We start from the raw sequence: 57671 nt of genomic DNA, 5'->3' as shown, positions 1-57671 counted from the left end.
AACAATGCGCAGCAAAAACTGCCGGCCGGTGAGCTTGAACTTATAAAGCGGTATATTAATAATAGCGACAACTATTATTATTTTAAGGTAACCGATGATTGGCTGGCGATTGACAGGCATCACCACGAAAGCCTGAACATATTGCACAAAAACCTGTACATCAAAAAATCGGGGGTAAGGATAGGCAAGATAGCGGGGCGTGACCTGGTGCCCGACCATGAACTTGCCCTCAGCACTATTGTTAATAAGGATGCCGTACTGCAAACTGAGCTTAGTTATGATGAGGCTATTGCTTACTTACGTAAGGATAATTTAGTTTTAGATACGCACGATAAAGGCTGGAGCCTGATGGGCTATGAGGGATTAGCTTTAGGATGGGCTAAATTATTGCCTAATAGGGTTAATAATTATTATCCGAAAGAGTTAAGGATACTAACAACCAGCCCCCCAACCCCCTAAAGGGGGAGTTTGTTCCCATAGCCCTCAATTGCCCCGCTCCCCTAAAGGGGAGTAGGATGGGTAGATATATTATATTAAAATATGTTGTTTGCTAAACATACCAAGAGTTTCCCCTTTAGGGGACGGAAGGGGCTCCTAATATTGCCCAGTTGATAACATGACCAGCGTGCAGGCGTAAATAGTTTCAATACCCTGTGCTTCGGCTTTGCGGCGTAGTTCGCCGTTTTCGGTACCGGGGTTGAAGATGATGCGCTGCGGATGGGTTTCTAATATATAGTTATACAACGGCGGCAGGTTATTAGTACCTACATACAAGGTAATGGTATCAATATCGTGGTGTATTTGTTCGGGCTTTTCAATGGCAACACCGGCTACCTCTCCCTGCTTCAACCCCACATTTACTATGCTGTGCCCGTGGCTAACCAGCCTGTTGGCGGCAAGGTAAGCATAGCGGCCCGTATCGGGCGTGGCACCTAAAATCAATGTTTTCTTATCAGCCATAACATAAAAATAACCGCCTTTGTGGCTATATTGTTTCTGTTTAATGCAATGTTACAATAGCCGGTGCTTTGCATCTAAATAAAAAATTAAAAAAGTTTAAAATGTTTTGAGGGCGCGCTCGTCTTCAACATTATATAATGGATACACTGGCTACAAGCATAATGCCCCACGAGAAACAGAACAGCATCATACAAACTATGGCGTCGTATGGCAGCAAGCTGTTTGGCTTTATCCGCAAGCGGGTTAAGAGCGAGGCCGATGCTGAAGACATACTGCAGGATGTTTGGTACCAGCTAAGCTCAGTGGTTAATGCCGAGCCTATTGAGCAAACCGGCGCATGGCTGTTTAAGGTTGCCCGTAACAAGATAATCGACAAGCATAAAAAAAAATCAGAAAGCCTGCTTGATGACCTTGCACCCGAGGGCGATGATGATGCCGATGACATTGGCTACTTTAAGGATTTTTTACTGACCGAAAGCCGAACGCCCGAGAGCGAATACATACGCGGCCTTTTTTGGGATGAGCTTTTTATAGCGCTTAATGAGCTGCCCGAAGAACAGCGGCAGGTATTTACCTGGCACGAGCTGGACGCTATACCTTTTTCGCAAATAGCCGAGATGACGGGCGAGAAGGAGCAAACCCTGGTATCGCGCAAGCGGTATGCTGTGCTGCACCTGCGCAAACGCCTGTACCAATTATATAAAGAGATAACAGAATATTAAAAGACATACAACAATGAAACAGTTTTTTTATAAAGGCAGGTTTATATTTTTCCCTCTTGCTTTTGCCGCCTGCATATCAGCTTTAAGCTTTGTGGTGATGCAGCTATGGAACCATATACTACCCGATGTATTACACGTTGCCACTATTACATTTTGGCAGGCTATGGGCATATTTATTTTATGCAAGATATTGTTTGGCTTTGGCGGTAAGGGTGGCCCCGGCAATGCTCCATGGGCTCGCCGCCGCATGATGGAGCGCTGTAAAAACATGAGTCCCGAGGAACGCGAAAAGTTCCGCACCGAACTGGAGAACCGCATGTGCGGCTGGGGCAAGCGCCCGTTTGGCAGGCGCGAGGGCAGGTTTGACGACCGCTTTAATACCAACACAGAAAAAACTTCGCAACAGGGTGACGCACCTACAGTTTAAAATTTAAACCGATAATTTTATGGAAGTGCTTGTATTTGCAACTAACGTTACCAGCGAAGGGCAGGTAAGCAGGGTACAAACCCTGCTTACCAATTTGCCAACTATTGCCGAGTGGAACTTTGACCTCGACGATTGCGATAATATATTACGTGTAGTATCATCAGATATTTCGCCGCGTTATATTGAAAACCTGTTGCACTCGGCAGGGGTAAATTGCCGCGAGTTGGGCGAGTTTTAAATTCCGATTAGTGCATAATAACCTATATTTAGGTTATGAAACCTATACAAACAAAAATTCTGCTGGCATTTGCAGTAATGCTTTTCGCTATAAACTTTAACTCATATGGCCAAACCCAGGCCAATATGAATGCCGATGCCTATTCTACCTGGAAAAAAGCCGACAAAGAATTAAACGTAGTTTATAAGCAAATACTGAAAAAGTACACCGGCCAAACCACGTTTTTAAATAACCTTAAAAAAGCGCAACGTTTATGGATACAGCTGCGCGATGCCGAACTGGCTGTTAAATATCCGGATGGTGAGGATTTTGGCAGCGTTGGCCCTATGTGCAAATCCTCGTATCTTGAAAAGCTTACCCGCGACAGAACAAAATCACTTAGAGCATGGCTAACTAAAGCTCCCGAAGGCGATGTTTGTAACGGCACTACCGGCGCTTTTTAAACACCACCCAATATCCTGTTCAAAATACCTATTTGCCCAGCATGGTATACATGATGTTGTATCAGTCCGTTTATTAATTGCTCGTAATTTACGCCAGCGCCAAGGCCGGGTTGGTTACGGTCGTCATTGGTTAGTTCTTCCCATTTTTGGTTCGGAAATTTTTGGATGATGCCGATCAGGTTCACGTTGGCCAGTTTCAGGTCGCTGATCATGGTTTTCCATTTTTCCTCATCGGGCGCGCCGGGATCGGGCCAGTCGCCAGCGGCGGGGTAACCCGCTTTGCTGCTTCTCATACGGTCGGTAACCTCTATCGTCCAGCCGAGCATGTGTATCACAATTTCGGCAATGCTGTGCGCTCCGTTCTCCGGATGCTCATAGGTAATTTCAAAACTTATCTTATCAATAGTTTCAAAAACCGGCGGGCCATACCAGGCATCGCCCGATAATATCTTTTCCAGTTCGTTCGATAGTTTTTCGGCTATGGTCATAATCATTTAACCGCCGAGCCACAAATAGGTTGATAATATTATAATGTTTTTGCTGCCGCCAACGCGCAGTTTATACCATCAATAGCTGCCGAAATAATACCGCCGGCATAACCCGCGCCCTCGCCGCATGGGTATAAGCCTGCAATTTGCGGGTGCTGAAAGGTATCCCTGTCGCGTGGTATCTTCACCGGCGATGAAGTGCGCGATTCGACACCTACCAGTATGGCCTCGTTGGTATAATAGCCTTTCATTTTTTTACCGAATACGGGCATAGCCTTGCGCAAGCGCTCGCTTATCCAGCCGGGTAATACCTCTTTTAGCTGCACACTTTTGGTGCCGGGCAGGTAAGAATTATCAGGCAGATCAGTTGATAGCCGTCCCTCAAAAAAATCGACCATACGTTGTGCCGGGGCTACCAGTTTACCACCGCCCGCCTTAAATGCGGCCTGCTCCACCTGTTGCTGAAAACGCAGCATCTTGAATGGATCGGCATCGCTGCCCGGCACATCTTCCAGGTTTATTTGTACTACCGTGCCCGAGTTGGCGTAAGGGTTATTACGTTTCGAGGGGCTCCAGCCGTTAACCACTATCTCATCCACATCGGTTGAACATGGGGCTATGATTCCACCCGGACACATACAGAATGAGAATACGCCACGGCTATCCACCTGCTCAACCAAACTATAGTATGATGGCGGCAGGTATGGCCCGCGCACATCGCAATGGTATTGCGCCCGGTCAATAATTTCCTGCGGATGCTCAATGCGTACACCCAGCGCGAATGGCTTGGCTTCTATTAATATGTTTTGACGATGCAGCATCTCAAAAACATCACGTGCCGAGTGGCCTGTGGCTAATATCACGGCTGCGGCTTCTATCTTCTCCCCGCTTTCCAGCTCAACACCCTTAATTTTATCGAATGATACCAGCAGCGATGTTACCTTTTTATTGAAATGCACCTCGCCCCCCGCGTTCAAAACAGTTTCGCGCATGGCAGTTATAATTTGGGGCAATTTGTTGGTACCAATGTGCGGACGAGCATCTACCAAAATATCTTCTTCGGCACCGTGTGCAACAAATACCTTGAGCACCTGGTTAACATTACCACGTTTGGTACTGCGGGTATATAACTTACCATCTGAGTAAGTGCCTGCCCCGCCCTCGCCAAAGCAATAGTTCGATTCGGTATTTACCAAACCTTGCTTGTTTATATTGGCCAGATCGCGGCGGCGTTGCTTTACATCCTTACCCCGCTCAATGATGATCGGCTTTAAGCCCGACTCGATACATTGCAGTGCGGCGAATAATCCCGCCGGGCCCGCCCCTACAATAATTACAGGCTTTGCTGCACTTACGTTAGGGTAGTTTATAGTATAATGATCGGCTTTGTACGCTTCATCAATAAACACCTGTACCTGCATGCGGTAAACCACACGGCGACCGCGCGCGTCAATTGAGCGCTTGATGATCTTTACTCCACTAACACGTTTAACAGGAATTTTCAGAGCTGCTGATGTCAGCTCCTTTATAACGGCTTCGTCCTCATGCTGCCCGGGAGGGCATACAATTTCAGTTTCTTTTATCATGATGCTGCCGGGTTTTTATCCCGGATGGTGCAAAGTTAATTATTCGGCATCAAAAATCGTCCGCTGGGGTACAATGAACGTTCGTTATCGTACAGTGAACAGGTACCATTTAAACACATTTATCTGATTATCAATACATTAAAACAAAGGCATTCAATTTGGCATAGTGGCATCAAACATAGATCACAATGAAAACCATCGATAATCGCTTAAACCAAATATGGAACGGATGCCTTAACAACAACCGTCGTGAGCAGGAATTACTATATAAACTGATTGCCCCAAAAATGCTTGCCGTATGTATGCGCTATGCCCGTGATAAGGATGAAGCCCAGGATATTTTACAGGAAGGCTTTATCAAGCTATTTAAAAACATGCACAACTTTAGAGGCGAGGGCAGCCTGGAGGGATGGATTCGCCGCATTATGGTGCATGCCGCTATATCGCGTTATCGTAAGCTAAAGCCTATGGTATTGGTTGATGATTTCGCTAATGCCGATGCCTACAAAACCGGCAGCAGCTACAACAGCAACCGCCTTGAAACCGCCGAACTGATGAACATGATACAGCAGCTACCGGCCAACTACCGCTCGGTGTTTAATATGTATGCTATTGAGGGCTACTCGCACCAGGAGATAAGCAACACCCTGGGCGTAAGCGAGCTGCTGTCGCGCACTACCTTGCACCGTGCCCGTACCATATTAAAAAACAGACTTAACCTGATGACAAAAGCAGAACAGCATTGCCTTGCCGGATAATTCATCCTAACAAAACAATGCTGTTCAAACCATTATAACCATACGGAGGGATAAATCACAAACCTCCGCGTTATGTTAGCTTATTTATGCTTGCTGCTCATGTAAAAGGTGATGTTACCACCATTCATGATGTCGGCATTTGAGAGCGACAGGCTGTTGTAAGGCTTGCCGTTAAGTTCTATCTTTTGCACATAAACATTTTTAGGACCCTGGTTTTTCACCGTTATCTTAAATGTTTTGCCTTTGCCAACCTGTACTTCGGCACCATTCACAGCAGGGCTGCCAATAGCATACTGATCGCTACCCGGCGCAACCGGATAAAAGCCTAATGTAGTAAAAATATACCATGCGCTCATTTGGCCGGTATCATCATTTCCACCTAAACCATCATGTGTTGGTTTGTACATCAGTGGCAATATCATACGCACACGTTCCTGTGTTTTCCATGGTTTGCTTGTCCAGTTGTACAGGTAAGCCACGTGGTGCGATGGCTCGTTGCCATGTACATAGTTACCGATAATGCCGTCGCGGGTAATATCCTCGGTTTCGGCAAAGTATTTATCAGGCAGGTGCATGGTAAATAACGAGTCGAGGTAACGCACAAAGCGGGTTTCGCCACCTAATAATTTTATCAACCCTTCCGGATCTTGCGGAGCGAATAGGCTATAGTTCCATGAGTTACCCTCAATAAAGCCCGCATTATGCGTGCTCAGCGGATCAAACTCTTTTCGGAAAGTACCATCTATATTTTTAGGGCGCATAAAGCCTATGCTGGCATCATACACGTTCTTGTAGTTTTGCGAACGTTTGATGAATTCCTCATAAATATCATTCCTGCCTAACTTTTTAGCCATTTGCGCTATAGCCCAATCATCATAAGCATACTCAACGGTTGATGATACCGATATGCCCGAACGCTCGTTAGGGATATATCCACGGTCAATATATTCGCCAATACCTTCATAATCGCGTTTGCGGGCGGTAGCCACACAAGCATCCAGCGCCTTGTTAGCATCAAACGGGGCATTACCTTTTACAACCGCGTCGGCAATTACCGATACGGAGTGGTAGCCACTCATACACCAGTTCTCGTTTGCCGAGTTTGACCATACCGGCAGCATGTGCTCCGGACTTTGGTCAAAGTGCGCCAGCATTGATTTTACCATGTCGGCATTACGCTCCGGGTGGATGATGTTGAACAACGGGTGCAGCGCGCGGTAAGTATCCCACAGCGAGAAGGTAGTATAGTTTGTAAAGCCCTCAGCCTTATGCACGTTTTGATCCAAACCTTTATACTGGCCATCCGCGTCCATATAAATGGTCGGGTTTATCATGGTGTGGTACATCGAGGTGTAGAAGTTTTGTTTGGTGGTCAGGTCGCCCTCAATGGTAATGCGGTGCAATTCATCCTCCCATTGTTTTTGGCCATCTTTTTTAACCTTATCAAAATCCCAGCCCGGTACTTCGGCCTTCATGTTGTTGAGGGCGCCATCCATACTAACCGGTGATAGCGCGAACTTGATCTTAACCTTTTCGCCCTCCTGGGTATCAAAGTCAAAATAAGCGCGAATTTGTTTGCCGGCTATCTCAGGGAAGTTTTTAGTTTGATTGAATTTACCCCAGAAACCGCCGTACACCTGGCGTGCATCGTACTTTTTAAAGCCGTGCTGCTTAAATGGTTTTGAAAAGGCCATAGCAAAGTACAGCGTGCGGGTACGCGCCCAGCCATTGGTTTGGCGATAGCCTACTATCAGGCTATCGTTAATTACTTTAATATACGTCCACACCTGTTTATCAGGGTAGTTGTATATGCCCGCCATCAAATCGAGAATGATGTGCGATTGATCAGACTTGGGGAAGGTATATTGATGGAAACCAACACGTGTGCTAGTAGTCATTTCGGCAGTAATGTTGCTGGCATCCAGCTTAACTTTGTAGTAGTTAGCCTCAGATGTTTCGTTTTGATGCGAGAAAGCCGAACGGTAACCGCTACCCGGTTTATCGGCAGTACCCGGGTTTAATTTTAGCTGACCAACAGTAGGCATGATCAGGAAATCGCCCAGATCGGAGTGGCCGGTACCACTAAAGTGAGTATGGCTAAAGCCTACTATGGTTTTATCTTCGTACTGGTATCCTGCGCAGTATTTATATACATCCGGATTGTATTTTCCGTTAAGTTCGTAGCTTAAGGTATCTGTTTCGGGACTTAGCTGAACCATACCAAAAGGCACCGTAGCACCCGGATAAGTGTGCCCCATACGCGCTGTGCCTATAATAGGCTTAACGTACTGCACCAATGAAGCATCTTTTTTTTGCGCGAATGCACCGAAAGTGGCCAGCATCAGCAAGATGGTAAATCGTTTTTTCATTTAACTCGTAAATTTCCTTGTATTTTGCTAATGTAATGCAAATTATGCAAACTCAGTAAATTATACAGCCACAAATACACACTTTTTGCCAATCTGTCATTAAAAAGCCTTTTTGTAACATCGGTATGTGGTTTGCTATCTAAATTGTAAATTCACACAACAAAAACTACACAATGAAAAAGTTATTCTCTGTTATATTAGTTATAGTGACCGCCATGTCATTAAGCTCATGCAGCTACAACAGCATGGTTAAGCTTGATGAGAATGTTAAAGGCAAATGGGGCGCGGTACAAAGTCAATATCAACGCCGTTCAGATTTGATTCCTAACCTGGTGAATACCGTTAAAGGCGCGGCAAATTTTGAAAAAGGTACGTTAACTGCTGTTACCGAGGCACGCGCCAAAGCAACATCAGTACAGGTTGACCCTACCAAACTTACTCCCGAATCAATAAAAGCCTACCAGGCTGCACAAGGCGAATTAAGCTCAGCTTTAGGGCGATTATTATCGGTAACTGAAAACTACCCCGACCTAAAAGCGAACGAAAACTTTAAAGATCTGCAATCGCAATTAGAAGGTACCGAGAACCGCATAAACGTAGCCCGTTTAGATTTTAACCAGGCCGTGCAGGATTACAACAGCAAGATCCGCTCGTTCCCTGCTAATCTGACCGCCAAAATGTTTGGCTTTGCCGAAAAAGGCTACTTTACCGCCGAAGCCGGTGCAGACAAAGCGCCAAAGGTTGAATTTTAATAAGAGAGATCGATCTCACTGATGTTTGAGTGATTTCACCGATTTGAGGGATTGATGATTATACAACTAACGAGATCAATCCCTCAATAATTCATTAAATCAATAATTACATTCATGAACCTATTTAACGACGAGGAACAGCAGCGCATACAAAAGGCCATTGAGGCTGCCGAGAGGGCTACCTCGGGCGAGATACGCATCTGCATTGAAAAAAAATGCAGCGATGAGGTGCTTGATCGTGCTGCCAAATACTTTTACCAGTTAAATATGGATAAAACCAAGCTGCGCAACGGTGTGCTTATTTACCTGGCCACGGTTGACCGTAAGTTTGCCATTATTGGCGATGCCGGTATAAACCGTGTGGTACCTGCCGATTTTTGGGATAGCACCAAAGAAAGTATGCTGGCCGAATTTAAATACGGCAATCTTGCCGAGGGCATTATTACCGGCATAGGCATGGCCGGGCAACAACTGAAAAAGTATTTCCCGGTTACGGATGATGATACCAATGAACTGCCTAATGACATTGCCCACATGGATGGCGATTAAACCAATACGATGTTTAAAAAATATATAGTACTTATTTGTTTAAGCCTTACCGCGCTGTTAGGTTTCGGACAGGAAATTCCGCCCAAATCAACCACCCTGGTTACGGACTATACCAACACCCTGAGCGTGCATGATAAGCAAAGCCTCGAGGATAAACTGGTAGCGTTTGATGATTCAACCTCAACGCAGATCGCCATTGTGATCATGCGCTCGGTGGGCGATTATGATATTGGCGAATATGGGGTTAAGCTTCTCCGTGACTGGGGTATTGGCAGTAAAGAAAAGAACAACGGTGTGCTGATACTGGTTGCCAAAGAGGACCGTAAGCTAACCATACAAACCGGCTACGGTGTTGAAGGCGCCTTGCCCGATGCCATTGCCCGGCAAATACGCTCCAACTATATTAACCCCCGCTTTCGCGAAGGCGACTTTTATGGCGGCCTGAATGCTGGTGTTGACGAGATCATTAAATACACCAAAGGCGAGTACAAAGCCGAGTCGAAACCTAAAAAGAAAGCCAAAAGCCTGGGTATACCGGGCGTAGCCATCGGTATCTTCGTTATCCTGGTGGTGATCATTATCAGCAGGCGCGGTGGCGGTGGCGGCGGTGGCCGTATCATTGACCGCCGTGGCGGTGCCGATCCGTTCTGGTGGTTTTTGGCGGGCAATATGCTTGGCAACAGCGGCCGTAGCAGCGGTGGTGACTGGGGTGGTTTCTCCGGTGGCGGCAGCTCAGGCGGCGGTGGCTTTGGTGGTTTTGGCGGAGGTAGCAGCGGTGGCGGCGGTAGCAGTGGTAGCTGGTAATTTTATTTGTTCAAGATATGCAACACCGGGATTATATGCTTAATGAGGCCCGTAAGATCGCCCTTTTGCTGGCGCGCTTATTAGGCTTAAAAGTTGATGGCAAGTTTGATGAATTTAATACTGCTTTTGACGATGCCCTGCTTAACGAATACAATATTGAAACCGAAAAGCTACTGGCTTTAACTGAGGATGAGTTTAAGGCACAGGTATCGGCAGCCGATTACAGCACCGAAAAGCTGAACGCCTTAAGTCAGCTACTATACATGTATGCCGAACCTTTTGAAGCCGACGAAGAAACGGTTCTGTTACTAAAAAAAGTGATGATCATTTTTGATCTATTAGAAACCGATCATCATTACGAATCATTTGAAAACTTAGATAAACGAAGTACCATATACCGGTATTTTAATGATAACTATGGATCTTAACTGGAAAGTTTGCGAATCAACCTACCTGCATAAAGGCCCCTGGGCTACCCTCCGCAGCGATAAATGCGAAATGCCCGATGGCCGTATAGTTGAACAATACTACGTACTCGAATACCCCGACTGGGCAAATGCCGTAGCCATTACCGAAGAAGGTAAAGTATTGCTGGTAACTCAATATCGCCATGCGGCCAACATTATATCATTGGAGATACCGGGCGGCGTTATTGATGAAGGCGAGGAACCCATTGAAGGCATGCGCCGCGAACTGCTGGAAGAAACCGGCTACCAGTTTGATGATATTGAACTGGTAACCACTACCTACCCTAACCCGGCCACATCAAACAACAAAACCTACTGTTACCTGGCCCGTGGCGGCAAAAAAGTTCAAGGCCAAAGTTTGGATGAGCATGAGGAACTCATAGTTACCGAACATACTATAGACGAGGTGAAGAAACTACTGGCCGAAGGCAAAATAGCCCAATCGCTACATTGCACCGCTTTGTTTTACGCACTGATGAAGCTGGGGAAGTTGAAGTAAACTTTTTTAGCCCGATTTTGCTTATATTAGTATAAATGAAACACATATTAGATATACCCCGCAATGCCATGGAAGTATTTAACATGCTGCCCGAGGGAACGCTATGTGAAGTAATTGATAATGTTCTATACATGTCGCCATCGCCTACAACCAATCACCAACGCATTTTACTTGATATTGCTTCTGCTTTAAAATTCAACACTACACAAGCCCAAACCGGCGAAGCCTTTATAGCGCCTTGTGATGTATATCTTGATGGCGAGCAAAACGTTGTTCAGCCTGATATAATATTTGTTAGCAATGCAAAGGCGGGCATCATCCAAAAAAAGGGTTTATATGGTGCGCCCGATTTAGTTATTGAGATACTATCATCAAACAAAAGCTACGATCAGGAAAAGAAGTTTGAATTATATGAGCGCAATGCCATACCCGAATATTTTATTATTGATAGCGAAACCAAACAAGTATGGCACTACCTGCTGATCAATAACCAATACCAGGAACAAACCGACCAAAAGCACGGTCAAATCATTATTGACCAGCTTTCGCTTAATATCAATTTCTAAAAACTATTCCGGGCAGTTATCCTTACGGCGGGTATCAACTATGTAGATGATCTTCCAGCCCTCGGCGGTTTTCATCAGCTGGAAAAAATTAACACCGCAGTGGCTGAATTTATCGCTCACGTAAAACTTGTAGGTAGTCCAAACACTTGCCAGCCTGTCATCAACCTTAATATCACCAAAGGTGATGCGCTCATCCCACACACCGCTGTGTGGTGTACCTACGGCTTTTAAAAACTCATCCGTCTTTTCGGTTATCAACTCCTGCGTACCATCCTTTTTTGCAGCCACGGTTTGCAAAACCATGTTGTTGTGAAAAGCAGAACGCAGCAAAGTACTGTCGCCCTTTTTCATGGCAGTGAACAGGGTGTTGATGGTTTTCTTTACGGCATCGGTTTCAGTTTGCTGGCTGAATGCCTGGGAACCCGCGAATAAAAGGGCAGCTAATAAAAATACTTTCTTCATCATGAACTAATTGGCTGCATAAATCTGCGAGATTTTTTTCATTATACCAACCCAATCAGCACCCGGAGTTATGGTTTTCATTTTGCCATCAGGCGATATCATGATCTTTCGCGGTACGGCCTTAACCTGGTAATCCTTGCTCATGGTATGGTCATCCATCAAAACCGGGAAATCATAGCCTGTACGTGCAAAATAGGCTTTAACCTTTTCGGGCGTATCATTACAAGCTATGGTTAACAACTGCACGCCATTATAACTGCCCTTTGCAACATCCTTATTAAAGGTATTAACATTGGGCATATCCATTTGACAGGGGCCACACCAGGTTCCCCAAAAATCAACTATAAGCCATTGGCCTTTGTAATCAGCTAACGAATGTTCTTTACCATCAACATTAGCCAACTTAAAATGCGGCGCGGTTTCCCACTTTGCAAGTACATTGTTGGCTAAAAACTGTTTAAAATCCTGGTCTTTAAAATGCGTTGTCATCAAATCTTTCATCGCATCAATAGCCTCGGGGTATTGGTCAATATGCATGGCTATGTTCTGCATTGCTACATCATTTTTACCGTTTTTAAGCAAGGCGCCTATTAAATCGCTTTGGTAGCTATCCTTTATGTTTAAAAAATATTGATCGGCATTTTTAAAGCCGTTTTTTTCGACATCGGTTTTAGGCGAATAATATGCCGCGCTCGACAGGTACTTGAGCCACTTTACCGAATCGGCCTGTTGTACCTCTTTAGCCTTGAGGTAATAAGTATGCGCCAATAATACCCGATAGGTGTAATGATTAGCATCAACACTGTCAGCCTCATAGCCCGTCAGTTTTTGATTAACATGATCAAGTAAGGCTGCCGATGCTTTTTTCTCGCCCTTTGCCAACAGCATATTGTAAATACTGATGGCATAGCGTAAGCCATAACCCTTTTTCATATAAACATCATCCATACGCTGAAAACGATCGGCCATCGTTTTCAGATAAGCAACATCATTACGGTGACGCCAGGCATCTAACCATAGATACAACGGTGTAGCTGTTTGCTTATAGGTAAGGTTTTTAGATGCCGCCAAACTATCAAGCACTATAAATTTGTTTTTGTATTCCCGGCGTGCGCCTTCAACATATTTGTTTATCTGGTAGGCATTCAGCCCCCTTTGGGCAAGACTGGTTTTCCAAGCATTATAATCAATTTCACCATCGCCGCTGAACATAAAATTAACAGCGAAATTATAATGAATCCAATGTTCAAAATTCGGCGATTTTGAATAGTACCGCATCAAATCGAGCGTAGTATCAACCGAAACCGTCATCACCTTTTGCATTTTATTGAACAGTTGTGTTGATGAAGCGGCAACACTACTGTTAGGTGTTTTAATAAGCAGGCTATCGTATATCAAAAAATCATTTTTCAGATCAAGTTGCTGTATAATATCTAAGCGACTTATTTGAAAATCCTTATCGTTACCATAGCTTTTGTTGTGGGCATCAAAGAAGCTGAATACCTTGGCCGAATCATACCTATCGTTCACCATGAGCGCATTACTCCAGAAGGATTTTTTTACCGCCATGTTTACCCAGGCAGTATCCACCTTTACTGTATGCGTATTTTTTACCAGTTGCTGGGTAAAGTTATTGTGATAATGAAACCTATCAATAGCCTCCGGAAGTTTAACCTTGGTGGTCAACGTCGCGGATTCTACAATGCGTGTTACCTCGTTATAGGTTATATTGCCTTTGATGACCTTTCTGTAACCATTTGATGCCGAATCGGCCATTACATCCATTACTAAAATGGCGCCCTTTATGCTTTTTACCTTGTATTGCGTTGCACCATCAGCCCAGGTGCTGCCAAAAGCAATTGGTTTAGCGGGTAATTTTAAAAACAGTTTTTGCAGGTCATCTTTTAGCTCCTGCTTATTCTCCGTAAACTGATCGGTGACTATTGACTTTAACTGCCATTTATTTTTGGCGTCGACCATAATAGCATCTAAGCCATCAATAGCTGTAATAATATTTTTGCTGTTCAGGATGATGGTAAATGGCTTATTAAGCATGGCCAACTTTTCAATGGCTGATGAATAGCTCAGATTCCCTTTTTTGATGCTATCGCTGTTAAAGGATTCCGTCAATTTATCGGTACCACCATTATTTCTAAGGATAGCGGCTATCAGTTTACACTCATACTTGATGCTTCCATCGGTATTGGTAATTAAAGGTTTAAATGAATATGTTGCGTTAACGCCATCAGGGCCTTTCCCCAACACTTCCGACTGATAGCTCAATGCGAATGGTTTGGTATTTTGCGCCAATGCCGGCGATAGCGAAAATGCAACCATTACCAATGGCAGCATTGTAAATAATAAGGTCTTTCTCATAGGCTGAGATCATAGGTTTGTTACAGAATATCAATTGGTTGCATAAAGCTCATTAAACTTTTTCAGAATAGCAAGCCAATCCTGCCCAAAATTGATGTTCAGCATTTTACCATCAGGCGATATCAATATTTTTGACGGATAACCACGGATCTTGTAGGCCTTTTCCACCTCCCTGTCTGACATTAGTACCGGGATGGTAAACTTATTCTCGGCCAGATAGGCCTTTACCCTGTCCTCGGTATCGATGCAAGCGATGCTCAAAAAGTTGATACCGGCATATTCGCCCTTGGTTATATCCTCATTAAATTTATTGAGCGTTGGCATCTCCTCGCGGCAAGGGCCGCACCAGGTTCCCCAAAAATCAAGCACCAGCCATTTGTTGCGGTAGGTGCTTAGGTCATGCTCCTTGCCATCAATACTCTTTAAAACAAAAGCGGGTGCCTGCTGCCATGATGGGATAACCGTGTTAGCAAAAAATGTTTTAAAGGCTCTGTCCGGAAATTGGGTGGTATATATCTTCTCCATTTCGTCCAGTCGTTCGGGCTGTACGTTAATGTGCTCAGCAAAGATGGCCAGGGCTTGCTGCTCATCGCCGGTTTTAAACAGGCGGTCAATAAACTCCTCGCGGTAGCTTTCCTTTGATTTAAGGAATACCCTATCGTAAAAACTGGTATAAGCTTTTTCTTTATTTGTTTTTGGCGAATACTCCGCCGCCTTAGCCAAATATTGCAAGGCCTTAACCGAATCGGCGGGTTTGGCTGCGGTGTATTTTAGGTAGTAGGCATGGGCCAACAAATTTTGGTGGGCATACCTGTCGCGGTTCAGGGTATCGGCGGTATATTTTTCAAGTTTGGCTATGGTTTTATCCAGTAGTGAGGCTGCGGCCTTTTGCTCGCCGGCATTGTACAGCATATTGTAAACCAGCATAGCATAACGGCTACTATTTGATTCTTTGGTTAGCGCATCATTCATCCCCTCAAACTCGCGGGCGGCGTTTAGCAGTTGCTTTTTATTATTAGGGTCAGCCTTGGCTTTTACCCAAATGTACATGCCTTTACTTTTTCTCTGCACATCGGCAAGTTTGGAGGCGTTGAGCTTATCGATCAGTTGCAAGGCATTTATTTGCTCTTTTTTATGATTAGCGATTATTTTTTCTGTTTCAGCATAGCTAACCTTACGTTCTTTCATGGCTTTTCTGAAGTCATCCTCCGAAAAATCATTCAGGTAACTTTGCGCTAACGACTCCTGCATCCAACTGCCGAAAGATGGATTAACGTGAAAATACCTTACAATATCATAAACAGAATCGGCAGACATGGTTAACGCGCCATGCATCTTATTAAAAAAATGCACCCCTTGCGGATCAATAAAATGATTAGGCGTTTTTACAAGTACACTATCATAAAGCTTATATCTGTCTTTCAAGTCCAAACCTTGCAAGGCACTTAATTTGGCATTGTTGTAATAAGCATCATTTTTAAATCCGGCGTCATTAGCCTTAAAAAACGCGAATGTTTTTCCCGAATCATTCTTTATGCCTGTTTTCAAGGAATTGCTCCACCCACTAAGCCTTACCGCCATATTTATCCAGGCGGTATCAAACTTGGGTAAAACTACATTGTAGGCTATTTGCTGCGAAAAAGTATCTTCCCGTTTATACATCGGCACTGCGTTAGAGTCAATCAATACAGTCACTCCGCTATTTGATTGTATAAGCTTGGTTACATCATTATATTCAATACGCTGTTTGTTATCCCTGTAAACCTTGGCAGGTGTGGCACTAATATCAAACAATGCACCTTTTATGGCCACAACCTTGTATTTAACAGGGTCTACCGTCCACTCAGTACCCAATGCAAGCTTTTCATCAGGTAATTGCAAAAACAAATTCTGAATACGATTCTTAGTTGGGCCATTCTGTATATTATTTATAAATTGATTGTATATATCTTCCCTCAGTGTCCACCTCACTTTAGCGGCATCGGCAATTTTTTCTAAACCCTCAACTTTGGTAACTATACCTTTGTTACTTACGGTTATTGTAAAAGGCATATTCAGCTTAGCGAGTTCTTCGGCTACGCCTGAATTGCTAAGCCGGGTTTCTTTTATTTTATCCGTATTCAGTTCATGTCCCCTGCCGTTCATGTCTTCCATTTTTATGGCGATCAAACGGCACTCATATACAGCATCGCCATTAGTGGCTTTACTTAAGGGCTTAAAATAGTAGGTAAAATAATCGCTCCCGTTAAATGTGCCGGTGTATTTACTGTTGTAGGTATAAGTAAAGGGCTTGTTAAGCTGAGCGTACGTTGTATTGACAGTAATGAACAGGCATACAGCCCACAACAAGGCAAGGGTGGTTTTTATTGACATAGGATGAAGGTTTTAGTAAATATATCGCTTTTTTAATTTAAAACGATTTACCAGTTAGAAAATAAAAATGGCCGCATGTTACAACATACGGCCATTTTTATTTTTATCGTGTAATGAGGGGTTAGCTCATTTTCAGTTTCTTTTGAATGTCGGCAACGTAGCCTTTGAATTTTTTGTCGGTGTCGATAAGGTCTTCAACGGTTTGACATGCATAGATAACGGTAGAGTGATCGCGGCCGCCAAAAAAGTGACCGATAGATTTTAGTGAGCTTTTGGTATGAGCCTTTGCCAGGTACATTGATATTTGGCGGGCCTGTACAATTTCGCGCTTACGGGTTTGTGATTTAACCATTTCGATAGGCACTTCAAAGTACTCGCAAACCAGGCTTTGTATGTACTCCATCGAAATTTCTTTTGATGAATTTTTTACAAAGTTCTTCAGCATTTGCTTGGCCAGGTTCAGGTCAATCTCCTTACGGTTAAGGGTTGATTGCGCCAGTAATGATACCATCGCGCCTTCCAGCTCACGTACGTTGTTATCAATATTGTGGGCTACGTACTCCAACACTTCGTTCGAGATATCGATACCATCCTGGTAGATCTTGTTTTTCAGGATAGCCATACGGGTTTCCAGATCAGGTACCTGCAAATCGGCAGATAGGCCCCACTTGAAACGAGATAGCAAACGCTCCTCCAAACCGGCCAGATCCTTCGGCGCTTTGTCTGACGTGATGATCAGCTGCTTGCCTGATTGATGCAGGTGGTTAAATATGTGGAAGAAGAAATCCTGTGTTTTTTCTTTACCGGCAAAATTGTGCACATCATCCATAATGAGTACATCAATGGCCTGGTAAAAGTTCACAAAATCATTAATGTTGTTATGCTTAAGGGCGTCAACAAACTGCTGTGTAAATTTCTCGCACGATACATATAGCACCAGCTTATCGGGCAGGGTCTTTTTTATCTCGTTACCAATGGCCTGCGCCAGGTGAGTTTTACCTAAACCTACACCGCCGTAAAGCATCAGCGGGTTAAATGAGGTACCACCCGGTTTTGCCGCTACCGCGTAACCTGCCGAGCGGGCCAAACGGTTACAATCGCCCTCAACAAAGCTCTCAAAAGTATAGTTACGGTTAAGCTGAGGGTCAACATTCAACTTTTTCAATCCCGGTATAACAAAAGGATTTTTGATGTCCTTATTGATAGAGATCGGTATCGGCATTGACTGATTTTTACCCTCGGCACCATTACCATTTGATGGCATGTTGGTGGTATACGGCTTATTTGACGACGACTGTTCAACCACAATGTTGTACTCTAAACGTCCTTCGTCGCCTAATTGTTTTTTAATGGTTTTGCGTAACAAGCCTACGTAGTGTTCTTCAAGCCACTCGTAAAAAAATAAGCTGGGCACCTGTATTGTCAGAACACTGCCTTCCATGCGCAAAGCTTTAATTGGCTCGAACCAAGTTTTGAAACTTTGGGCTGGTATGTTGTCCTTAATAATCTGAAGACAGCTATTCCAAACGCTTATACAAGTTTTTTCCATATATAGTATTTCAGTAATATCTTGATTTACAATCCCCGAACAAATCATCATTCGGCGTTGGTACGGAACATCGAATATTCAAAAAAAAAGCCGATTAAAAAATTTAAATTTCACGTTTTCAAAAAATTATTTTTTTGAAAAATCAGCTTCGAATTATTAAAAATATTATAACAATTCCTTAGAATTTTCGCAATTCTGTTAATGGCATATTTTACTAATTAAAAGTTGAATTTTTAATTAATTCCCCTGCACTTCCCGGGAGCCCGGCTCTTTATGACATTCATTTTTTAACGGATTTAAAACCTCGTTTGTTTGTGGAAAACACCATTTTTTGCACATTTTACACAACCAACTGAGAAACAGACAACAAGATAAAATCAGCTTGCCTGATAGTTGAAAACTTTGTTTTAAAACCGCTCTATTGTTAAAAAAACCGGGGGTGCAAAGATAGAATTTCAGATCATAATTTTATGCCCTTCGGCACGAATTATATAGGCTGAAGTTGTATACGGATCATTTTGCATTAAACTTAATTGTTGCAGTATAATTTTGGCTAATTCAACACCCCTTGTATCAGCCGGTTGCAGGCGCGCGGCCTCATTTATTATATTTATAGTATCATCCTTAAGTTGCGTCATTACCTGCCAGGCGGCCTCGCTTACATATATCTGCTGGGTAACATTGTGCTGGTATTCGTTGCGTATTTCGGCTATTACCATGCGGTGCAATTCGTCAGCCTGAAAGTTGGCCGCGCCCAGGCGCACAAACATATTGGCGGGGTTAATACGGTCAATAAATAATATCACCCGCTCGTAGGCCTGTAGCTTCAGCATCAGCGACGGATCAACCGGTGGTTTGGCCTTTGAGGCGATGAGGATGCGCTCAAACCTATCCAGGTAGGGCTTGAACAGGTAAAAGGCAACCCATACAATGCCGGTACCGGCAAGGGTGGTTTTTAAAATATCTATCAGCAGGGGGTATATGTTCATGATACGGGCGAATGTTAAGCGGCCGTCATAAACTTGGCGGCCCAAACAAAAATGTGTATTTTAGATTATATTTGTGAATTAACAATTAAATAAGATGAGTATAGCTGTTGAAACCGCACCGGTAAGCTTTACACCGGGAGCCATAAAGGAACTGTTAAAACTAAAAGATCAGCAGGAGATAAGTGATGATTTTGGCTTGCGAGTTGGCGTTGAAGGCGGCGGCTGCTCGGGCATGAACTATGTGCTGGGCTTTGACCAAAAGAAAGATGGCGACCAGGAATATTATATTGATGGCGTAAAGGTATTTATGCACAAGGCACATGGCCTTTACCTTGCCGGTATGCAAATTGATTTTCAGGATGGCCTTAACGCACGTGGCTTTACCTTTAATAACCCTAACGCGGCCAGCACCTGCGGTTGCGGCACTTCGTTCTCGGTATAACACCCATTACGTTGATAGATATTAAGAGCAGCCCCAAACGGCTGCTTTTTTTATATGCGGCTATTTTTATTATAGGTATGATGTAACAAAGGCGGTATAGGTACAGTCTTAACGGCAAGTTTTAAATATGGCGGTAAAAACTACCCTTCGCGAAAATATTGCTATTGCCCTGCAATCCATCAGCGGTAATAAGTTGCGTACATCGCTTACGGCATTAATTATATCAATAGGTATAATGGCGCTGGTAGGCATACTTACAGCCATTGAGGGCATCAAAAAATACACTAATGATGCCTTTGCCGGACTGGGTGCAAACTCGTTCACCATACGTAATATGGGCGAGGACCTTAACTTTGGCCCCGGCGGTAAGCGTAAGGTGTATCCATCCATCAGGTATGATCAGGCTTACCGCTTCAGCAAAACATTTAACCTTCCATCATCCATCGCTATTAACCTATCGGTAAGCGGCTCGGCCATTGCCAAGTATGGCAACGAAAAAACCAACCCCAATATATCAGTAACCGGCACTAACGAGAACTACCTGCAAAACAGTGGTTATAAACTGGCGGCTGGCCGTAACTTCTCCACATCGGAGCTGGAACGGGGCGACAACGTGGTAATTATCGGTGATGAGATAAAAAAGACACTATTTAAAAATGCCGACGCGCTGAATAAGCCTGTATTTATCGGCAATAACCAGTTCCGTATTATAGGTATACTGGCCTCAAAAGGTTCGGGTTCGCAATTTGGGGGCGATAAGTTTTGTTTGATACCGGTATTCAAAGCCAAGCAGATCATCACCACGCAAAACCCATCATTTGAGATCATAGTGGCCGTTAGCAATAACGAAGCGTTAAATGCCACCGTTGATGAAGCTACCGCACATTTTCGCAACATACGCGGCCTGAGTGTTGGCCAACCTCAAAACTTTGATATAAACCGCAGCGATGCCATACAGGAGCAGCTTGACGGACAAATGGCTGTTTTAACGGGTGCGGGGCTTGCCATAAGTATAATTACCCTGGTCGGTGCCGCGATCGGTTTAATGAACATTATGCTGGTATCAGTTACCGAGCGCACCCGCGAGATAGGTCTGCGTAAATCAATCGGCGCTACGCCGGCCGTTATACGCAAGCAATTTTTGCTCGAAGCTATTATGATATGCCTGATAGGCGGCGCGGGCGGCATTATATTAGGTATGCTGATAGGCAACCTGATAGCCTTAAACATCAGCGGCTCATTCGCGGTGCCGTGGATATGGCTTATCTTCTCGCTGGCCGTATGTACGCTTATCGGCCTGATGTCGGGTTACTATCCTGCCAAAAAAGCAGCCAGGCTCGACCCGGTTGAGGCGCTGCGTTACGAATAGATCAACAACCAACCATCACAATTAAACTAAAACAGCCCCGACAATTGATTTGCCGGGGCTCGTTTTTTTATGGATGTAATTCTGTTTATCCTATCGGGTTAGCGGCAATGTATTTCTCCCACGCCCAGGCTGATGACATCATTTCGTCCAAACCAAGTTCGGTTTTCCAGCCCAGCTTTTCGGTTGATTTGCTTACATCACCCCATACCTGCTCCACATCGCCGGGGCGGGGAGCACCTATCTGGTAGTTTAGTTTTACACCGGTAGCTTTCTCGAACGCGGCAATAACTTCCAGTACCGAGCTGCCTGTACCTGTACCCAGGTTAAACACCTCATAGCCTTTAAAGCTTTCCTGCTCGGCAAATTTAAGTGCCGATACGTGCGCCTTAGCCAGATCGACCACGTGTATATAATCGCGGATACAGCTGCCATCAGGTGTGTTGTAGGTATCGCCAAACACGGTGATCTTTTCGCGCTTGCCAATGGCTGTTTGGGTGATAAATGGCACCAGATTTTGCGGTACACCTATCGGCAGCTCGCCTATCAGGGCGGTTTCGTGCGCGCCTACCGGGTTAAAATAGCGTAGAGATATTACTTTGTATGGCGTTTCTGATGCTACCATATCCCTCAGTATCTCCTCGGCCACCTGCTTGGTGTTGCCATAAGGCGATTGGGCAGGTTGCACCGGGGCATCCTCGGTAACGGGCAATACCTCCGGCTGGCCGTAAACGGTACAGCTTGATGAGAATACAAAGTTTAGCGGCTTGCCGTAATAACCGTTAAGCAGGTTAATAAGCGAGTAAAAGTTGTTACGGTAATATTTTAATGGATGGGCAACTGATTCGCCTACGGCTTTGAATGCCGCGAAGTGAATAATGCCCGCAATATCGTTCTCGGTGGCTACCAGGTTGGCTACAGCCTTTTCATCACAAAGGTCAACCTGATGAAATACGGGTTTGTAGCCTATAATTTTGGTAAGCTGATCGAGTATCTTGGGTTGAGAGTTCGACAGATCATCAACGATCACGGGTTCGTACCCGGAGTTCACCAGTTCAACAACCGTGTGCGAGCCGATATAACCCAGGCCGCCGGTAACTAATATTTTTGCCATTAATTAAGAGGTTTATTTATTATAGTTTGAAAAATCCTTATGCTGTATCTCGTGCTCCGGCAACGATTTGAAATAATCAAACGTGATTTTCAAACCCTCGCTTCGCGATACTTTAGGCTCCCATCCTAATATCTCTTTAGCCTTGGTAATATCTGGGCGACGCTGTTTAGGGTCGTCAACCGGCAAAGGCAAACTTATTAATTTTTGGTCGGTTCCGGTAAGTTTTATTATTTCTTCTCCAAATTCCCTTATCGTTATCTCATCAGGGTTACCAACGTTAACCGGCTGAGCATAATCACTGAACAGCAGGCGATATATACCCTCAATCAAATCGTCAACATAACAAAACGAGCGGGTTTGTGAGCCATCACCAAACATGGTTAGCGATTCGCCACGCAATGCCTGGCCGATAAAGGCAGGCAGCACACGGCCATCATTAAGGCGCATGCGCGGCCCATAGGTATTAAATATACGCACTATGCGGGTTTCAACACCGTGAAAGGTGTGGTAAGCCATGGTCATGGCTTCCTGAAAACGCTTGGCCTCATCATATACCCCACGCGGACCAACCGGGTTTACGTTGCCCCAGTATTCTTCGGGCTGCGGGTTTACGCTTGGGTCGCCATATACTTCGGATGTTGAGGCTATCAGCATACGCGCGTTTTTGGCCTTTGCCAAACCCAGCAGGTTATGCGTACCCAATGAGCCTACCTTAAGCGTTTGGATAGGTATCTTCAAATAATCTATCGGGCTGGCCGGCGATGCGAAGTGCAATATGTAATGCAGCTCGCCGGGTACGTGTACAAAGTTTGAAACATCGTGATGATAGAACTCGAAATTAGCCAGTTTAAATAAATGCTCAATATTGCGCAAGTCACCGGTGATCAGGTTATCCATGGCTATAACATGGTAATCCTCTTTAATAAACCTGTCGCAAAGATGCGAGCCTAAAAACCCGGCCGCTCCGGTAATAAGTATGCGCTTTCTTGCCATGCCTGTATGTAATTTGAAATTGATACGTTAGTATTTGTACTTTTAACCCCGACGAATATAATAATTCATTGCTCAATAATGCTTGTGCTTTATAATATTGGAATACGCATATACTATGCCGCTATATGGCTGGCATCCTTTTTTAACAATAAAGCAAAGCTTTGGCTCAACGGCCGCAAGCAACAGGCATTTGTACGTTATGATAACAGTATATGGTTTCATTTTGCATCATTAGGTGAGTTTGAGCAGGGCCGCCCGGTGCTTGAGCAAATGAAACTGGCTTACCCCGACCGACCGGTGGTGATTACCTTCTTCTCGCCATCAGGCTACGAGGTACGTAAGAACACGCCCCTTGCCGATGCCGTGTACTATCTGCCGCTGGATACCGCAGGCAATGCGGCACGCTTTATTAAAACCATTAATCCATCCATAGCGGTATTTACCAAGTACGAGTACTGGTACCACTTTTTCGCGCAGTTGTATAAGCGCAGGGTGCCGCTTTATATTGTATCGGGCATATTCAGGGATGGGCAGGTGTTTTTTAAGTGGTATGGCGGCACCCACCGCAAAATGCTGAAATGCGTTCGTCACTTTTTTTTGCAGGATGAGCATTCAAAACATCTATTGGCAGGCATCGGCATAAATAATACTACTGTTAGCGGCGATACCCGTTTTGATCGTGTTTACGCCAATGCCTCAAACCCTAAACAGCTGCCCGAGGTGGAGCAATTTATAAATGGCCACAAAACCATGATATGCGGCAGCACCTGGCCCGAGGATGAAAAACTATTGGCCGAACTGATCAGCCTGCACCCCGACCATAAATTCATTTTCGCCCCGCACGAACTAAGTATTGAAAAGATAAATCGCCTGGCCGAAATGCTGCCGCCCGACAGCGCCATAAAATATTCGGCATTGGCTTTGGCCGAGGATGGTAATAACTACCAATGCCTTATCATTGATAATATGGGTATGCTATCATCACTATATCAATATGGCAACATGGCTTATATAGGTGGAGGTTTTGGCGTGGGTATTCACAATACACTGGAAGCCGCGGCATTTGGCATACCAGTAATATTTGGCCCTAACTATTCTAAATTTAACGAGGCCAAGGCGCTCATCAGCATAGGGGCGGGCTTTACCATAAGTAACGAGGCGGAGCTGATAGCCATTGTGGAGCAGTTAAATACCGATGAAGCCTACTACGCGGCAAGCTGCCAGCAAGCCAGGCAATATGTTGATACCCAAAAGGGCGCTACCGAAAAGATAGTGACCTATATACAAAGTACCGAAACCGCCTGATACTTAGTTGTTGCGCACCATACGCTCCAGCGCGTCGATAAATATGGGCGAGTCGTTAAGGCTTTCAACCAGTTGAACATCTTCACCGCCAAGGGCTTTAAACTCGGCGCCGTATTCCTCGGTAACCTCGTAAACGGTTTCAAGGCAATCGGCAACAAAGGCCGGGCAAAATACCAGCAAGCGCTTTTTACCCTCTTTGGCTAACTTGTGTATCACCTCGCTGGTGTAAGGCTGCACCCATGGGTCGTTACCCAGGCGCGATTGAAAGCACACGGTATAATCCGCTTTGGCAATGTTCAACTCAGCGGCTATCAGTTTAGCCGTGTGGTATGATTGTGCCGAGTAGCAAAATTTATTATTATCGTTAATGGTTTGGCAGCAATCGGCAACCTTTAAGCAGTGCTTGTGGGTATGATCGGCCTTAACCAGCTGGCGCTGCGGTAAGCCGTGAAAGCTGAACAGGATATGATCATACGATGCTATATCGTACTTGCGGGCGTTTTCGGCAAAGGTTTTTATCACCAGGTCATCATCATAAAACGAGTTTACGAATGATACCGGCGGCGGCGTAGGCCAGTCCTTCATCAAACGCATCACTTTCTCGTATACCGAACCGGTACTTGCCGAGGCATATTGCGGAAATAGCGGAATAACCTGAACGCTGTCAACCAGCGCGTTCTTCAAATTATCAAGAGCCTGCTCAATAGATGGGTTTTGGTAGCGCATGGCCAGCTCAACCATATACTCATCGCCCAGGCGCTGCTGCAAGGCATCGCGCTGTAAAATGCTGTAGTATTTTAATGGCGAGCCGGTGGTATCGTCCCATATCTCCTTATATAACTTGGCCGATTTAGGTGCTCTGAAGGGTACTATCAGCGCCTTTACCAAAAAGGTGCGCAAGGCGGCATTTACATCAATAACCCGTGGGTCCATCAAAAACTCATCCAGATAGCGGCGCACATCTGCGGTTGACGGACTATCAGGCGTACCTAAATTCACTAATAATATTCCCTTTTTTGCCATAATAATTTGAGGCTCCAAAAATACTATAAATACCTCTAACCCTGCTAAAGCACGGGGTATATATTACAAAATAATGATTAGCATCATGTTTTTTATAAAAAGGGATTAAAGTCAAACATGTTCAATACAACTACTGAATTATCACTAAGAAATTATATAAAATCAGATATACGATCCCGCATTCCATTCAGCTTCAAAGAATGCTAAATCCTCACTTGAACGTTCTTCAAAAAGCACTTCATTCTTCTCTAAATTATTAAATGAACAGCCAACAATTATTGTCGCCCCATCATCGAGTAACAAAAATCGTCGATGTTCCTTTTCTGATTTGCATTGTTTTACTTCAGCAGATATCTCTAATTCTTTTTGAAAATCTTGAAGAAAATTTTTATCAAAAGTTTTAGCTTTTCTTCCTTCTGCCAAAAGTATGCGCAGATTTTTGTTTAAGGTAACACCTAAACGGCTTAGCGATAAAAAATTCTGCAAAGCTACAGCATCAAAATAAGGGTCGAATATTGCATTGACTATTCGATTTCCAATCATCGATCGGAACTTTGATTTATTACTGGCCGGTTCCGCAGCAATAAGTCTCGCGGAGGTAATTGGCTTTTCAACATCAATAAACACACCTAACGTTTTTCCTGCTTTTGAAATTTCATTGACAAAAAGATGAGTTGTAGTGGCTTGTTCAAAACTTTTAATCTTTCCTGCTTTGATGCATGACACATGGCTCTTAAAACCACCGGGGTCATCAATAACTTCTATTGAATCACTCTCATTGATTAATATCCTATATCTGTTTTTATCAATTTCGTATACATCCCATCCATTGTCTTGAATCTTACTTAATACACCTATAACATCAATTTTCAGATCTTCTTCAGGCTTTTTAAACATCTTTACTTAATTTAATAGTTAGTGTTATATCTAAAATGACTTTAAATACATATCATAATTAAGCCATAGATTCATCAGTAGATTAGCGGCTGCGAATGAACCATGGGTTATTATTTTTGTCCAATATAACAACTTCCAATCAACCCAATAGCTCCGTATTTAAACCCCAAAAATTCCCGATAAATCACCCAGCAATTATTATCACAAGACATACCTGAAATAAGAAACGCTGGTATTTAGCAGGTATTTGTTAATATTGCCGCAATGGGTTATTTACACATCCCGCAGCTGGGGCAAATACATTATCACGAATATGGTACGGGCAGCAAGCCACTGCTGGCTTTTCATGGTTACGGCATGACGGGTAAGCAATTTCACGTGCTCGAACAATCGGTATTGCCCGAGTACCATGTTTACGGCTTCGATCATTTTTTTCATGGTGGCAGCGCGCTGCGCGACTGGAGCGAGCAGCAAATAGTTAAGGGCATGCCCAAAACCCTGGTGCGCAATTATGTTGAAGAATGGTTTAAGCGCTATGGCAGGCAACGCTTTTCGGTATTGGGCTACTCCATTGGCGCTAACCTGGCGCTGATACTGGTTGAAGAATATGCCGACCTGATAGATGAAGTGATACTAATGGCACCCGATGGGCTGTTTGTTTACAAGGGCTTCCACATACTAACACACAATATTTTAGGCAAACAGCTATTCCGCACCGTTACCAAGAGTAAATGGATAGCGCCATCGTTGTTAAAAACACTTAAGCGTGTAGGTTTTATTGATGCCAGCCTGTACAAAATAGCGTGGAGCGAGATGGATACCGAACAAAAACGCCTTGATGTATATTATACCCTCAACCTGATACGGCGTTTAAAACCCGATACCCATAAGGTGGCTCAGCTTATTAATCAGCATGATATTAAGTGCCGGTTGATATTCGGCAAGCACGATAACCTGTTCCCGAAGCGGCAGGCCGCGCCATTCATCAGCACACTAAATAATGCCGAAGTGCACGAGGTTGACCTTGGCCACTGGCTGGTTACTGCCGATCTGGATAAATATTTAGTTAAATTTAAGGTATGATACCCGCCCGCAGAGTAAGTCTTTTCAGCAACTGGTTCGCCCGGTATATGCGTTACCGCATACATAAGGCCTTTAACCGCGTGGTGGTAACGCCTTTTAAGCCTAAGCCCGGCCACTCTGTATTGCTGCTGTGCAATCACTTTAGCTGGTGGGATGGTTTTTTTGGCAATTATCTGGCCTACTGGCATCTTAAGCGCAAACTGTTCATCATGATGCAGCAAGATCATTTGCGCAAGCGGATGTTGTTCAACCTGTTTGGGGGCTTCTCTATCGAAAAAGGCTCGCGAGAGATGATTAGATCGTTGCAATACGCGGCCGGTTTACTTGATGATCCGGAGAATTTGGTAGTGGTATTTCCGCAAGGCGGGCTGATATCAAACCACGCCACCGAGATAGGTATTGAAAAAGGTATTGAGCGCCTCATCAAAAACATTAAAGGTCCCTGCCAGATAGTTTACTCATGCGTACTGATAGATTATTTTGAGAGCCTCAAGCCATCGGCATTCATCCATTTGTTTGATTGCGGCGTGGCGGGCGAAGTACCTTTTGAACAATTGGTAAGCAACATTAACGCGCACCACAAACAGGCCCTGGCAAACCAAATACATGCTGACCATTAAATATTGATATTGCAACAATGATCGCCCCGAAAAATAATAAAGTGATACACTGGTTCTTCCACCGGTATATTTTGCGGCTGATCGATAAAAACTTTCGCTCGTTCAATTTTAATCATATCGAGGTTGATCAGGATAAATCGGTATTACTCATCCCCAACCACTTTAGCTGGTGGGATGGTTTTATGCTTTATTATCTTAACCATAAGCTATTTAAAAAGCGTTTCCACATCATGATATTGGAGGAAACCGTAAGCAAGGTTTTCTTTTTGAAGTATATGGGCGCGTTCTCTATCAGTAAAAACTCAAAGAGCCTGATCGAGTCGCTTAACTATGCTGCCGAGTTGCTTAATGATCCGCAAAACCTGGTGGTTATATTTCCGCAGGGTAAGCTGTACTCTAACTTTGTACAGCAGGTGGAGTTTGATAAAGGCGTATTGCGGGTGATGGATAAAGCCAAACAAACATCGCAACTGGTATTCGCCGCCACTTTTATTGAGTACTTTGAGTACAAAAAGCCGGGCATCAACGTTTATTTAAACAAAAGCACTGTTAACAGCTTTAACAATATAAATCAATTTACCGATGCCTACCAGCAGCATTATAACGCGGCACGGCATCAGCAAACACAAATAGTTATATAAAGTGATCATTGCCATATCGGTAACCTTATTTTTTATTGTGCTGCGCTTTGTGGTTACGTTGTTCAACTTTATGTCGAACCCTAAGCTGCAACGTATAGCCAGGCCCTATAACGATATGGTATCCATACTGATACCCGCCCGTAACGAGCAGCAGAATATCGAAAAACTCCTCCGCTCCATTACCGAACAGGATTACAGCGATTACGAAGTGATAATACTGGATGATAATTCTACCGACGATACTTATTCCATCTGTACACGGTATGCCTCAGCGCATGCCAACATTAACGTAATAAAAGGCAATGCCCTGCCTGATGATTGGCTGGGTAAAAACTATGCCTGCCATCAATTAGCACAGCAAGCCAAAGGCAAATACCTGATGTTTGTTGATGCCGATGAAGAGATACAGCCCGGACTGATCAATAGCGCCGTACACCGCATGCACTTGCGGCAAGTGGCCTTGCTTAGCTTGTTCACTAATCAGCGCATGCTCACGTTAGGCGAAAAATTAGTGGTACCGCTGATGCACTTTTTGTTACTAAACCTGCTGCCTGTACGCTTGATTTATCTAACCAAAAACTACACCGTAGCGGCAGCAAGCGGGCAGTTCATGTTTTTTGATGCCGAGGCCTACCACAAAAACCAATGGCACCAGCAGGTGCGCAATAAGGTGGTTGAAGATGTAGAGATCATGAAATTGGTAAAAGCCGCCCGCTATCGCGGAGAGAGCTTGCTGGCCAACGGACTTATACATTGCCGCATGTACACCGGCTTTAACGAAGCTATACATGGGTTCAGCAAAAACTTTCTGGCTATATTTAATTACAGCGTGCCGGGCTTTTTGGTATATATTACCTTGTTGATAGGCGGCCCCTTGCTGGTAATTACCACACTTAATTTACCGTTGATAGTTTTAATGGTGGGCTTAATTATACTTACCCGTATCATGATATCATTAGCTGCCGGGCAAAATGCTGTGCTTAACGTGGTGTTGCATCCGTTGCAAATGGCCAGTATGCTGCTTATCGCGTTTTTTTCGGTGCAACAATATCTTACCAAAAACACGGTATGGAAAGGCCGCCGGGTATGAAGGCCATACTAAAGCAACCCGAAGTACTTATCGCCATTATTATACTGTTTCATGTGGTAGGCTATGTAGGTTTCGCGCTGCCTGCCTTAAGCGATTTATTTGAGGATATTGTACCCTTTCACCTGCTGCTGATGCTGGGTATACTGATATTCAGTCATGATAAGGTTGATAACCGTTTTTGGAGTTTTTACCTCATTATTTACTTTGCCGGGTACTTGGTGGAATGGGTAGGTGTGCATACCGCCAGCTTGTTCGGGTATTATGCATACGGTAGTACGCTGGGGGTAAAGGTGCTCAACATACCGCTGATGATAGGTGTTAACTGGTTTTTGCTGGTGTATTCAACCGGGGTACTTATGCAACGCTCGGGCCTTAAAAACCGGCTGCTGCGCATGGTATACGGTGCATTATTGATGATGGTGCTTGATATACTGATAGAACCCGTAGCCATAAAATTCAACTACTGGCACTGGCGTTTTGAGCATATACCTGTTTACAATTATGTATGCTGGTTTTTTGTGAGCCTGTTTATGTTGTATGTGTTTGAGAGCTTCCGTTTTAAAAGGCAAAGCTGGGTAGGGCCCGCGCTGCTGATAACACAACTGATATTTTTCGCGGCGCTTAATATTTATCCGCTGTAGCGGGCAAACTACAGGGCGTTATACATCGTTATTTATATTATAATTTAGCGTAAATTTGTATCATCATGGGTGAGTATAATTTAAAGGTTACCATTGACCAGGATTCGGGTTTTTGCTTCGGGGTAGTTTTTGCCATTGATATGGCCGAAGAAATACTGGAGGAGGACGGTTACCTGTACTGCCTTGGCGATATTGTACATAACGATGAGGAAGTAGCCCGCCTTAAGGCCAAAGGCCTGCGTATTATTGACCACTCGCAACTACACGATCTGCATAACGAGAAGGTACTGATCCGCGCGCATGGCGAAGCTCCTGAAACCTACAAAACCGCCCTCGAAAATAACATCACCCTGATAGATGCCTCATGCCCGGTAGTGCTTAAATTGCAGAACCGCATTAAAACATCGCACGATAATAACGAGCAGATACTCATTTTCGGCAAGCATGGCCATGCCGAGGTAGTGGGTCTGCAAGGGCAAACCAATAACGAGGCGCTGGTATTTCAGGATATTGCCGAACTGGATAATGCCGAACTGCCCGAACGCTTTACCCTGTACAGCCAAACCACCAAAAGCACCGATAAATTTTACGCCATTAAGGAGGAACTGCTTAACCGTGGTTACGAGGTAAAGGCTAATGATACTATTTGTCGCCAGGTATCAAACCGCGATAAGGATCTGCCTGATTTTGCTGTTAAGTTTGATAAGGTGGTATTTGTATCGGGCAAAAAATCATCAAACGGCAAGGTATTATTCGAGGTTTGTAAAATGCATAATCCTAATACTTATTTCATCTCGTCCGTAGAAGAACTGGACAAGGCATTCTTTGCACCCGGCGACACGGTGGGCATTGCCGGGGCTACATCAACCCCTATGTGGCTGATGCAGGATGTTAAGAACGCCCTTGAGGCTTTTTAATTCTCGCCCCAAGGGTTCTTGTCTATAAGGTTTAGGTAATATACTTTTAATATTGACTATTACTCATTGCCCAAAATCACTCGGCAATTTTTCTGAAGCTTTTATAGTTCGTGCATTTTGAAGTAGTCTGGCCCGGTTGGCTTTCCATTTCTTTACTTCGTCGGGTGTGCCGGGTAATTCTTCAAAATAAAAGCTCCCATGCCATGAGCCATGCGTTTCGGCAAGGTAACTCTTGGTCAGCAATATTCTCACCATATAGCCCAGTGCGCGGTTCTCCATCAAAATAAAATCATCAGATGATGCTATTACCGCTCCATCCTCTTTGTTATAACCTAAATTCAGTACTTCACTATTCAGTATCCTGCATTTACGCCCATACGATGATGTGCCGATAAACCGCTTTACAAACAACTTATAATTCCGCGCCCAATCTTTAGGTATACTTATGTTAACTTCTTTCAAATTAGTGATGCGCGGTTTCAGGCTGATGTTTATGGAGGTAATGTTTGTACCTACCGTAACATCCTGACTGTGCTCCTCAAAACCAACCATAGTTACTATCAGCTGATATTTGCCCGGCTTCACATCCTTAAGTGTAAAAACACCATCATTATTAGTGCTGGTACCGTATGATGTTTCTGTTAAAAACACGCTGGCCCTGGGCAAAGCCACCCCGGTTTCGGCATGGGTAATTTTGCCGGTAACCGTGCCGCTTTGGGCAAAAACCAACAAGGGCGCAATAAGGATCAGGATGATAAGTGATAACCGCATAACACTAAGATGCTGAATATCAACGATAGTTTAAGCCTGTTGATTGTTGTTTTAAATAAAGCGCTCCTTGCACCTGGCAACACCGTAAGCATCGCCGGGGCTAAGAGCACTCCGAAGCTTTTTATCTGCACTCCGGGCATTTATCAGGTTTAGGTAAGGTACTATTTAGCGTCGGCCACCTGCTCCTCTTTGGCTAACAGGCGCGCGCTTTCGGCCAGTTTTATAAACTCAGCACGGTATCCCTCATCATCATTCCCTTTACCGGCACGCGCGGTTTTTATGGCATGCGCATAGCTGGCCTGTTGCTTATAAGGCGAGTCGCGCAGCAGCATACCAAACTCGGCCACGGCGCTGGCAAACTTCATATCAACACTGGTTTTGGCAAAATCAACAGGTACATCGTTCACCACAGCCTGGCTTAAGGCGCTTTTACCAGAGTTGGGTTGTTTGTATCTGAACTTAATGGTCAGCATTTCGCCGCTGCCAGTATTTATCATCCCTTTTGGCGCAGCCGGTTTCTGATATTTCAATGGGTCGACAGAGCCGGAGTAATCATCCTTTACCCCAACAGGTACTATCTCATACAAAGCCGTAACCGTATGGCCGCTGCCCATATCGCCAGCATCCTTTTTATCGTTGTTAAAATCCTCTTTATTGAGCATACGGTTTTCATAACCTATTAAACGGTAGGCCTGCACCTTGGCGGGGTTAAATTCCAGTTGCAGCTTTACATCCTTAGCAACGGTAAATAATGTGCCGCCAAATTCGCTCACCAGGGTTTTGCGGGCTTCGGTAATATTATCAATGTAAGCATAGTTGCCATTGCCTTTGTCGGCCAGGGTTTCCATTTTGCTGTCCTTATAGTTACCCATGCCATAACCTAATACGGATAAGAACACCCCACCCTCGCGCTGTTTGGCAATCAGCTTTTCCATATCATCATCGCTTGATGCGCCTACGTTAAAATCGCCATCGGTAGCTAAGATCACACGGTTATTGCCATCCTTCATTAAGTTTTCGTGTGCTACCTTGTAGGCCAGTTTTATACCCTCGCCACCGGCGGTTGAACCGCCTGCTTCCAAATTATCAATGGCGTTGTTAATGGTGGCCTTTTTATCGCCCGCGGTAGGTTGCAATACAATGCCTGCCGCACCGGCATATACCACTATGGATACCTTATCCTTAGCTCGCAGCTGGTTCACCAGCATTTTCATGGACGATTTTACCAGCGGCAACTTATTCTCAGCACTCATTGAACCCGATACATCGATCAGGAAAACCAGATTCGACGCCGGCAGATTTTCTGTAGGTATGGTGCGCGCCTTTAGCCCTATGCGCAGCAGGCGGTGGTTGGTATTCCACGGAGCTGAGGTAAGCTCGGTATGTATGGCCACCGGATCGTTATTGGTTGGGCAGGGCAGGTTGTAACTAAAATAGTTGATCATCTCCTCAATGCGCACCGCATCGGCCGGAGGAATCTGTCCGCCATTAATAAAACGGCGCACGTTGCTGTACGATGCCGCGTCAACATCAACAGAGAAGGTTGACAATGGATTGTTCGAGGCTACATGAAAACCATTTTCGGTTATGCCTTTGTAGCTTTCGGTGTTAATGTGATCATAAGCTTTATTATCATAATAACCCACAGTGTTGGGGGCCGACGCCCTAACTGTAGACACTGAACCAGTTATGGATACCCTTTTCTGTGCCCCATAGCCAACAACTACAACCTCGCTTAACACATTTGATGATGCTTCCAGTTTTACATTGATAACGGTTTTCTTTCCTATCCTGATAGTTTGCGTTTTGTAACCTACAAATGAGAATACGAGCCTTTTCGATGTATCCGACAAATTAATAGTATAATGCCCCTGAGCATTTGTTTGCGTTCTTACCCGCGTGCCCTCTACAGTTACACTCACACCAGGTAATGCAGACTTTTCATCATTTACTGTTCCGCTGATGGTGCGGGTTTTGTTAACCTGGCTGTAGCCTGTAAGCCCGATTAACATTAATGCGATAAATACGATATGTTTCATGATCTGTTTGGTTTTTATACCTGCATGATGCAGCGGAATACATATTTCCATAAGCCATTTAAAAAATTTATTTTGCAGCACCATAAATGAACCTCTTTAGCCGAACTATACATACTGATGAAGCAGATGATGATATTTTGCTTGAGCGCTACCGCAACGGTGGCGACTTGCAGGTATTAGGGCGTTTGTTCGAAAAATATGTTCAGCTGGTTTATGGCGTGTGCCTTAAATATCTGCCCGGTGAAGATGATGCCAAGGATGCCGTAATGGGCATTTTTGAGGAACTGGTTGATAAGGTAAAGGCGCACGAGGTAAAGCAGTTTAGGGGATGGCTGTATGTATTAGCGCGTAACTATTGCCTGATGCAGTTACGCAGCCATAAAAAGATGCCCACAACCGCTATTGATGATAACGTTATGGAATTTACCGCCGATGTGCATCCTGATACTAAATACAATGAGGAGTACATGGCCGTTTTAGAGAGATGTATGGGCAAGCTGCCTGCGGGGCAACGCCAAAGTGTCGATCTGTTTTACTTGCAGCAAAAGTGCTACAAAGAAATTGCCGACGATACAGGTTTAACCCTTAACGAGGTAAAAAGCCATATACAAAACGGAAAACGTAATCTTAAAACTTGCATAGAGAAGAACCGTGAGTAAGCCTACCGACATAGCGAAGCAAATTGAGAAGTACCTGAACGGGGAGCTTGATGCCCGCGCCATGCACCAGCTGGAGCGCGAGGCACAGAACGACCCATTCCTGATGGATGCTTTGGAGGGCTATGGCAAAGCAGGCGGCAACCAGCAGGTTAATCTTGATGACATTACCGGGCGCTTGCAGCAACGTACCGCCATAGGCAAGGTAAGGAGCATGCTGATGTGGCGGTTAACCGCGGCGGCATCAGTTATTGTTGTATTGGGCGCAATTGGTTTATGGTTTTATACTGATAAACCAAAACTTAACGAGAACGAATTAGCTAAACAGGTTGAGATCGTGAAACCATCCGGGGTTGTAGGTAGCTCGGCAACTCCCGAAAAAAAGGACAGCGCATTACAAGAAACAGCGAAGATGGATACATTTTCGCCGTCGCCATACATGGCATCAGCAAAAAAACCAAAGGCCAAACTCCGTAAAAAGAAATACCGGCCTGCTACCGAATTGGCTTTTGATCCTAATTCAGTACCAATTGATACGGCTATCAGAAAAGGCGCTTCTCTTGATGAGATAATTGTGATGGGGTATGCTACACAAAAACGCGAAACTGTAACAGGCTCGGTGGCAACAATAACGAGTGATATTATTAAGCGAAAAACAATTATCGGCAAAGTAACCGACGATCTTAAACAACCATTGCCTGGTGTAGATGTAAAAGTAAAAGATAAAAACATTGGCACACAAACAGATGCTAACGGAAACTTTACACTAACAGTACCCGAAAAATCTACGGTGAATTTTGGCTACGTTGGCTTTGAAAGCAAAGATGTTAAAGTTAAGGATCAGGATTCATTGATGATTGCCATGATCCCTAACCAAAACGCGTTGAATGAAGTGGTAGTGGTAACTAAAAGCAAAATAATAAAAGGAGCCCACCCTGCTAATGGCTGGGATGAATTCAATCAATACCTGAAAGAAAATGCCATATCGCCCGATGGTAAAGAGGGTACTGTAAAGCTCTCTTTTATTGTTGACGAAGATGGCTCATTAACCGATTTTGAGATAACCAAAAGCCTGAGCGACGAAACCGACCAGCAAGCTATTGCCCTGATCAAAGATGGCCCAAAATGGGTGTCTGATGTTAGCGAGAAGCCTAAAAAGATAAAACTGAGCATAAAGTTCAAGGCCGAATAATGTTTCCCTCTTTCTCCGTTGTTTTTTGTTAGCTTTATATTTAGCTAACCTCCTGAAACAATGAAAAAAACCTTACTGCTCATGTGCCTCGCAGGGGCACTGGCCGCCTGTAACCAATCGAGCAAAAAAAGTTCCGAATCATCAAGCGACAAGAACGAGAAGCTTGCCAAAATTTTCGACAATTACTACGAGGCCTATTTAAAACTCGACCCTATTTCGGCCACCTATATTGGCGATAACCGCTATAATGCCGAGCTGCCTAATTACATTGCTGATGATTACATAAAGGCATCCGAAAGTTTTTACAAAGCCTACCTCGACAGTGTAAAAACCTTTAACCGCGAGGAATTGAGCGATAACGACAAGCTATCGTACGATATTTTTATTTACGAGGCCCAAACCTCGCTGGATGGGTTTAAGCATCACCTGGAGTATTTACCCTTTAACCAAATGTTCGCCCTGCCGCTAACTATGGGTCAGTTTGGCTCGGGCGGGGCAGCGCAACCCTTTAAAACCGTTAAGGATTATACCGATTGGCTGAAAAGGCTCACCGCTTTTTCGGCCTGGGCCGATACGGCCATCGCCAACTTTAACAAGGGCGTTAAAACCGGCGTAGTACTACCCAAGGCGCTGGTGGTAAAAATGATACCGCAAATGGAAAGCTTCGTGGTAACATCACCCGAAAAAAGCCTTTTTTATGAGCCGATAAAAAACCTGCCGAAAGATATTGCCAAGGCCGATGCCGATAAACTCACCGCCGACTACAAGAAAACCATTATGGAGGTGGCCGTGCCCACCTACAAAAAACTGGCGCTCTATCTAAAAAATGATTATTTGCCGCATACACGCAGCACGTCGGGCTTATCATCAGTAACAGATGGGGCGGCCAAATACGCATACCTGGTTAAGCAGCAAACATCAACCAATAAAACGCCCGAAGAAATTTACCAGACCGGCCTTAGCGAAGTAGCCCGTATTAAAGGGCAAATGGACAGCATTAAAACGTTGGTTGGCTTTAAGGGCGATATGCAGGCGTTTTTTGAGTACATGAAAACCGACAAAAAGTTCATGCCCTACAAAACACCGAAGGATGTGCTCAACGCTTTCGAGAACATTCATCAGCGCATGAAACCGAACCTGAAAAAGATGTTCAGCCATGAGCCTAAAATACCTTTCGTGATTAAGCAAACCGAGGCTTTCAGGGCGGCATCGGCGAGCGCAGAGTATAATCCGGGGTCGGCAGATGGCAAGCGCCCGGGCATATTTTATGTACCTATACTGGATGCCAAAACATTCAACGTAACATCGGGCATGGAGTCGCTGTTTTTGCACGAGGCCATACCGGGTCACCATTACCAGATCTCGCTTACCTTCGAGAATAATGATCTGCCTAAGTTCCGCCGCTTTTTGGTGTTTGAAAATGCTTATGTAGAGGGTTGGGCGCTGTATTGCGAATCGTTAGGCAAGGAACTGGGTTTGTATACCGACCCATATCAGCACATGGGTGCCCTGGGCGATGAAATGCACCGCGCCATCAGACTGGTGGTTGACGTGGCCATACATACCAAAGGCATGACCCGCGAACAAGCCATTAAATACATGATGGATAATGAGGCCATCAGCGAACAAGGCGCCACTGCCGAAATTGAGCGCTACATGGGCATACCCGCGCAGGCTTTAGGTTACAAAACCGGCGCGCTTAAAATACGCGAACTGCGCACCAAATACGAAAAGCAACTGGGCAGCAAATTCAACCTGGCCGAATACCATAACCAGGTACTTAAGGATGGCGCCATGCCACTCAGCGTGTTCGAAACCAAGATGGATGCCTGGGCAGCCAAGCAATAAAAACAGAAAAGCCACCCGTTGGGTGGCTTTCTTATTTCATATAAAACTTATTTATATTATTTCAGGGTGATGCTTGATTTACCCATGCTGAAACCATCCGAATAAAGCATTATTGTGTAAGTGCCTTTTTGGAAGGTGGTAGGGTTAAACCAATCAATAGTGTAAGCGCTGCCGTCATCTCTAAAGTCGATAGCGGTTTTGTAGCTGTATTGCATCTCCTGGTCGTCGGCGGTAAAGTTTCCGGTTTCTGCCGAGGTGATCAGGTTGCCTGTTGGATCAATTACACGCACATAAACATCGTGCAGGGCCTTGGCGGCAACACCGTTAGGCACCAGCGTAAAGTTGATCTTGAATTTTTTAGCTGTTTTTGCCTTGGTAACGTCTGATTCCTTTCCATTGTCCTTAACCTTGTAAGCCACAATTTCGGTAGCTGATAGTTTTAGGGCGGCAGCCTGCTGTACCTTGGTGCTCAGCTCCTGGTTTTGTTTTTCAAGCGTTGTTGCTTTTTCGGTAGCGACAGCCAGGTTTGATTTCAGGGTATCGCGCTCAGTTAACAGCGATGAGTTTTGCTTTTTAAGCTCCTCAATATCGGCAGTGTATTTGGTTACAAAGTAGCGTAGTTGTTTTACATCCTCACGGGCCTTGGCCAGCTCCTCTTTTGATAGTGTACCTTTGGCCAGCTCGCCACGTAATACCTTTATTTTATTTTGCAGCGAATCGTTCTTGGCTTGCAGTTCGGCCGACATTTTGGTTTTCGCGCTGTTTACCAACTCAATTTGGTTCTCAAGGCTATCCAACTCGGTTTGCAGGCGCGATTTTTCGTCGTTAACAACAACTACACGCTCCTCCGTTTTGTTTTTTTGCAGGTACAGGTAAACATCAGTACCCAGAAGGGCGATCACCACAATGATCAAAAAATAAATTACGTTCGAATTCTTTTTTACTGGTTTTTCAGAAAGGTTCTCCATAAATAGTTAGTTTAAACACCCGGCACAATTGATGCACGCGGGCTATGGCATGTTATTATTACTTAGTGCTTTAAGTTAATAATACCGTTTAAAAAATACCCTTTTTAAGGGGTGTGCTTCCCCGCTAAAATAAGTACAATAAGCATAAAACACAAAATACTGCGATTTATTATATGTAATAATAAAAGTACATACTCACAGTTTATATCTTTGCAGATTAATTGATAAACCCTTTGTTGATGCGTATCTACACTGTTGCTGTATTGTATATATTTTTAGTGCTGTCGTGTTTAAGTGTATATGCACAGCCCGCCCAGGAGCTTGAATTAACCGACACCTATAAACCCGACCCAAAACGCGAGTTTAGAGGGGTATGGATAGCCACCGTGGTAAATATTGACTGGCCGAGCAGCTCACGCACCTTGCCTGATAAGCAACGGTCAGAACTACTGGCCCTGCTTGACCAGCACCAGCAAACCGGTATAAACGCGGTTATGCTACAGATACGCCCCGCAGCCGACGCGCTTTATGCCAAGAGCTTTGAGCCGTGGTCAAAATACCTTACCGGCCAGCAGGGTAAAGCGCCATCACCATCTTATGATCCGTTGGAGTTTGCCGTTACCGAAGCCCATAAACGCGGCATGGAACTACATGCCTGGTTTAACCCCTACCGTGCCACGTTTGATAAAAATGCGAACGCTATAGCCAGCGACCATATTACCCGCCTTAAACCAGAATGGTTCTTCACCTACGGAGGTATCAAACTGTTTAATCCCGGTATACCCGAGGTGCGCGAATACATTGTGCGTGTTATATTGAATGTGGTTGATAATTACGATGTGGATGGTATTCACCTTGATGATTATTTTTACCCTTACCCTATTGCCGGGCAGCGCATAAACGATCAGGAAGCATTTGAAAAATACGGCACCGGCTTTACTGATATTAAGGATTGGCGCCGCAACAATGTGGATGTGCTGATAAAAATGCTGAGCGATAGCATACACGCCCACAAGCCCGCCATGAAATTTGGTATCAGTCCGTTTGGTATATGGGCCAATAAGTATCAAAACCCTGATGGCTCTGAAACCAACGGAGGTTCATCATACTATGACCAATATGCCGATAGCCGCCGCTGGATACGCGAGGGCTGGCTGGATTACATTAATCCGCAGCTATACTGGCCTATAGGCAACCGCTCGGCAGCGTTTGATAAGCTTGCCGACTGGTGGAGCAACAACACCAACAACCATCACCTGTATATAGGGCAGGCACCATACCGATTGCTGGAGCGCAAAACGGCCGCATTCCGCAACCCTGCCGAGTTGCCTAACCAGATCACCTACCTGCGTAACAACCCAAGGGTGCAGGGCAGTGTTTACTTTAGCTCGAATTCTCTGATAAGTAATCCGCTGGGTATAGCCGACTCGTTACGTACTACTTATTACCGCCACCCGGCATTACCACCGGCCATGCTTTGGCTGGATTCGGTTGCGCCTAATGTGCCGAGAGATCTGATGGTGAAGGAAACCGCCAAAGGCGTACGCTTAACCTGGCAGGAGCCTGTTACTGCCAAAGATAATGAGCCTGTTTACGGTTACGTGATCTACCGTTTTGAGGAAGGCGAGCGCACCGATATTAACGACCCCAAGAATATCCTCCGCATACAATATAATACCGACCTATTTTACGATGATAACACCGCCATAAAGGGTAAGCATTACTTGTACATACTTACCGCTATAGACAGGATCAAGAACGAAAGCGACCGCACACCGGCCATAGCAGTAAGCAATTAAAGGCTGATCAGTCCTTTTTGTTGCAGGGTGTTGAGGTATTGGTCGATAGTGGTATCGCCAAAACCATAAATACCGTTATCGGCCCAAAAGGCTGTATAAATATCGGTCTTGCAGGTTTTGCCGCTGTTGTAAATATTTAGTAATTGCTGCTCAATGTAATTTAAGTCCTGCTCATTGGTTTGCAGGCGTTTTAAATGCGCCTCTAAAGCGGGCTTAAGCAACGGCAGGTTGGCCCAAAAAGGTGTGCTGTTTATAAAGGCTTCAATTTTTGTTATATCGGCGGTGCAATAGGCAGCCCAGGCCTCGGCAGCAAGGGTAAGGTCGTAATCGCTTAACTGTACGCGGATGCTGTCGTACAAATAATCAAGCTCGCTGCCATTTAATTCACCCAATCCCCTAAAGTCAGGCTTGCCGGGGTATTCGGCCGGGCATACCAGGTAAATGTCAGGCTCGTTCAAATTGCTTTGCAAGCGCAACAGGTTGAGCACACCCAACAGGTTAACCTGACAATGCAGATCGAACTCAAACCACAGAGTAATTTGCTTGTAAGGGCAGCTGAGTTTGCCTATCTCATCAACCACTTTGGTTTGATAATCACCGGCATGTTCCTCAAAGGTATCGCTTATCCATTTAGTGCGCAGTTCCCAAAACGCGGCCGAGGATATATCCTCCACCAGCGGCCCTTCTGATAACATTTCGCGCCAAACCAATACATCGCCATCAAGGCCGGTTTGGTTAAAGCCATGCAGCATGGCATCGCCGTTGAGTATGTGTACTTGCTGTTCCATAGGTTGTTACACAAAGCTACCAAATACGCGGCAACTAAAAAGCCACCCATTGGTAAAATAGGTGGCTTTTTGATGTGAAGGTAGGTTTAGTGCGAACTATTAACTGACTCTTATTTTGTAGTAACCATGACTTTTCCATAACCCGTTTCATCCGGTTTTTTGCTGGAATCTTTAATCACGTCAATGCTTTTTATACTATTCGGATTAAGATCTTTCATCTCTTTTTCAGTCATCTCTTTACCGTTTAAATAATACTTTACATTTTTAAGGTCAGACTTACGACCTCTGATCGTGAAGCCTTTGCCTGCTTTGGCGGTATCTTTTGCGGCAAAGCCTACTATAGTGACATCACTTACTGTACCTTTTATATTCTCGGCTTTAAATAATGAGGTCGCAGGTTTATCATCATCGCCATTGCCGGGGATAAGTGTGCCTTGTTTTTCGCTTTCCTTAACAGCGTTATCAGCCGGTGTGTGCATAAAAGCTATTGGTACAGTGTATTGAACCCTTACCGGATGTCCATTTTGCTTTCCTGGTGTCCACTTAGGTGAAGCTTTTAATACCCTAACAGCTTCGGCGTTCATCGCTTTCGATAATCCACGTAATACGTGAATGTCGTTTAATGCACCATCTGTTTCAACAATGAATTGAACAAATACCTTACCAGATATTTTGTTCATAACATCTTCGTTGGGGTACTTGATGTTTGTTTTAAGGTATTCCGAAAAGCCTTTTATTCCTCCCGGAAATTCAGGCTGGTGCTCAACCTGGGTAAATACCTCTTTGCCTTGCGGTACAGTGTCAAGCTCTATCTCCAAAGGTTTAGCCTGTGCTTTAAAGTCCTGCTTTGGATCAATTTTTATGCTTTCAACCTTTGGTTCAGGTTTTTTTATCTCAGGCTCATCAATGGTGATGTACTCCCTCGGTACCACTTCTGTTACCGATTTTTCAAGAACATTCTCTGCGGTTTTATTAATGGCCTTTACCGTTTTGTTATCATTTATTGTGGCTGACGACATAACCAGCATCAGCACAAATAACGGGGCCGATAGGCCATATTTTAGCAGCTTAACACGCTGCGATCTGTTTTTTTGCAACATCATAATTCGTTGTTTTAATAAGCTGTGGTTAAAAAATGGATTAACTAAACTGTGCACAGGGGCATTAAAGGTTTGGTTAAGTAACAGCATGGCATAACCGGCCTTATCGGCACCGGCATCAATCACCTGCCTGTCGGCAATAAACTCGTGGGTATGCTTAACGGCTTTGCGGTACAGGTAAACTACAGGGTTAAACCAGTTAATGATGCTGATGAGCTCTATCAGCATAACATCGGCCGAGTGCCATTGGCGGGCGTGCACGTGCTCGTGGGCCGATACCACCTCATGTTCGGACAGTTCGCCGCTTACCTGCACTTTTTTAAAGAAGGAATAAGCACCGGCTGTGTGCTTGCTGATCAGCCTTTGCAAGCTGGCCAGCTGCCAGGTAAACCTGATGGCGAAAGCCAGTAAACCTGCCAGGTAGGCATAACCTATGGCTGTACCAATGCTCATAATGTCTGTTTCGTTATTACCTGTGTATTGCAGGGCAATAACCGGGGCGTTATATATAACCTGCTTTACCTGTTGGGTAATAAAAAGGTTTTGTACCCAGTCGGCTTGTATTAACGGTAACAGGAACGATATTGCCGCAGATGTTACGAGGAACACGCGGTTAAGCTGAAAAAATGTTTCTTTACGAAGCAACAAGGCGTAAAACCCATAAAACAATCCCAAATACAGGTTCGCCAGTATTAAATATTGCCACCAGTTCATAACGGTTTATTCTTTTAGTTTTTCAATAAGTTTCATTATCTCGTCGGCCTCCTTAAGGTTTATCTTTTCCTTTTTTACAAAGAACGACAGCATGCTGTTAACCGAGTTGTTAAAGTATCCGCTCAAAAGCTTGTCCGACGCAAAATCCTGGTACTGTTCCTTGCTGATCACCGGGTTATACTCGTGGCTTTTACCATAGGCGGTATGCCCAACAAAGCCCTTGGTTTCCAAAATCCTGATAATGGTTGATACGGTGTTATAAGCAGGTTTCGGCTCAGGCAGCAATTCAATTACATCCTTCACATATCCCTTTTTTAATTGCCATAATACCTGCATTATCTGTTCTTCGGCTCTTGTTAATTCTTTAATTTCCATATCTTTCTGTTACTTATACCTGATAAATGGCTGATGCATCCAAACCATCTATATCCTTTACAAAACTAAGGTATTAGTTGTTTTTCATATTTGCAACTAAATTTTTAGTTATTTTTATTATTAAACCTTTTTCCTGTTTCTCTCGTTGTTAATGCCACATCTATTTATATAACAACAATGCACATTGTATTTCATGGCGCTGCCCGTAACGTAACCGGCAGCAAACACTATATCGAACTTAATGATGGTACATCGGTACTGTTAGATTGTGGCATGTTTCAGGGTTTGGGCGAGCATACCGATGATATGAACGAGCATTTTGGCTTTAACCCCCAAAAGCTGGATTACATGATACTCTCGCACGCGCACATTGATCATTGCGGCTTAATACCCCGGCTGGTAGCCGAGGGTTTCAGTGGCCCCATATTTTGTACACCGCCAACCATGAATCTTGCCCGCATACTGCTGATGGATTCGGCACGGATACAAATGCAGGATGCCGAATACAGCAACCGCCAGCGAAAACGTAAAGGACAAAAACCCATAGAATCGTTATATACCGAGGAGGATGCCATGGCCGGCATGCGCCAGTTTAAGGTGGTGGAGTATAACGAGGAGTACGAAATAACGCCCCGCATAAAATTTACCCTTACCGATGCCGGCCACGTAGTAGGCAGCGCCGCCATACATTTAACCATTATTGAGGAGGGCAAGGAAACCCGCATAACCTTTAGCGGTGATGTTGGCCGTTATGGCGACCTGCTGCTTAAAAGTCCGCAAACTTTTCCGCAGGCTGATTATATTTTACTGGAATCAACCTATGGCGATTCGCTGCATAAGGATATCGGCCCTATTGAGGATGCCCTGCTCGAAGTGATACGCAATACCTGCGAGCGTAAAAAGGGCAAGGTGATCATACCGGCATTTAGCGTAGGCCGTACGCAGGAGTTGCTGTATGCCCTGAATTCGTTAGAATTGCGAGGCGTATTGCCCGATGTGCCTTATTATGTGGATAGTCCGTTATCGTTACAAGCTACACAGGTGTTAAAGGATCACCCTGAAGTATATAACCAAAACGTGAAGGAGGTAATGAAGGTGGATGCCGATCCGTTCGCATTTAAGGGGTTGCGCTTTATTGAGTCGACCGAAGAATCTATCGCCCTGAATACCGATCCGCGACCTTGTGTTATCATATCATCATCAGGCATGGCCGAGGCAGGCAGGGTAAAACATCATATTAAAAACAGCATCAACAACCAAAAGAATACCATATTGATAGTAGGCTATTGCGAGCCTAACTCGTTAGGTGGCCACCTGATGCGCGGCGAACATGAGGTATACATATTTGGCGAACGTTACCCGGTGAATGCAGATGTAGAGGTGATCAAATCAATGAGTGCCCACGGCGACTACGAGGATCTGCTACACTTCGTTTCCTGCCAGGAACCAGCGCAGGTAAAAAAACTTTTCCTGGTACACGGCGAGTACGATGTACAGCAAATATTTGCCGCCAAGCTTAACGAAAAGGGATTTAAGGATGTAGAAATACCGTATCAGCACAGTAGGGTGAATTTGTAATATCAAAAAACTCAAGCATTCGGGCTTTTATCATCTTAATTGATTCGATTTCGATTCAACTTTACTTATTGAACAATCGCAATCGAATCAATTTTGTCGACTAATTCAGTTCCTGAAAAAATTTCAATACTTTGATATTGACCTGTATCCTCCAAACCTTCGATATATTCAACCTTTTGTGGGTTTTTTGCCGGGACGAAATCCAACTCGATCAACTCTAATAATAAGATAGTCGGGTTAATGCCTTGAGGTATCCTTTTGTGTAATTTGGCTTGATTAGTATTCTGTGTGTCGGCAATGCCAATTACATGCAAAGTACCGCCGGGAGTAGGTTGTATAGGCTGAAGATTTATGAAAGCCTCACCATCTGTAAAAATAATTGTGCTCATAGGGTTTGATTGATTTTGAAAACTGTTTTTATTACTTAGTGTTTTGAAGGTCTTTAAAAAGCTGATACTCGGAGTAAAAAAGTATTCACCGCCTTTCATGAGTACGAATTGCCCGAATTTAAACTTGTTAGGATTAAGTGTTTGGCCATCTCCGGTTGGCCATGTTTTTGGATTTTCGATGCATTGCCCTATAGTATCATCTATGCCTGTATCCGGAGAAAGGAATCCATCATTATCAACCCAGCTGTTTTGTATAAAATCGAACTGGTCTACAATATTACTTTGATAGCACATAAACAATAAACCTTTGCCATCTTCTTCAGTGTATGGGATGCCCCTGCGGGCTATTCGTCTTTGTTTCTCCGCCTCCAACGGAACACCGAATTGTCTGGTAGTATCACCTCTTGGGTTAGATTTTCTGATGTGCGAATGAAATGGACATTTAGCGCCGGCCATATCACCCGCATAGTCAAAATTATTTTCTATAGGTATGGTTCCCTGCGATATGGTATGTGTTAAAACAGGTGTGCCATCCTGAAATCTTCCCACAGCATACGCCCCTACCAGATCCGGAGGTAAGTTTAGATTTTGAGCAAGCTGAACAACTGCCTTATTCCAGCCCGGAACATCCTGCTCGAGCTTTCTAAAAACCAGATAACTTCCATAGCTATGAGTGCCGGATAGATCATCTACAGGAAAATCACCTTCTCCGGTTATACCTCCATTAAAAGCCCTGCCATTCGGGTCTTTAGTGAGTGCTAAATTTAATGAAGCAAAAGGATTCCATAAATTTACAGGTCCTTCCTTGATCAAATCATCTTCAAAAAACCGCGGCTGGCTTCTTCCGTCCGCAAATCCAAAATGTTCTTTTTCATTTTCCAATGCCTGGCCGTCTTCTTCTGCTACAATAATGGCTACAGGCGCTAAACCCATTTTAATGTTGGTGTAAAATGCAGTTAATGATTTGGGATCATTATGTGCAAGTATCAGCAGCGCATGGATGCCAGTATTGTATTTTGTTTCCCAGTCACTTTTGGGGGGATCGCACTTAATTGTTCCACTCCCCATTCCACCTTTAAAGCTTTCATCTTCCGGCTGTTTGTCGATCTCCAAAAAATCATATCCCATTTTAGTAAGCGAGAAGGAACAAAAGTTTAATTCAACCACGACCCGTTCGTGTTTATTGGCTTCGTGATCTTTTAATTGATCAACCATCGGGATTATAATTGGTTCTAACTGATTCCCTATCCAATCCTTTACAGCATCAACACTTCCGGAAAATTCCAGAAACAAAAGTTTAACATGGGGCTTTGCATGAGATTTTAGGATGTTGCCTTGCAGGTCAGCCATAAGCTTTTGAATTGCAGGATCAGTAGAAATTTTCGGTATAGGAACTGTATTGTCTATAATCATGATTGCAAGTTTTTATGGATGGTAAGGAGTTGTAAAATTTGAAAACTTCCTTAATGCAATCAATAGCTAATGGTAGCCATTTCTTTAATAGAAAGGCTTTTAAAAATTATTCTTCAATCTTAATGAAAACACGTGAAATGACTTGTTTTTTAAATTTTCAAATCATTAATTATTTTTTTTTCATTTGTTACGGCTGAACTACTATATTTGCAGCCCACAGAATGGGGGATTAGCTCAGCTGGCTAGAGCGCTTGCATGGCATGCAAGAGGTCATCGGTTCGACTCCGATATTCTCCACTGATTATCAAGCATTTACGTATCGTAAATGCTTTTTTTATGCTTTATCGGGCCGTTTTTGAACTGAGTTCGAAAATGGTTTTTTCTCAAGTCCGCGTCATTCTCTCTATTAAAAACCGCTCTTAAAACCCTTAAATTCAATTTTTCGCAATTTTTTCTTCTAAAAGCGCATGCAAGAGGTCAGATAATACTTCAGATGATATTTTAAGAAATATTGACGATTTGAGAGTATTGATAAAACAGGGATAAAACGGGTTGTCTATAAATCTATTTGATTGTTTGTTAGTCGAATTTTGTAAGCGCATAATAGCTTTAAATGGATTGAAAGACTTGTGATTTTTGATTTATGGTTTGAGCCCCCCTCTGTGTCCAAAACAAAGAATAGTTATGGACGTGATCAAATGCTCTCTTTTAATGGACTCAAAGCATATTTTTAGGATCGTGACACAATTAAATTTCCGCAACGGAAATCTTTAAATTGTCTGAATAATCTACTTCCTTTTATCTTAACTTTAAAATTAAGATGTCATTAAATACGGAGGAAAAATCAAGATTAATAAACGAAATAAATGAGCGGGTAGCTAAGCTAGAAGAGAAGATACGAAAGTATGGCTCTTTCACAATCATAGCTAATGCCATTTACAAGTTCTTTACGGTCGCCTCGCATGAGATTCAGTACAAAGAATTCAAGGTGAGCGCGCTTTTACCGGAATATTTATCGTTGATCTGTTTAAAATTCCCTTTCGCTTATGGTATCAATGAATTGCGGGCTGCACATGATTTACCTGGTGATCTACAAATCATCGAAGATCTTTGTCAGGAGATTATAGGCTTATTTACTTTCCTCCACAATTCGGAATACAAACCTTTTAATGACGATGGCTCCATTTCTGATATGGATTATATTGCAATGGCCATCTCAAATGAAGAACTCCATGTCCGTAATGAAACATTTGAAGAGTTTCACTGGGAACGACTGGAAACATTATACGCACCTTATGCACAATATTTCAAAGATAAATTGGGTTTTAATGCGGACGAAGCTATCCGGCTTTGCTTGACTATACAGGACTACTTATCTGAAAAATCAACAGAAGCTTTAATTGGTCGAAAAGACCATGTTAAGGAAATGCTTGCGGAAATCAAAGCCTTTAAATATCGAAATATACCGACAAAAAATTTTTATCCTCCGGAATGGCTCGAATATTATAAACGAATCCCCGACGAGCAGATCTCAATGGAAATCCGAATGTCGATGGCACTTTCTTTTATCTCCAGATTAGGTCATGATCTTTCATTTACAGCGGCAGAGATTGCCGAAATGGAAGGAATGGATATGGACACGGTAACAAAATTTTTGGAACAATTTAGTTTAAATTTTGGTGAAGTAGAGACCGACTTCAGCGTGCCGACTATTTTCCATCCGCTAAAAGACAAGCCACTCATTCAGCATGAGGGCCGATACATTTGCCCATCCATTTTTTTAATGGATTATGCATTAGATCGCTTGTTCGCGAAGACGCTTTATGGAAACTCAAAAAAGAAAGAAAGTTATGCTAAAAGGCGTCATGATTATCTCCTAGAAATAGCAATGGGTTACTTGGTCAATGTTCTTAAACCAATTCATCATTATACAAATTTGACTTACCCGGGGGGCGAGATGGACGGTATAATCTTCGTGGACAACAATGTATTTTTTGTAGAAGCCAAAGCACATCAAATAAATGACAGAGCTAAAAAAGGGTATTTTGACCGTATACAAGGTCATTTAGAGGAATTAGTGAAAGAATCCCACGCTCAGGCAATTCGGAGTTACAAGTATCTGAAGGGAAACACGAATGCCGAGTTTGTAGATAAAAGCAATAAGACGGTTATTTTAGATGGTAGTCGTTTTAAAAAAGCATATTTTATTTCTTTGTCATTAGAGGGTATCAAAGCCATTTCCACCAGTTTGAAAGTCGGGAACACGTTAGGGCTGTTCAGTCCCGATACTTTTCCATGGATTGTCAGTCTTTACGATTTGAAAGCTGTTTGCGAACACATGGAAGGACCAGCATTTCTAATTCATTACATCCATCGGCGGAGAGAATTTTTTAAAATGAAGACCTATTTGGTAGATGATGAACTTGACTTGCTGGCGTTCTATTTAAAACAGAATTTGCGATTTGATGATATTGATGTAGAATTAAAAGGCAGGAAGGGTTATTACAAACTTGAATCGTATCATGAAAAATTCAACAAATATTATGACGGCAAGCAAGGGTTACTGAAAAAAACGATTCCCCAAATGAAGCATTTTGCCATTGCTCAAATTAAAACACTTGTTAAATCTTTGGAAGAAGCAGGAATTGAAAATAGTATAGATACTGCTGTATTAATTCTTGAATTAGGTGTGAGTACTCAAAAAATATTACTGCAGCACATCGAAAAGATCAAAAAAAGATTCCGTGAGGATGGTGACAACCATGATTTTAGAATTGTCGGTGACGACGTTGTTGACGATAATACCTTTATGCTTGCTTATTGGGTGGGCCACGATTCTCCTGATTTCTTTCAATTTTTTTATCAAAATATTGCGAACCAATACGCAAAAGAAACGGTAGATGAGTTTTTCGCTGTATTAGATACAGGAAAAAACGCATACAAATTTGTTAAGGTTCATTACTTGACTAAATGACTTTTTTTAAATCATGTCAATTGTTATTTCACTTTTCCCGCTTGCACACTTGGTCACTTTGATTTGTGCCGGTATTCTTTCTGTCATTTCCTGAACGTGGGAGATGACGCCTACTTTACGACCTTGATTATGTAGTCCCTCCAAAGCACCCATTGCAATCGTTAATGTCAAGGGGTCTAATGAGCCGAACCCTTCATCAATAAACAACGATTCGACATTCATTTTACTTGATGATAGTTCCGCCAAACCTAATGCCAGTGCCAGTGACACCAGGAAAGATTCGCCGCCGGATAATGAATAAATTGTCCTCACCTCATCCCCCATATCCTTGTCAACCACTTGTAGTCCTAATGTGTTGGTTATCCTCTGGATACTGTATCGTTTGCTGAGCATTTGCATGTGAATGTTTGCAAACCCCAGCAATACGTCAAGTGTAAATTCTTGTGCTATTTGACGGAATTTTTTTCCATCAGCAGATCCAATCATTTCATTCAATTTACTCCAGTTTTCTAAAATGATTTCCTTATCGTGAATTTTCTCTAGTAGGCTGGCCGACTTCTGTTTATTGGCTAGATCTTGCTGAAGCTTAAATGAATTTTGGCTTTTTTCCTGAACCGATTGGTCTAACTTCATTTTGTTCTCGGATAACAACAGTAAGACCTCTTCAACTGTGCGTGTTGAAAGCTGTTTTTTGCCGTGTTCTTCCAAAAGCCCCTTCCTTTCTGAATAAACTGAAGAAGCGATAGTGAGCGCATCGTCAATATGTTTCAACGCATCTCGTTCACCTTCAATCCACTCAGAGGTATATTCTAATAAATCGATGAGATCTTCTTCTTTCAACTCGATGCCGTGACGGGTGAAATAACCTCCAAGCCATTCATTTATTTTAGAAGAACTATCATCTATCTGTTTTCTTAATCGCTCTTCGTCCCTGATCAACTTAGCATTTAAAGTGGTCGCTTTTATAAGGAGCGCATCTTTTTCCTGCAACTCAGCTGCAATGATTTGTATTTTCTTTTCGGCACTTACTACGGCATCATTCAATCGTTGCTCTACGACGTTAACTTCTTCGCCACCAATCAGAAGTCCTCGTTTGTTTACAATAACGTCCAACTCGTTTGTCTGATTCTGAACGCTTTGTTTATGTTTCTCAATCGCCGACGATAGGTCATCAGTACGCTTAGCGAGACCTGCTAATTCTACACTTAATTTTTCGGCATTTTTGATATTGATGCTGAGGTCTTCTGTTTTTTTTGTCCATTGCTCAGCAAAATCTTTTAACAAAGTGACAAATTGTGCGGCATTAGTTTGCCAATGGGTAAACCATTCTTTGTTTTCAAAATATGGTGATAATTCGGTACGTAATATCAAAAGATCACTGTCACACTTCGCCGTTTGATCTAAATAGCCTTTTTCAGATTCAATCAGTAATTCCTTTTTATGGTTTTTGTCCTTTACCGCATCATTTAGATTTGATAAGTCAGATTTTGATTTTTCAATTTGAAGCTGCACTTGTTCAGTAAGGTTTTTCATACTGTTGTAACTCACGATACGCTCTGCTAAAGACGTTTGCCCTAATTTTGAATTAGCCGTTTCATCGCGTAACCAATCTTCCTTTTTTTCATCTGCTACCTGTTGGCACTGTTTAGATATTCTAAATGATTTCCATTTGCTTTCTAACTGTTCTTTGTTTGTATTTTTAACCTTTAATTGACTTTCCTCCAATTTGATCTGACGCTCAAAAGTTTCACAGGCTTGTATCAATTCAGTATATTGTTTAAGGCATTCTTCATGAATTTTCTCATTTTGTCGATGCGTTTCCTCTATACCTGAAATAACGCCATCCAAAACTGGTGAGTTTGCGCTATAAGGATGATCTAAACTACCGCAAACGGGACAAGGTTCTTCGGGAATAAGAACAGCTCGTAATTGCTCCACGCTCTCGGCTACCCTTAACCTGGCATCGCTAAGAATTTTCGCCGAGGTCTCTTTAGTAATTTTAGTTTCCGATAATTTATTTTGAGTTATCGCTAACAAATCACGTTTCTCGGCCAAAGACTTTTGATTTATCCCCAAGCTAGTCGAAATCGCATTCAGGTCGTTCAGACACTGGTAAAATAATTTCCATTGCGCTGCCCCAGAAATAATATCCTCAATTTCTATATCAACTTTTTGCTTGTCATGAATTAACTTATTTATATCTATCCCGGCAATTGTTTCCTGATCTTTTTTGATGGAGTCCACCTTAATCTTTAATGCTGCGTTTTGATCTGTAACCTCATTATCCAGTTTTTTTAACTCACCCGACAAAACGGACTGGAGCTGAATGTTCCGCTTCAAATCTTCAGTCATTTTCTGTTTCAAAGCAAGAATATTGGAGGCATCTGTCAATTTGGAGGAGATAAGAGCAATGTGATCAGCAATGGGCTGTCGATGAGCATTCTCAGATTTCCAGGTTTCAAGTTTTGCGGTTTGAGCATTTAATATTTCAATTTCATTTTGTTTATTTTTAACGTCTTCCCTGTGAATAGAAATTTCCTTGTTGGCATCGTCAAAAACCTTTTGCGAGGCCGTTAATTGATTCCTTTTTTCGTCAATAATCGTATCCAGCTTTTTGGCATTTTCGATTGATGGAATTAGATCCGACTTTGATTTTTTTGCGACATCAAATAAGGTCTCGGCATCCTGTAGATTTTTCTTGAATATCGTAGTAGAATCGCTTAAGCTTTCAACACTTTGGTTCACTTCTCTTAATTCGTCGGTAATTTCCTTATACAGCCCCGATGCCTGTATCCGGGCATGAACCAGTGTTCTAGTGGGTTGTATTTCTGTCACCTGCTTGAGCATATTTGCTCTTGCTTCCGATGTGGTTTTGGTATTTAATGCACTTTGATAACCAAGTTCCGCGCTCGTAACCGTCGCGGATAATTCCTCTGACCTGATTTGCCAATTTCTTTCAATATCAAGCTCCTTACCGGAGTTTTCCAAAAGCTTGATTAAAGCGGTAAGTTCTTGTTGCTGATTCTCGATTTCAAAAACCTCTTCATCGGTATATATGATGATGCCCTCTTTTTGGAGGGTTATTTCGCGCAGATCTTGTTCTGCTTTTTTACATTTCTCAAAAACCAATTTTGAGATTTCAGAATAAATAAAATTACCAGTAAGTTTTTCAAGTAAAGAAGCTTTCTCATCCTTATTAGCTTTCAAAAATGCAGTAAAATCGCCTTGTGCCAAAAGCACGGAACGGGTGAATTGTTCAAAATTCAACCCTACCAAACGTTCGATCTGTTGAAGCGTCTCCGTTTTCTTGCCCGATACAATAATATTTGTGGTTAAATTAAAAAGCGTGATAACTTCACTTTGTAAGGCTCCGTCGATCTTATTGTAAGCGCGTTTTACCTGCCAGCTGGCTTTATACTTATTCCCATCAATACCAACAAAGTCTACTTCGGCAAAACCATCACTGGTTCCATCCCTCAGAATTCCCTTCACATCGCCTTGAGATATTCGTGAACCAGGAGTATCCTGCACTTCAATTCCGACCTCTTTAGCCTGAATATAGCGAGGAGTCTTACCGTATAACGCGAGGCATATAGCATCTAAAATGGTAGATTTACCTGATCCTGTTGGCCCTGTAATAGCGAATATTCCGGCAGAACACAATGGATCTTTGGTGAAATCTATTTCGCTAACACCTTCTAAAGAAGCTAGGTTTTTTATTCTGATTGCTAAAATTTTCATTTATTTTCAATATGGGAAGCTTCCTGATAGACTTGATTAAAAAGGGTCGTCAGAACCTCCGGAACGGCGACATTGTATTTTGATTCATAGACCTTGTTAAAGATTTCAATAGGTTTGATCTCTTCCAGTTTTTTACTGGTAATCAGCGTAGTTTCACCAGCAACTGATAAGGCAGGATGCTTAACATCGATCTTTGCGAGCCTAGCACGCTTTCCTTTTAAGGCCATCTCAATTTTATGGCGTAAACCGGGTTCAGGGCCTTCAAGTAATATTTTAGCTTCTAAATATGGCGCAATGTTTATGTCCCCATCATTGTCAGGCAATTCACTTATCGCAAGAAGGACTTCATGCAATGGCTTGTGACGCTCAGGAACTCTCAAAAGTGGGATTGCAGCCGGGATTTCAACTGCTTCCAGATTTTGGATTATACCGCCTGTAAGATCAAATGAAAGAACCTGGTGTGTGTAATTTACTTCAGAGAAAGACATCGGAATAGGACTTCCGCAATATCGGATATGGTCAAGGCCGCCGATCTTCTGCGCCTTGTGTATATGTCCGAGCGCAACATATTTTAGTTCAACGGGAAATGCCGAAGCTGTTACACATTCAATATTTCCTAAAATCGGCCGCTCTTGTTCATCGTTGCCGGATCGCTCTGCCCCAGCGGCATATAAATGCCCCATTGCGATTAAAGATTGACCTTGCTCCAATTGTGATACTGCGTTACTAGTAACCTGGCGATATAATTCGGCTACACCTTCGGCATAAGGATCGCTGCATTCGGCTACAACAGGGTAATCACCCATTCTTAGGAACGGAATTGCCAAACATAGCGCCTCTGTTTCGCCTTCCTTGTTTTTTAAAGGGATGATAAGCTTTTCAAAGTTTATGCTTCCATCAGCCTTTTTTTCAACTGTTCCGACAATGTGAATATTTGATGATTCAAGTAAAGGCTGTGGCGACTCTAATCGAGATGGTGAATCGTGGTTACCAGCAGTAATAATGATTTGAAGATCTTTACTTACACGACTAGCCCTGTTTAGAAAAGTATAAAACATTCTAACTGTCAATGCTGACGGGTTCGATAAATCAAAGACATCCCCACTGATCAACAGAACATCAGTTTTTTGTTCTTTGATTACTTCGATAAGCCGATTTAAAAATTGCTGATGTTCGTAAGTCCTATCGTATTCGTGAAATAACTGGCCTAAATGCCAATCGGCCGTATGAATAAATTTCATCCTAATTTTTTTCTTCAATTGTTACTATTCCTGAGTTCTCCAGTTCGTCTAATATCACTTGGATATTATCAATTGATTGCACGAACATACGACCGTATTGGTTCGGCCGTTCTTTACTGAATGTAAAGATTACGCGCTCTTTCGCTCTTGAAAGCGCTACAAAAAAGGTACATTTATCCTCGTCAGGGTTTTCCTGAAATTTCCAAAATGCACCGTCTTCCAGACCAATAAAAATAACGGTGTGATATTCGAGGCCTTTGCTTTTGTGAACTGTCATTACCGGTATGGTATCATTTCCGATCAACTGATCTAAAGCGCTGAGGATATTCTTTGTTACCTCAAAACTTTCACCCAATTTTTCAACAAGTTCAGCGACGAGTCCTTTAAAATACTTTAAGTTTTTATAGGCGGGATAAAATGCTCGAATTCTATCATATCCGGCAAACTCCACAATAGATTCAACAAGAACTTTCAGCTGAGCTACATCCAGTTTTTCAGATTTATAATCTTTTTGGCAGTTTTTTATGAACCGATAAAAAATAGCCTCTAACCTCATCAATTGTTCGTCTTCAAACTCGGTAAAAACGTTGCTTAAAAAGCCAAATGCCAAGGACTTAGATTCGGAAGACTTTTTCTTATAAATCGTATAAAGTGTATGGATGATGTATATCGTAATGTCTTGAGTTAAAAGATCCTGGTATGCGTTTTCATCCCGCGCTTTTATACCATTCTCATTGAAAAACCTGATAAGCCCTCCAGCGTAGTTTTCCAATTTTTGTTTAACCAGAATGCATATATCTCTTGGCCGTAAACCATCTTCCTCAATCCATTTTTTTACTTCGGTAAATAATGCAGCTGTTTCGGCGGTAGGGTTATCGAAAATCCAAAAAAAACAATCGCCCTCACCACCCTTCCATTTAGGTGAGGGAATGGCAAAATCCGTTTTTCCTAAAAGGTGCTCTGTTAAATGGTTAAGTAAGCTAACTAGTCTTGGTGCACAGCGAAAATTCATCTGAAGCGGAACACGAGCTGCTTCGGTATCAGACATGAAATCATCAAAGACTGCATCTAACGCTCCGGCCCAAAGCATAATCCGTTGTTTATCATCACCAACAGCTGTATATTGACTATCGCTATCTAAAAAACAAGTTTTAAAAAAATCATACTGTAAACCCGTTGCATCTTGAAATTCATCTAAAAAAACATAGGGGTACGTTTCTTGTAGGTATGATTTGATCTTAGGATTTTTGGCGACGATTAATTCCGCAAGTCGCATGATCATTTTAAAATTCAGCTGAGAAGGAGTTGCATTTAGCATTTGTTGCCAGACTTCATGCCTGATTTTTTTTGAAGCTCCCCTTTTATCTAATGGCAGCTTATCACCGGTATGATTTTTCAAGGCCACAGGTGCTGCCGCTCCTCTGACTTCATAATTTGTATCCGGATCAATAGTCTGGTAATAATTAAGTGTTTCATTATCCTTCATCGCGATCTCGTAATCCCCGCTTATCGAATAATCATTAGGCAATGCCAATCTAAACCTATCCAAAATTTGTTTAGCAAAGGAATCGAACGTAATTGAATCAAACCGTTTTGATAACTCATCCCCACAACGCATTTTAACCCGTTCTTTTAGATTGAATGCTGCATCGCGTTTAAAACTGATCGCAAGAATTCTAGTAGGAAATTTACATTGATTAGTCTGTAATAAATAGCTTGCTTTTTGTGCAAGCAACTCGGTTTTTCCAGCACCAGGCCCGGCAAGGACAAGTGAATTTATCTCTGATTTAATTACCGCCAAAGCATTTGCTTCGAGTTCAAAACCGTCTGCCGGTATCCAAACATCTTTATTTACTGCCATAATCATTTAGCTGGGATCTCTAGTTGCTTGGTAATTTTTTTAAAAATCTGATTAAATACATCGGGAAGGTTATCCAGTAACTCCTTATCCGTCATTAGTGATAAGGCATGTATATGTGTTGACGGTTTACCGCGCCCCAAGAAATGATAATTATACCAAATCATCAATTCTTTTTGATCCTCATTATAGGTTATGGCGGTAGCTTTATCCGATTTCAGGGTTGCCTGTATTGCGGAATTCAATTTGATTTCGAAAGCATCGTAATCTTCCTCTGCATCAGGAATTTCAGGCCCGCCGCCTTTTGGTATCGCTGACTTGTAAAAATCAGGATAATGCTCAAGCATCAGAAAATCTAAATCTAATGGTGAGGAGTAATAGATATCATACTTTTTTAGCATGTTTACCCATCCCATTAAGGAGTCAACATCATCGTCTGTTTTTAACTCCCATTTATGCATTCCATCCAATCGTTCATCAGACAAAATCGAACCGCCTTTAAGTCCTAATATTTTTTTCTTTTCGACACCTATCTTCAGTAATTGCTGGAGTGCATATTTTACCCTTCCCCAACCACCACCTTCTCGCTCAATGTCAAGATCCAATAAGGTTATGTAAGGAATATGTAACGTTTCCAATAACCTCCAAATGTGATTTACAAAACGATGCCCCAGCGGAGCGAATGTTATTATATTATCGTCAAAATCAGTGTCCTTGA

51 protein-coding genes and 1 tRNA gene (2 of these 52 only partly in view) are annotated in these 57671 nt (G+C 43.2%); 28 read left to right on the top strand and 24 right to left on the bottom strand.

The genetic code is table 11. The annotated features are described in order from the left end of the window. Positions 1–459, top strand: the 3' portion of a protein-coding gene (locus IM792_RS14985; protein WP_194102693.1) for a hypothetical protein. Its footprint begins 918 nt before the window's first position; only the last 459 of its 1377 coding nucleotides appear in the window; its start codon lies beyond the left edge, outside the window; it ends in the stop codon at positions 457–459. Positions 460–594: 135 nt separating this feature from the next. On the opposite strand, the gene IM792_RS14980 is transcribed toward IM792_RS14985, so the two are convergent. Next, positions 595–960 carry a CoA-binding protein gene (locus IM792_RS14980; protein ID WP_194102692.1) on the bottom strand — a complete coding sequence of 122 codons (366 nt, stop codon included), beginning with the start codon at positions 958–960 and terminating at the stop codon, positions 595–597. Positions 961–1097: 137 nt separating this feature from the next. On the opposite strand from IM792_RS14980, the gene IM792_RS14975 reads away from it, so the two are divergent. From IM792_RS14975 to IM792_RS14960, 4 genes are read left to right on the top strand one after another with little or no spacing between them, the layout of a single operon-like run. Next, a complete protein-coding gene (locus IM792_RS14975; RefSeq protein ID WP_228085133.1) occupies positions 1098–1682 on the top strand; it encodes an RNA polymerase sigma factor in 585 nt (194 codons plus the stop codon). Positions 1683–1695: 13 nt separating this feature from the next. Continuing rightward, positions 1696–2109: a hypothetical protein gene (locus IM792_RS14970; protein ID WP_194102691.1), complete on the top strand. Its 414-nt coding sequence runs from the start codon at positions 1696–1698 to the stop codon at positions 2107–2109. A 19-nt stretch (positions 2110–2128) separates the two neighbouring features. Beyond that, entirely contained in the window at positions 2129–2347 is a 219-nt protein-coding gene (locus IM792_RS14965) for a hypothetical protein (RefSeq protein WP_194102690.1), read from the top strand. A 35-nt stretch (positions 2348–2382) separates the two neighbouring features. Further along, positions 2383–2790 (top strand): lysozyme inhibitor LprI family protein, encoded by a 408-nt coding sequence (locus tag IM792_RS14960; protein WP_228085132.1) that lies wholly within the window; start codon positions 2383–2385, stop codon positions 2788–2790. Here IM792_RS14960 and IM792_RS14955 read toward each other — a convergent pair. After that, a complete protein-coding gene (locus IM792_RS14955) occupies positions 2787–3278 on the bottom strand; it encodes a DinB family protein (RefSeq protein WP_194102689.1) in 492 nt (163 codons plus the stop codon). The genes IM792_RS14960 and IM792_RS14955 overlap by 4 nt on opposite strands. 38 nt (positions 3279–3316) lie before the next feature. Next, a complete protein-coding gene (locus tag IM792_RS14950; protein ID WP_194102688.1) occupies positions 3317–4864 on the bottom strand; it encodes an FAD-dependent oxidoreductase in 1548 nt (515 codons plus the stop codon). A gap of 188 nt (positions 4865–5052) precedes the next feature. On the opposite strand from IM792_RS14950, the gene IM792_RS14945 reads away from it, so the two are divergent. Then, the gene (locus IM792_RS14945; RefSeq protein WP_194102687.1) at positions 5053–5622 is read left to right on the top strand and encodes an RNA polymerase sigma factor; all 570 of its coding nucleotides are present in this window, start codon (positions 5053–5055) and stop codon (positions 5620–5622) included. 80 nt (positions 5623–5702) lie between these two features. Here the strand turns inward: IM792_RS14945 and IM792_RS14940 are convergent, their stop codons facing one another. Next, positions 5703–7991, bottom strand: a complete 2289-nt coding sequence (locus IM792_RS14940) for a GH92 family glycosyl hydrolase (RefSeq protein WP_194102686.1) — start codon at positions 7989–7991, stop codon at positions 5703–5705. 173 nt (positions 7992–8164) lie between these two features. On the opposite strand from IM792_RS14940, the gene IM792_RS14935 reads away from it, so the two are divergent. The 6 genes from IM792_RS14935 to IM792_RS14910 all read left to right on the top strand — a co-directional run bounded on the left by IM792_RS14935 (position 8165) and on the right by IM792_RS14910 (position 11628). After that, complete coding sequence (locus IM792_RS14935; protein ID WP_194102685.1) at positions 8165–8743, top strand: LemA family protein; 579 nt, start codon at positions 8165–8167, stop codon at positions 8741–8743. Positions 8744–8857: 114 nt separating this feature from the next. Then, the gene (locus IM792_RS14930; RefSeq protein WP_194102684.1) at positions 8858–9292 is read left to right on the top strand and encodes a TPM domain-containing protein; all 435 of its coding nucleotides are present in this window, start codon (positions 8858–8860) and stop codon (positions 9290–9292) included. Between the two features lie 9 nt (positions 9293–9301). Further along, on the top strand, positions 9302–10096 hold the full coding sequence (locus IM792_RS14925; protein ID WP_194102683.1) for a TPM domain-containing protein: 795 nt from the start codon (positions 9302–9304) through the stop codon (positions 10094–10096). Positions 10097–10131: 35 nt separating this feature from the next. Next, complete coding sequence (locus IM792_RS14920) at positions 10132–10524, top strand: hypothetical protein (RefSeq protein ID WP_194102682.1); 393 nt, start codon at positions 10132–10134, stop codon at positions 10522–10524. Then, the gene (locus IM792_RS14915; protein WP_194102706.1) at positions 10514–11062 is read left to right on the top strand and encodes an NUDIX hydrolase; all 549 of its coding nucleotides are present in this window, start codon (positions 10514–10516) and stop codon (positions 11060–11062) included. Before IM792_RS14920 ends, IM792_RS14915 begins: the two co-directional genes overlap by 11 nt. Before the next feature lie 35 nt (positions 11063–11097). Continuing rightward, the gene (locus tag IM792_RS14910) at positions 11098–11628 is read left to right on the top strand and encodes a Uma2 family endonuclease (RefSeq protein ID WP_194102681.1); all 531 of its coding nucleotides are present in this window, start codon (positions 11098–11100) and stop codon (positions 11626–11628) included. A 3-nt stretch (positions 11629–11631) separates the two neighbouring features. On the opposite strand, the gene IM792_RS14905 is transcribed toward IM792_RS14910, so the two are convergent. The 5 genes from IM792_RS14905 to IM792_RS14885 form a co-directional block, all read right to left on the bottom strand. After that, entirely contained in the window at positions 11632–12093 is a 462-nt protein-coding gene (locus IM792_RS14905; RefSeq protein ID WP_194102680.1) for a nuclear transport factor 2 family protein, read from the bottom strand. 3 nt (positions 12094–12096) lie between these two features. After that, positions 12097–14466: a DUF6263 family protein gene (locus IM792_RS14900; protein WP_194102679.1), complete on the bottom strand. Its 2370-nt coding sequence runs from the start codon at positions 14464–14466 to the stop codon at positions 12097–12099. Positions 14467–14496: 30 nt separating this feature from the next. Next, a complete protein-coding gene (locus IM792_RS14895) occupies positions 14497–16839 on the bottom strand; it encodes a TlpA disulfide reductase family protein (RefSeq protein WP_194102678.1) in 2343 nt (780 codons plus the stop codon). A gap of 121 nt (positions 16840–16960) precedes the next feature. Continuing rightward, the gene (gene dnaA / locus IM792_RS14890) at positions 16961–18388 is read right to left on the bottom strand and encodes a chromosomal replication initiator protein DnaA (RefSeq protein WP_194102677.1); all 1428 of its coding nucleotides are present in this window, start codon (positions 18386–18388) and stop codon (positions 16961–16963) included. 455 nt (positions 18389–18843) lie between these two features. Next, positions 18844–19377, bottom strand: coding sequence for a hypothetical protein (locus IM792_RS14885; protein ID WP_194102676.1), 534 nt, complete (start codon positions 19375–19377; stop codon positions 18844–18846). A 94-nt stretch (positions 19378–19471) separates the two neighbouring features. On the opposite strand from IM792_RS14885, the gene IM792_RS14880 reads away from it, so the two are divergent. Both IM792_RS14880 and IM792_RS14875 read left to right on the top strand, forming a co-directional pair. Next, positions 19472–19819, top strand: a complete 348-nt coding sequence (locus IM792_RS14880) for an iron-sulfur cluster assembly accessory protein (protein WP_194102675.1) — start codon at positions 19472–19474, stop codon at positions 19817–19819. Between the two features lie 127 nt (positions 19820–19946). Continuing rightward, complete coding sequence (locus IM792_RS14875; protein WP_194102674.1) at positions 19947–21188, top strand: ABC transporter permease; 1242 nt, start codon at positions 19947–19949, stop codon at positions 21186–21188. A gap of 85 nt (positions 21189–21273) precedes the next feature. On the opposite strand, the gene galE is transcribed toward IM792_RS14875, so the two are convergent. Both galE and IM792_RS14865 read right to left on the bottom strand, forming a co-directional pair. Further along, positions 21274–22299 (bottom strand): UDP-glucose 4-epimerase GalE, encoded by a 1026-nt coding sequence (gene galE, locus IM792_RS14870; protein ID WP_194102673.1) that lies wholly within the window; start codon positions 22297–22299, stop codon positions 21274–21276. Positions 22300–22311: 12 nt separating this feature from the next. Beyond that, positions 22312–23292: a UDP-glucuronic acid decarboxylase family protein gene (locus tag IM792_RS14865; protein ID WP_194102672.1), complete on the bottom strand. Its 981-nt coding sequence runs from the start codon at positions 23290–23292 to the stop codon at positions 22312–22314. Positions 23293–23370: 78 nt separating this feature from the next. Here IM792_RS14865 and IM792_RS14860 point away from each other — a divergent pair, with 78 nt between their 5' ends. Beyond that, a complete protein-coding gene (locus IM792_RS14860) occupies positions 23371–24597 on the top strand; it encodes a glycosyltransferase N-terminal domain-containing protein (RefSeq protein ID WP_194102671.1) in 1227 nt (408 codons plus the stop codon). Positions 24598–24600: 3 nt separating this feature from the next. Here IM792_RS14860 and hemH read toward each other — a convergent pair whose 3' ends face one another. Continuing rightward, positions 24601–25620 (bottom strand): ferrochelatase, encoded by a 1020-nt coding sequence (hemH, locus tag IM792_RS14855; protein ID WP_194102670.1) that lies wholly within the window; start codon positions 25618–25620, stop codon positions 24601–24603. Positions 25621–25782: 162 nt separating this feature from the next. Then, on the bottom strand, positions 25783–26517 hold the full coding sequence (locus IM792_RS14850; RefSeq protein WP_194102669.1) for a hypothetical protein: 735 nt from the start codon (positions 26515–26517) through the stop codon (positions 25783–25785). 264 nt (positions 26518–26781) lie between these two features. Here IM792_RS14850 and IM792_RS14845 point away from each other — a divergent pair, with 264 nt between their 5' ends. The 6 genes from IM792_RS14845 (at position 26782) to IM792_RS14820 (ending at position 31509) form a co-directional block, all read left to right on the top strand. Next, complete coding sequence (locus IM792_RS14845; RefSeq protein ID WP_194102668.1) at positions 26782–27600, top strand: alpha/beta hydrolase; 819 nt, start codon at positions 26782–26784, stop codon at positions 27598–27600. Further along, a complete protein-coding gene (locus tag IM792_RS14840) occupies positions 27597–28220 on the top strand; it encodes a lysophospholipid acyltransferase family protein (RefSeq protein WP_194102667.1) in 624 nt (207 codons plus the stop codon). The genes IM792_RS14845 and IM792_RS14840 overlap by 4 nt, the downstream gene beginning before the upstream one ends. Before the next feature lie 17 nt (positions 28221–28237). Beyond that, complete coding sequence (locus tag IM792_RS14835) at positions 28238–28861, top strand: lysophospholipid acyltransferase family protein (RefSeq protein WP_194102666.1); 624 nt, start codon at positions 28238–28240, stop codon at positions 28859–28861. 1 nt (position 28862) lies between these two features. Beyond that, the gene (locus IM792_RS14830; RefSeq protein ID WP_347343818.1) at positions 28863–29951 is read left to right on the top strand and encodes a glycosyltransferase; all 1089 of its coding nucleotides are present in this window, start codon (positions 28863–28865) and stop codon (positions 29949–29951) included. Next, positions 29930–30592, top strand: coding sequence for a carotenoid biosynthesis protein (locus tag IM792_RS14825; RefSeq protein WP_194102665.1), 663 nt, complete (start codon positions 29930–29932; stop codon positions 30590–30592). The genes IM792_RS14830 and IM792_RS14825 overlap by 22 nt, the downstream gene beginning before the upstream one ends. 65 nt (positions 30593–30657) lie before the next feature. Further along, positions 30658–31509: a 4-hydroxy-3-methylbut-2-enyl diphosphate reductase gene (locus IM792_RS14820; RefSeq protein WP_194102664.1), complete on the top strand. Its 852-nt coding sequence runs from the start codon at positions 30658–30660 to the stop codon at positions 31507–31509. 63 nt (positions 31510–31572) lie between these two features. On the opposite strand, the gene IM792_RS14815 is transcribed toward IM792_RS14820, so the two are convergent. Together IM792_RS14815 and IM792_RS14810 are read right to left on the bottom strand one after the other, a co-directional pair. Next, positions 31573–32280 carry a carboxypeptidase-like regulatory domain-containing protein gene (locus IM792_RS14815; protein ID WP_194102663.1) on the bottom strand — a complete coding sequence of 236 codons (708 nt, stop codon included), beginning with the start codon at positions 32278–32280 and terminating at the stop codon, positions 31573–31575. A 161-nt stretch (positions 32281–32441) separates the two neighbouring features. Next, positions 32442–34319 carry a VWA domain-containing protein gene (locus tag IM792_RS14810; RefSeq protein WP_194102662.1) on the bottom strand — a complete coding sequence of 626 codons (1878 nt, stop codon included), beginning with the start codon at positions 34317–34319 and terminating at the stop codon, positions 32442–32444. A gap of 86 nt (positions 34320–34405) precedes the next feature. Between IM792_RS14810 and IM792_RS14805 the strand changes: the two genes are divergently transcribed. The 3 genes from IM792_RS14805 to IM792_RS14795 are packed head-to-tail and all read left to right on the top strand — an operon-like array spanning position 34406 to position 38015. Next, positions 34406–34978: a sigma-70 family RNA polymerase sigma factor gene (locus IM792_RS14805; RefSeq protein ID WP_194102661.1), complete on the top strand. Its 573-nt coding sequence runs from the start codon at positions 34406–34408 to the stop codon at positions 34976–34978. Then, entirely contained in the window at positions 34971–36167 is a 1197-nt protein-coding gene (locus tag IM792_RS21475; RefSeq protein ID WP_194102660.1) for a TonB family protein, read from the top strand. Before IM792_RS14805 ends, IM792_RS21475 begins: the two co-directional genes overlap by 8 nt. 60 nt (positions 36168–36227) lie before the next feature. Further along, entirely contained in the window at positions 36228–38015 is a 1788-nt protein-coding gene (locus tag IM792_RS14795) for a DUF885 domain-containing protein (protein ID WP_194102659.1), read from the top strand. 56 nt (positions 38016–38071) lie between these two features. Here IM792_RS14795 and IM792_RS14790 read toward each other — a convergent pair whose 3' ends face one another. Beyond that, positions 38072–38983 carry a hypothetical protein gene (locus IM792_RS14790; protein WP_194102658.1) on the bottom strand — a complete coding sequence of 304 codons (912 nt, stop codon included), beginning with the start codon at positions 38981–38983 and terminating at the stop codon, positions 38072–38074. Positions 38984–39222: 239 nt separating this feature from the next. On the opposite strand from IM792_RS14790, the gene IM792_RS14785 reads away from it, so the two are divergent. After that, entirely contained in the window at positions 39223–40782 is a 1560-nt protein-coding gene (locus tag IM792_RS14785; RefSeq protein WP_194102657.1) for a family 10 glycosylhydrolase, read from the top strand. On the opposite strand, the gene IM792_RS14780 is transcribed toward IM792_RS14785, so the two are convergent. The 3 genes from IM792_RS14780 to IM792_RS14770 form a co-directional block, all read right to left on the bottom strand. Then, positions 40779–41570 (bottom strand): DUF1835 domain-containing protein, encoded by a 792-nt coding sequence (locus tag IM792_RS14780; protein WP_194102656.1) that lies wholly within the window; start codon positions 41568–41570, stop codon positions 40779–40781. The genes IM792_RS14785 and IM792_RS14780 overlap by 4 nt on opposite strands. A gap of 110 nt (positions 41571–41680) precedes the next feature. Then, positions 41681–43384, bottom strand: coding sequence for a TonB family protein (locus tag IM792_RS14775; protein ID WP_194102655.1), 1704 nt, complete (start codon positions 43382–43384; stop codon positions 41681–41683). Positions 43385–43390: 6 nt separating this feature from the next. After that, positions 43391–43759 (bottom strand): BlaI/MecI/CopY family transcriptional regulator, encoded by a 369-nt coding sequence (locus IM792_RS14770; protein WP_194102654.1) that lies wholly within the window; start codon positions 43757–43759, stop codon positions 43391–43393. A 177-nt stretch (positions 43760–43936) separates the two neighbouring features. Here IM792_RS14770 and IM792_RS14765 point away from each other — a divergent pair, with 177 nt between their 5' ends. Beyond that, positions 43937–45337 (top strand): MBL fold metallo-hydrolase, encoded by a 1401-nt coding sequence (locus tag IM792_RS14765; RefSeq protein ID WP_194102653.1) that lies wholly within the window; start codon positions 43937–43939, stop codon positions 45335–45337. A gap of 65 nt (positions 45338–45402) precedes the next feature. Here IM792_RS14765 and IM792_RS14760 read toward each other — a convergent pair whose 3' ends face one another. Then, a complete protein-coding gene (locus IM792_RS14760) occupies positions 45403–47139 on the bottom strand; it encodes a Dyp-type peroxidase domain-containing protein (protein ID WP_194102652.1) in 1737 nt (578 codons plus the stop codon). A gap of 223 nt (positions 47140–47362) precedes the next feature. Here IM792_RS14760 and IM792_RS14755 point away from each other — a divergent pair. Further along, a tRNA-Ala gene (locus IM792_RS14755) sits at positions 47363–47436 on the top strand. Between the two features lie 523 nt (positions 47437–47959). After that, positions 47960–50113, top strand: coding sequence for a hypothetical protein (locus tag IM792_RS14750; protein WP_194102651.1), 2154 nt, complete (start codon positions 47960–47962; stop codon positions 50111–50113). 6 nt (positions 50114–50119) lie between these two features. Here IM792_RS14750 and IM792_RS14745 read toward each other — a convergent pair whose 3' ends face one another. The 4 genes in view from IM792_RS14745 to IM792_RS14730 are tightly spaced (at most 2 nt apart) and all read right to left on the bottom strand, a layout consistent with a single transcriptional unit that may run on beyond the window. After that, on the bottom strand, positions 50120–53854 hold the full coding sequence (locus tag IM792_RS14745) for an AAA family ATPase (RefSeq protein ID WP_194102650.1): 3735 nt from the start codon (positions 53852–53854) through the stop codon (positions 50120–50122). Continuing rightward, positions 53851–55113, bottom strand: coding sequence for an exonuclease SbcCD subunit D C-terminal domain-containing protein (locus tag IM792_RS14740; RefSeq protein WP_228085130.1), 1263 nt, complete (start codon positions 55111–55113; stop codon positions 53851–53853). The genes IM792_RS14745 and IM792_RS14740 overlap by 4 nt, the downstream gene beginning before the upstream one ends. Further along, positions 55097–56956 (bottom strand): ATP-dependent helicase, encoded by a 1860-nt coding sequence (locus tag IM792_RS14735; RefSeq protein ID WP_194102649.1) that lies wholly within the window; start codon positions 56954–56956, stop codon positions 55097–55099. The genes IM792_RS14740 and IM792_RS14735 overlap by 17 nt, the downstream gene beginning before the upstream one ends. Positions 56957–56958: 2 nt before the next feature. After that, positions 56959–57671, bottom strand: the final stretch of a protein-coding gene (locus IM792_RS14730) for an AAA family ATPase (RefSeq protein WP_194102648.1). It continues 1288 nt past the right edge of the window; only the last 713 of its 2001 coding nucleotides appear in the window; its start codon lies beyond the right edge, outside the window; its stop codon occupies positions 56959–56961.

The sequence above is a fragment of the Mucilaginibacter sp. JRF genome, assembly GCF_015223065.1.
In the GTDB taxonomy this organism is placed as follows: domain Bacteria; phylum Bacteroidota; class Bacteroidia; order Sphingobacteriales; family Sphingobacteriaceae; genus Mucilaginibacter.
Note: the sequence above shows the minus strand (reverse complement) of the source record. Positions and strands in the feature narration are given on the sequence as shown.

What these genes read in the sequence shown, in the direction of transcription:
- dnaA (WP_194102677.1), bottom strand. Translation starts at nt 18,388, where the DNA reads ATGGAAAAAACTTGTATAAGCGTTTGGAATAGCTGTCTTCAGATTATT.
- IM792_RS14865 (WP_194102672.1), bottom strand. Translation starts at nt 23,292, where the DNA reads ATGGCAAGAAAGCGCATACTTATTACCGGAGCGGCCGGGTTTTTAGGC.
- IM792_RS14905 (WP_194102680.1), bottom strand. Translation starts at nt 12,093, where the DNA reads ATGATGAAGAAAGTATTTTTATTAGCTGCCCTTTTATTCGCGGGTTCC.
- IM792_RS14950 (WP_194102688.1), bottom strand. Translation starts at nt 4,864, where the DNA reads ATGATAAAAGAAACTGAAATTGTATGCCCTCCCGGGCAGCATGAGGAC.
- IM792_RS14915 (WP_194102706.1), top strand. Translation starts at nt 10,514, where the DNA reads ATGGATCTTAACTGGAAAGTTTGCGAATCAACCTACCTGCATAAAGGC.
- IM792_RS14825 (WP_194102665.1), top strand. Translation starts at nt 29,930, where the DNA reads ATGGAAAGGCCGCCGGGTATGAAGGCCATACTAAAGCAACCCGAAGTA.
- IM792_RS14815 (WP_194102663.1), bottom strand. Translation starts at nt 32,280, where the DNA reads ATGCGGTTATCACTTATCATCCTGATCCTTATTGCGCCCTTGTTGGTT.
- IM792_RS14805 (WP_194102661.1), top strand. Translation starts at nt 34,406, where the DNA reads ATGAACCTCTTTAGCCGAACTATACATACTGATGAAGCAGATGATGAT.
- IM792_RS14920 (WP_194102682.1), top strand. Translation starts at nt 10,132, where the DNA reads ATGCTTAATGAGGCCCGTAAGATCGCCCTTTTGCTGGCGCGCTTATTA.
- IM792_RS14810 (WP_194102662.1), bottom strand. Translation starts at nt 34,319, where the DNA reads ATGAAACATATCGTATTTATCGCATTAATGTTAATCGGGCTTACAGGC.
- IM792_RS14935 (WP_194102685.1), top strand. Translation starts at nt 8,165, where the DNA reads ATGAAAAAGTTATTCTCTGTTATATTAGTTATAGTGACCGCCATGTCA.
- IM792_RS14760 (WP_194102652.1), bottom strand. Translation starts at nt 47,139, where the DNA reads ATGATTATAGACAATACAGTTCCTATACCGAAAATTTCTACTGATCCT.
- IM792_RS14970 (WP_194102691.1), top strand. Translation starts at nt 1,696, where the DNA reads ATGAAACAGTTTTTTTATAAAGGCAGGTTTATATTTTTCCCTCTTGCT.
- IM792_RS14785 (WP_194102657.1), top strand. Translation starts at nt 39,223, where the DNA reads ATGCGTATCTACACTGTTGCTGTATTGTATATATTTTTAGTGCTGTCG.
- IM792_RS14750 (WP_194102651.1), top strand. Translation starts at nt 47,960, where the DNA reads ATGTCATTAAATACGGAGGAAAAATCAAGATTAATAAACGAAATAAAT.
- IM792_RS14770 (WP_194102654.1), bottom strand. Translation starts at nt 43,759, where the DNA reads ATGGAAATTAAAGAATTAACAAGAGCCGAAGAACAGATAATGCAGGTA.
- IM792_RS14925 (WP_194102683.1), top strand. Translation starts at nt 9,302, where the DNA reads ATGTTTAAAAAATATATAGTACTTATTTGTTTAAGCCTTACCGCGCTG.
- IM792_RS14910 (WP_194102681.1), top strand. Translation starts at nt 11,098, where the DNA reads ATGAAACACATATTAGATATACCCCGCAATGCCATGGAAGTATTTAAC.
- IM792_RS14790 (WP_194102658.1), bottom strand. Translation starts at nt 38,983, where the DNA reads ATGGAGAACCTTTCTGAAAAACCAGTAAAAAAGAATTCGAACGTAATT.
- IM792_RS14820 (WP_194102664.1), top strand. Translation starts at nt 30,658, where the DNA reads ATGGGTGAGTATAATTTAAAGGTTACCATTGACCAGGATTCGGGTTTT.
- IM792_RS14940 (WP_194102686.1), bottom strand. Translation starts at nt 7,991, where the DNA reads ATGAAAAAACGATTTACCATCTTGCTGATGCTGGCCACTTTCGGTGCA.
- IM792_RS14795 (WP_194102659.1), top strand. Translation starts at nt 36,228, where the DNA reads ATGAAAAAAACCTTACTGCTCATGTGCCTCGCAGGGGCACTGGCCGCC.
- IM792_RS14980 (WP_194102692.1), bottom strand. Translation starts at nt 960, where the DNA reads ATGGCTGATAAGAAAACATTGATTTTAGGTGCCACGCCCGATACGGGC.
- IM792_RS14945 (WP_194102687.1), top strand. Translation starts at nt 5,053, where the DNA reads ATGAAAACCATCGATAATCGCTTAAACCAAATATGGAACGGATGCCTT.
- IM792_RS14930 (WP_194102684.1), top strand. Translation starts at nt 8,858, where the DNA reads ATGAACCTATTTAACGACGAGGAACAGCAGCGCATACAAAAGGCCATT.
- IM792_RS14975 (WP_228085133.1), top strand. Translation starts at nt 1,098, where the DNA reads ATGGATACACTGGCTACAAGCATAATGCCCCACGAGAAACAGAACAGC.
- IM792_RS14850 (WP_194102669.1), bottom strand. Translation starts at nt 26,517, where the DNA reads ATGTTTAAAAAGCCTGAAGAAGATCTGAAAATTGATGTTATAGGTGTA.
- IM792_RS14840 (WP_194102667.1), top strand. Translation starts at nt 27,597, where the DNA reads ATGATACCCGCCCGCAGAGTAAGTCTTTTCAGCAACTGGTTCGCCCGG.
- IM792_RS14965 (WP_194102690.1), top strand. Translation starts at nt 2,129, where the DNA reads ATGGAAGTGCTTGTATTTGCAACTAACGTTACCAGCGAAGGGCAGGTA.
- galE (WP_194102673.1), bottom strand. Translation starts at nt 22,299, where the DNA reads ATGGCAAAAATATTAGTTACCGGCGGCCTGGGTTATATCGGCTCGCAC.
- IM792_RS14780 (WP_194102656.1), bottom strand. Translation starts at nt 41,570, where the DNA reads ATGGAACAGCAAGTACACATACTCAACGGCGATGCCATGCTGCATGGC.
- hemH (WP_194102670.1), bottom strand. Translation starts at nt 25,620, where the DNA reads ATGGCAAAAAAGGGAATATTATTAGTGAATTTAGGTACGCCTGATAGT.
- IM792_RS14900 (WP_194102679.1), bottom strand. Translation starts at nt 14,466, where the DNA reads ATGAGAAAGACCTTATTATTTACAATGCTGCCATTGGTAATGGTTGCA.
- IM792_RS14875 (WP_194102674.1), top strand. Translation starts at nt 19,947, where the DNA reads ATGGCGGTAAAAACTACCCTTCGCGAAAATATTGCTATTGCCCTGCAA.
- IM792_RS14895 (WP_194102678.1), bottom strand. Translation starts at nt 16,839, where the DNA reads ATGTCAATAAAAACCACCCTTGCCTTGTTGTGGGCTGTATGCCTGTTC.
- IM792_RS14835 (WP_194102666.1), top strand. Translation starts at nt 28,238, where the DNA reads ATGATCGCCCCGAAAAATAATAAAGTGATACACTGGTTCTTCCACCGG.
- IM792_RS14885 (WP_194102676.1), bottom strand. Translation starts at nt 19,377, where the DNA reads ATGAACATATACCCCCTGCTGATAGATATTTTAAAAACCACCCTTGCC.
- IM792_RS14735 (WP_194102649.1), bottom strand. Translation starts at nt 56,956, where the DNA reads ATGGCAGTAAATAAAGATGTTTGGATACCGGCAGACGGTTTTGAACTC.
- IM792_RS14765 (WP_194102653.1), top strand. Translation starts at nt 43,937, where the DNA reads ATGCACATTGTATTTCATGGCGCTGCCCGTAACGTAACCGGCAGCAAA.
- IM792_RS14960 (WP_228085132.1), top strand. Translation starts at nt 2,383, where the DNA reads ATGAAACCTATACAAACAAAAATTCTGCTGGCATTTGCAGTAATGCTT.
- IM792_RS14880 (WP_194102675.1), top strand. Translation starts at nt 19,472, where the DNA reads ATGAGTATAGCTGTTGAAACCGCACCGGTAAGCTTTACACCGGGAGCC.
- IM792_RS14955 (WP_194102689.1), bottom strand. Translation starts at nt 3,278, where the DNA reads ATGACCATAGCCGAAAAACTATCGAACGAACTGGAAAAGATATTATCG.
- IM792_RS14745 (WP_194102650.1), bottom strand. Translation starts at nt 53,854, where the DNA reads ATGAAAATTTTAGCAATCAGAATAAAAAACCTAGCTTCTTTAGAAGGT.
- IM792_RS14860 (WP_194102671.1), top strand. Translation starts at nt 23,371, where the DNA reads ATGCTTGTGCTTTATAATATTGGAATACGCATATACTATGCCGCTATA.
- IM792_RS14775 (WP_194102655.1), bottom strand. Translation starts at nt 43,384, where the DNA reads ATGAACTGGTGGCAATATTTAATACTGGCGAACCTGTATTTGGGATTG.
- IM792_RS14845 (WP_194102668.1), top strand. Translation starts at nt 26,782, where the DNA reads ATGGGTTATTTACACATCCCGCAGCTGGGGCAAATACATTATCACGAA.